The sequence below is a fragment of the Bacillus sp. ISL-47 genome (genome assembly GCF_018613175.1).
In the GTDB taxonomy this organism is placed as follows: Bacteria; Bacillota; Bacilli; order Bacillales; family Cytobacillaceae; genus Cytobacillus.
This window is the reverse complement of sequence record NZ_JAGGQS010000075.1, coordinates 1-41,794: the sequence shown is the minus strand read 5'-3', so window position 1 is coordinate 41,794 and position 41,794 is coordinate 1. Positions and strand designations below refer to the sequence as shown.

Annotated in this window: 41 protein-coding genes; 16 read left to right on the top strand and 25 right to left on the bottom strand. The window is 42.6% G+C overall.

Annotated elements, in window-relative coordinates:
- Nucleotides 1–109 precede the first annotated feature (109 nt).
- Together J7I93_RS22835 and J7I93_RS22830 are read left to right on the top strand one after the other, a co-directional pair.
- On the top strand, nt 110–1,756 hold the full coding sequence (locus J7I93_RS22835; protein WP_214728856.1) for a DUF2075 domain-containing protein: 1,647 nt from the start codon (nt 110–112) through the stop codon (nt 1,754–1,756).
- Nucleotides 1,753–2,061, top strand: a complete 309-nt coding sequence (locus tag J7I93_RS22830) for a nucleotide pyrophosphohydrolase (RefSeq protein ID WP_214728854.1) — start codon at nt 1,753–1,755, stop codon at nt 2,059–2,061. The genes J7I93_RS22835 and J7I93_RS22830 overlap by 4 nt, the downstream gene beginning before the upstream one ends.
- Before the next feature lie 264 nt (nt 2,062–2,325).
- Here the strand turns inward: J7I93_RS22830 and aspA are convergent, their stop codons facing one another.
- The 10 genes from aspA to J7I93_RS22780 all read right to left on the bottom strand — a co-directional run bounded on the left by aspA (nt 2,326) and on the right by J7I93_RS22780 (nt 12,000).
- Nucleotides 2,326–3,756 (bottom strand): aspartate ammonia-lyase, encoded by a 1,431-nt coding sequence (aspA, locus tag J7I93_RS22825; protein ID WP_214728860.1) that lies wholly within the window; start codon nt 3,754–3,756, stop codon nt 2,326–2,328.
- A 344-nt stretch (nt 3,757–4,100) separates the two neighbouring features.
- Complete coding sequence (locus tag J7I93_RS22820) at nt 4,101–4,892, bottom strand: Cof-type HAD-IIB family hydrolase (protein ID WP_214728852.1); 792 nt, start codon at nt 4,890–4,892, stop codon at nt 4,101–4,103.
- Between the two features lie 19 nt (nt 4,893–4,911).
- Nucleotides 4,912–5,583, bottom strand: a complete 672-nt coding sequence (locus tag J7I93_RS22815; RefSeq protein ID WP_214728850.1) for a transaldolase family protein — start codon at nt 5,581–5,583, stop codon at nt 4,912–4,914.
- A gap of 89 nt (nt 5,584–5,672) precedes the next feature.
- Entirely contained in the window at nt 5,673–6,038 is a 366-nt protein-coding gene (locus J7I93_RS22810) for a PTS glucitol/sorbitol transporter subunit IIA (RefSeq protein WP_214728848.1), read from the bottom strand.
- A gap of 85 nt (nt 6,039–6,123) precedes the next feature.
- The gene (gene srlE, locus J7I93_RS22805; protein ID WP_214728846.1) at nt 6,124–7,137 is read right to left on the bottom strand and encodes a PTS glucitol/sorbitol transporter subunit IIB; all 1,014 of its coding nucleotides are present in this window, start codon (nt 7,135–7,137) and stop codon (nt 6,124–6,126) included.
- 21 nt (nt 7,138–7,158) lie between these two features.
- A complete protein-coding gene (gene srlA, locus J7I93_RS22800; RefSeq protein ID WP_035331648.1) occupies nt 7,159–7,710 on the bottom strand; it encodes a PTS glucitol/sorbitol transporter subunit IIC in 552 nt (183 codons plus the stop codon).
- Nucleotides 7,711–7,726: 16 nt separating this feature from the next.
- On the bottom strand, nt 7,727–8,176 hold the full coding sequence (locus J7I93_RS22795; protein ID WP_214728844.1) for a transcriptional regulator GutM: 450 nt from the start codon (nt 8,174–8,176) through the stop codon (nt 7,727–7,729).
- A 29-nt stretch (nt 8,177–8,205) separates the two neighbouring features.
- Complete coding sequence (locus J7I93_RS22790; protein WP_214728842.1) at nt 8,206–10,128, bottom strand: BglG family transcription antiterminator; 1,923 nt, start codon at nt 10,126–10,128, stop codon at nt 8,206–8,208.
- A gap of 130 nt (nt 10,129–10,258) precedes the next feature.
- On the bottom strand, nt 10,259–11,059 hold the full coding sequence (locus tag J7I93_RS22785; RefSeq protein ID WP_214728840.1) for an SDR family oxidoreductase: 801 nt from the start codon (nt 11,057–11,059) through the stop codon (nt 10,259–10,261).
- A 323-nt stretch (nt 11,060–11,382) separates the two neighbouring features.
- Entirely contained in the window at nt 11,383–12,000 is a 618-nt protein-coding gene (locus J7I93_RS22780) for a DUF3298 and DUF4163 domain-containing protein (RefSeq protein WP_214728838.1), read from the bottom strand.
- A gap of 127 nt (nt 12,001–12,127) precedes the next feature.
- On the opposite strand from J7I93_RS22780, the gene J7I93_RS22775 reads away from it, so the two are divergent.
- On the top strand, nt 12,128–13,861 hold the full coding sequence (locus J7I93_RS22775) for an ABC transporter ATP-binding protein (protein ID WP_214728836.1): 1,734 nt from the start codon (nt 12,128–12,130) through the stop codon (nt 13,859–13,861).
- A gap of 140 nt (nt 13,862–14,001) precedes the next feature.
- On the opposite strand, the gene J7I93_RS22770 is transcribed toward J7I93_RS22775, so the two are convergent.
- Together J7I93_RS22770 and J7I93_RS22765 are read right to left on the bottom strand one after the other, a co-directional pair.
- Nucleotides 14,002–14,307, bottom strand: coding sequence for an ArsR/SmtB family transcription factor (locus tag J7I93_RS22770; protein ID WP_214728834.1), 306 nt, complete (start codon nt 14,305–14,307; stop codon nt 14,002–14,004).
- 32 nt (nt 14,308–14,339) lie between these two features.
- Complete coding sequence (locus tag J7I93_RS22765) at nt 14,340–15,104, bottom strand: SDR family NAD(P)-dependent oxidoreductase (RefSeq protein WP_214728832.1); 765 nt, start codon at nt 15,102–15,104, stop codon at nt 14,340–14,342.
- Between the two features lie 206 nt (nt 15,105–15,310).
- Between J7I93_RS22765 and J7I93_RS22760 the strand changes: the two genes are divergently transcribed.
- Nucleotides 15,311–15,535 carry a hypothetical protein gene (locus J7I93_RS22760; RefSeq protein ID WP_214728830.1) on the top strand — a complete coding sequence of 75 codons (225 nt, stop codon included), beginning with the start codon at nt 15,311–15,313 and terminating at the stop codon, nt 15,533–15,535.
- A gap of 129 nt (nt 15,536–15,664) precedes the next feature.
- Here the strand turns inward: J7I93_RS22760 and J7I93_RS22755 are convergent, their stop codons facing one another.
- The 8 genes from J7I93_RS22755 to J7I93_RS22720 all read right to left on the bottom strand — a co-directional run bounded on the left by J7I93_RS22755 (nt 15,665) and on the right by J7I93_RS22720 (nt 25,188).
- Nucleotides 15,665–16,492 carry a sugar phosphate isomerase/epimerase family protein gene (locus J7I93_RS22755; RefSeq protein WP_214728828.1) on the bottom strand — a complete coding sequence of 276 codons (828 nt, stop codon included), beginning with the start codon at nt 16,490–16,492 and terminating at the stop codon, nt 15,665–15,667.
- Entirely contained in the window at nt 16,489–17,472 is a 984-nt protein-coding gene (locus J7I93_RS22750; protein WP_214728826.1) for a DUF6005 family protein, read from the bottom strand. The genes J7I93_RS22755 and J7I93_RS22750 overlap by 4 nt, the downstream gene beginning before the upstream one ends.
- Nucleotides 17,465–17,743, bottom strand: coding sequence for a petrobactin biosynthesis protein AsbD (gene asbD, locus J7I93_RS22745; protein ID WP_214728824.1), 279 nt, complete (start codon nt 17,741–17,743; stop codon nt 17,465–17,467). Before asbD ends, J7I93_RS22750 begins: the two co-directional genes overlap by 8 nt.
- Nucleotides 17,740–18,975, bottom strand: coding sequence for an AMP-binding protein (locus tag J7I93_RS22740; RefSeq protein ID WP_214728822.1), 1,236 nt, complete (start codon nt 18,973–18,975; stop codon nt 17,740–17,742). Before J7I93_RS22740 ends, asbD begins: the two co-directional genes overlap by 4 nt.
- Before the next feature lies 1 nt (nt 18,976).
- Complete coding sequence (locus J7I93_RS22735) at nt 18,977–20,710, bottom strand: IucA/IucC family protein (protein ID WP_214728820.1); 1,734 nt, start codon at nt 20,708–20,710, stop codon at nt 18,977–18,979.
- Nucleotides 20,682–22,508, bottom strand: coding sequence for an IucA/IucC family protein (locus J7I93_RS22730; RefSeq protein WP_214728818.1), 1,827 nt, complete (start codon nt 22,506–22,508; stop codon nt 20,682–20,684). Before J7I93_RS22730 ends, J7I93_RS22735 begins: the two co-directional genes overlap by 29 nt.
- 137 nt (nt 22,509–22,645) lie before the next feature.
- Nucleotides 22,646–23,602: an ABC transporter substrate-binding protein gene (locus tag J7I93_RS22725; RefSeq protein ID WP_214728816.1), complete on the bottom strand. Its 957-nt coding sequence runs from the start codon at nt 23,600–23,602 to the stop codon at nt 22,646–22,648.
- A gap of 167 nt (nt 23,603–23,769) precedes the next feature.
- A complete protein-coding gene (locus tag J7I93_RS22720) occupies nt 23,770–25,188 on the bottom strand; it encodes a helix-turn-helix domain-containing protein (protein ID WP_251025964.1) in 1,419 nt (472 codons plus the stop codon).
- A 260-nt stretch (nt 25,189–25,448) separates the two neighbouring features.
- Between J7I93_RS22720 and J7I93_RS22715 the strand changes: the two genes are divergently transcribed.
- Nucleotides 25,449–26,483 carry a FecCD family ABC transporter permease gene (locus tag J7I93_RS22715; protein ID WP_214728814.1) on the top strand — a complete coding sequence of 345 codons (1,035 nt, stop codon included), beginning with the start codon at nt 25,449–25,451 and terminating at the stop codon, nt 26,481–26,483.
- Entirely contained in the window at nt 26,483–27,514 is a 1,032-nt protein-coding gene (locus J7I93_RS22710) for a FecCD family ABC transporter permease (protein ID WP_214728796.1), read from the top strand. The genes J7I93_RS22715 and J7I93_RS22710 overlap by 1 nt, the downstream gene beginning before the upstream one ends.
- Before the next feature lie 61 nt (nt 27,515–27,575).
- Here J7I93_RS22710 and J7I93_RS22705 read toward each other — a convergent pair whose 3' ends face one another.
- Nucleotides 27,576–27,911 (bottom strand): antibiotic biosynthesis monooxygenase family protein, encoded by a 336-nt coding sequence (locus tag J7I93_RS22705; protein ID WP_214728794.1) that lies wholly within the window; start codon nt 27,909–27,911, stop codon nt 27,576–27,578.
- A 147-nt stretch (nt 27,912–28,058) separates the two neighbouring features.
- Between J7I93_RS22705 and J7I93_RS22700 the strand changes: the two genes are divergently transcribed.
- On the top strand, nt 28,059–29,273 hold the full coding sequence (locus J7I93_RS22700; protein ID WP_214728792.1) for an MFS transporter: 1,215 nt from the start codon (nt 28,059–28,061) through the stop codon (nt 29,271–29,273).
- Between the two features lie 308 nt (nt 29,274–29,581).
- Here the strand turns inward: J7I93_RS22700 and J7I93_RS22695 are convergent, their stop codons facing one another.
- The gene (locus tag J7I93_RS22695) at nt 29,582–30,631 is read right to left on the bottom strand and encodes an NAD(P)/FAD-dependent oxidoreductase (RefSeq protein ID WP_214728790.1); all 1,050 of its coding nucleotides are present in this window, start codon (nt 30,629–30,631) and stop codon (nt 29,582–29,584) included.
- Nucleotides 30,632–30,840: 209 nt separating this feature from the next.
- On the opposite strand from J7I93_RS22695, the gene J7I93_RS22690 reads away from it, so the two are divergent.
- The 8 genes from J7I93_RS22690 (at nt 30,841) to J7I93_RS22655 (ending at nt 38,231) form a co-directional block, all read left to right on the top strand.
- Nucleotides 30,841–31,686 (top strand): ABC transporter ATP-binding protein, encoded by an 846-nt coding sequence (locus J7I93_RS22690; RefSeq protein WP_214728788.1) that lies wholly within the window; start codon nt 30,841–30,843, stop codon nt 31,684–31,686.
- Nucleotides 31,637–32,563 carry an iron-hydroxamate ABC transporter substrate-binding protein gene (locus tag J7I93_RS22685; RefSeq protein WP_214728786.1) on the top strand — a complete coding sequence of 309 codons (927 nt, stop codon included), beginning with the start codon at nt 31,637–31,639 and terminating at the stop codon, nt 32,561–32,563. Before J7I93_RS22690 ends, J7I93_RS22685 begins: the two co-directional genes overlap by 50 nt.
- A gap of 171 nt (nt 32,564–32,734) precedes the next feature.
- Entirely contained in the window at nt 32,735–33,745 is a 1,011-nt protein-coding gene (locus J7I93_RS22680; protein ID WP_214728784.1) for a FecCD family ABC transporter permease, read from the top strand.
- Nucleotides 33,742–34,749 carry a FecCD family ABC transporter permease gene (locus tag J7I93_RS22675; RefSeq protein WP_214728782.1) on the top strand — a complete coding sequence of 336 codons (1,008 nt, stop codon included), beginning with the start codon at nt 33,742–33,744 and terminating at the stop codon, nt 34,747–34,749. Before J7I93_RS22680 ends, J7I93_RS22675 begins: the two co-directional genes overlap by 4 nt.
- Nucleotides 34,750–34,932: 183 nt before the next feature.
- The gene (locus J7I93_RS22670; RefSeq protein WP_214728780.1) at nt 34,933–35,631 is read left to right on the top strand and encodes a polysaccharide deacetylase family protein; all 699 of its coding nucleotides are present in this window, start codon (nt 34,933–34,935) and stop codon (nt 35,629–35,631) included.
- Between the two features lie 7 nt (nt 35,632–35,638).
- On the top strand, nt 35,639–36,136 hold the full coding sequence (locus J7I93_RS22665) for a DedA family protein (RefSeq protein ID WP_214987701.1): 498 nt from the start codon (nt 35,639–35,641) through the stop codon (nt 36,134–36,136).
- Nucleotides 36,137–36,243: 107 nt separating this feature from the next.
- Entirely contained in the window at nt 36,244–37,392 is a 1,149-nt protein-coding gene (locus J7I93_RS22660; RefSeq protein ID WP_214728779.1) for an MGDG synthase family glycosyltransferase, read from the top strand.
- Between the two features lie 131 nt (nt 37,393–37,523).
- On the top strand, nt 37,524–38,231 hold the full coding sequence (locus tag J7I93_RS22655; protein WP_214728777.1) for a FixH family protein: 708 nt from the start codon (nt 37,524–37,526) through the stop codon (nt 38,229–38,231).
- Nucleotides 38,232–38,263: 32 nt separating this feature from the next.
- Here J7I93_RS22655 and J7I93_RS22650 read toward each other — a convergent pair whose 3' ends face one another.
- From J7I93_RS22650 to J7I93_RS22640, 3 genes are all read right to left on the bottom strand, one after another.
- Nucleotides 38,264–39,109 (bottom strand): DUF6843 domain-containing protein, encoded by an 846-nt coding sequence (locus tag J7I93_RS22650; protein WP_214728775.1) that lies wholly within the window; start codon nt 39,107–39,109, stop codon nt 38,264–38,266.
- A 297-nt stretch (nt 39,110–39,406) separates the two neighbouring features.
- The gene (locus J7I93_RS22645; RefSeq protein WP_214728773.1) at nt 39,407–40,186 is read right to left on the bottom strand and encodes a hypothetical protein; all 780 of its coding nucleotides are present in this window, start codon (nt 40,184–40,186) and stop codon (nt 39,407–39,409) included.
- Nucleotides 40,186–40,686 carry an RNA polymerase sigma factor gene (locus J7I93_RS22640; protein WP_214728771.1) on the bottom strand — a complete coding sequence of 167 codons (501 nt, stop codon included), beginning with the start codon at nt 40,684–40,686 and terminating at the stop codon, nt 40,186–40,188. Before J7I93_RS22640 ends, J7I93_RS22645 begins: the two co-directional genes overlap by 1 nt.
- Before the next feature lie 409 nt (nt 40,687–41,095).
- Here J7I93_RS22640 and J7I93_RS22635 point away from each other — a divergent pair, with 409 nt between their 5' ends.
- Nucleotides 41,096–41,776: a type 1 glutamine amidotransferase domain-containing protein gene (locus J7I93_RS22635; RefSeq protein ID WP_214728769.1), complete on the top strand. Its 681-nt coding sequence runs from the start codon at nt 41,096–41,098 to the stop codon at nt 41,774–41,776.
- The last annotated feature ends 18 nt before the right edge of the window (nt 41,777–41,794 follow it).

The following is a 41,794-nucleotide window of genomic DNA, read 5'->3' as shown; positions in this document are numbered from 1 at the left end:
TACATTAATGCAAGGCCAGTGGGTCAGGCAACGGTATCCTTGCCCAATATTTGTTAATAACCTTCTAAAATATGATACTATTATTTAAAAATGATACAGAGGCGAACCAATGAATGAGCTTGTGTTTGAAAAAAGAGATTTTACTCCCGACCAGGTGCATACTGTAAAGACGCTGCATTTAAACAACTATCCGATTGTTTATATACTTTATAACGAAAACAAACGGCCGTCTGCATACATCGGACAAACTGTCCAAGCTGCACGGAGGCTGAAGAATCATATAGAGGATAAAAGGAGGAAGAGTTTAAACCGCACTATCTTAATTGGACATGAGAAATTTAATCAATCGGCGACTTACAATATTGAGTCGAATCTGATTAACTATATTATTGCCGACAACCACTACCAGCTGCAAAATGTCTCCCAGACCAGATCCCGAGTGATGCATAATTACTATGAAAAGGCCTTTTATAATGAAGAACTTTTTCAAGTGATTTGGGAAAAGCTTAGAGAAGAGAGGATTGTGAGCGATACCCTTGAGAACCTAAGGAACAAAGACATTTATAAGTTGTCTCCCTATAAGGAGCTCTCACCACAACAGCTCGATATAAAATATGAAATCCTGGATTTCTGTTTTGAACATATCCAGAAGGAAGGAAATCATGTTATTGCGATCGAAGGAGATGCCGGCACAGGCAAAAGTGTTTTGTTAAGTTCCCTGTTTAATACGATTCAGGATTTGGCTAAGGATGATAGTTCTCCTCTACACTGTACCGACAATTACTTGCTGGTGAATCACGGTGAGATGCTGAAAACCTATAAGAGCATTGCTAACAGCTTGCCTAATTTAAAGAAAAAGAGCCTCATGAAACCAACACCGTTTATTAATGAAAAAAGTAAGACTGGAGCAACTGCAGATATTGTTTTAATAGACGAAGCTCATCTGCTTCTGACAAAAGAAGATTCCTACAACAATTTCCGCTATCAAAACCAGCTGGATGAGATCATTAAACGCAGTAAAATCACCATTGTCATCTTTGATCCAAAACAAGTGCTTAAGATTAAGAGCTATTGGAACGATAGGCTGCTCGAGGAAATCATAAACCAGTATAATGCGAAAACTGTCAAGCTTACTGACCAAATGAGAATGAATGCGAATCCCGAAACAATTCAGTGGATCGACCGCTTTGTGGCAAAGGAAATATTACCTTTTCCATCCAAAGAAGACTCCTCTTTTGAGCTTAAAATCTTTGAAGAGGCTGGGACATTTAAGGCCGCAATTGAAAACAAAAATGATGAAGTCGGCCTTTCTCGAATTGTCTCGACCTTTGATTATTTACATAAAAAAGATAAGAAGACGTACATTGTCGATGAAGAAGGAATCAACATGCCTTGGAATAGCACACAGGATAATGTGACATGGGCGGAAAATCCGGATTCCATTAAAGAGGTTGGCTCAATTTATACCGTTCAGGGATTTGACCTGAATTACGTTGGCGTTATCCTTGGCCCATCTGTAAGCTATGATGAACAAAAAGATAAACTGTTTATAGATCCATCCAAATACAAAGATACAGGTGCATTCATATCTCGTACAGATCTGTCAACTGAAAAGAACCAGGCAATCAAAGAGGAAATTATATTAAATTCTATTAACGTCCTAATGAAACGAGGCATCCACGGCCTCTATATTTATGCAACAGACCCAAAATTAAGACAGAAACTACTCGAGTTACAAAGGAGAAAAAAATCATGAGCGATATCCAAAGCCTAATTCAATCCATCAATGAATTTAGAGATGAACGAAACTGGAGAAAATACCACAATCCTAAGGATCTCGCCATCTCCATCTCAATCGAAGCAGCAGAACTACTGGAAGACTTTCAATGGATCAGCAGCGAAGAAGCACTTATAGAAAATAAAGAAAACATCCGTGAAGAAATCGCTGATGTTTTGATCTACTCACTCATGCTATGTTCCGACCTCGGGTTGGATGTCAAAAAGATTGTGGAAGAGAAGATTTTGAAGAATGGGATGAAGTATCCGGTTGGGGATAGATAGGGAGAGGCTTCTTAATACCCTTTGGGAGAGTGACAGTAGTATACTGTTTGAAGTTTGATATTTGATATATGTTGTGGTGCCATGTATGTGTGGTCAGGCACTAATTTTAAGGGTTCATGAAGACCATATCAAATGAAATCCCGGGAAGATGGTCGCCGAAAAGGATTAATGAAACACCAAGCCGCTCAAATAATAAAAACTTCGTTCAATAACGCACACAAAAATGCCTGTCCCCACAAAGCATGTGGAGACAGGCACTTCCATTTAGTCTCTTTCCAGCAGCGCAGCACCTGCGATGCCAGGATCCGTCATTTCATATGGATCTAATATTAAATCAAGCTCTTCTTCTGTTAAAACATCATATTTTAAGCATAGTTCCCTGATTGGAGATCCAGTTAAAATAGCTTCCCTCGCAATTCTGGATACTACTTCATATCCGAGGTGAGGGTTAACCGCGGTAATGATGCCAACACTCTTCTCTACATATTCCTTCAGCCTGTCTTCATTGGCTTCGATTCCTTTTACACAATGCTCAGTAAAAGTATTAAAAGCATTATTCATAATGCTGATCGATTGAAGAAGGTTAAAAATCAAGACTGGCTCCATGACATTCAATTCAAGCTGTCCGGCTTCAGATGCAAGAGAGATGGTGTGATCATTGCCGATCACTTGGAAAGCAACCTGGTTGATAAGCTCAGGCAGCACAGGGTTTACTTTTCCCGGCATAATGGAAGAACCCGGCTGTCTGGCAGGAAGTGAAATTTCTCCAAGCCCAGCCCGTGGACCAGAAGCCATTAACCGTAAGTCATTCGCGATTTTTGACATGTTGATCATGCAGATTTTCAATGCTCCGGAGACTTCTGTATAAGAATCCGTATTCTGCGTTGCATCTACAAGATGTTCTGCTCCTGTAAATGGCAATCCGCTGATGTCGGCAATGTGCTTCACGACTAAGTCAATATATTTAGGGCTGGCATTTAGTCCGGTTCCAACTGCCGTTGCCCCCATGTTTAATTCATATAAGTGCTGTTTGGATTGTTTAATTCGCTTAATGTCCCGTGCAATGACACGGCTGTATGCTTCAAACTCCTGGCCAAGCCGGATCGGAACCGCATCCTGAAGATGAGTCCGCCCCATTTTAATCACATGATTGAATTCCTTTGACTTTTCAAGGAAAACCGAATGCATATATTCCATTGTCGGGATTAATTGATCCAACAGATTTAAAACAGAGATATGCATCGCTGTCGGAAAGGCATCATTCGTTGATTGTGACATATTGACATGTGTATTCGGGCTGCAATGCGTATAATCGCCTTTTTCATGGCCCATTAGTTCAATCGCACGGTTAGCAAGAATTTCATTCATATTCATATTAATAGACGTTCCGGCACCGCCCTGAATCGGGTCAACAATGACCTGATCATGCCACTTTCCTTCAATCATTTCATCCGCTGCCTGGACGATCGCGTCTCCGATGCCTGAGTAAAGCCGCTTAACTTCCATATTCGCCATGGCCGCCGCCTTTTTCACCATCGCCATTGCCTTGATTAACTCCGGATGAATTCTGTAGCCGGTAATCGGAAAGTTTTCAACTGCACGAAGAGTCTGAACGCCATAATAGGCATCGGCAGGAACTTCCTTAGAGCCAAGAAAATCTTTTTCAATTCTGTAGCTGTTCTTTGCTGCTAGCATTTCATTCATTCTCCTTTATATAAACCTTTCAGATATATATAGGTTTTTAATGACTAATCCTTCGTATTCACTATAATGCGGTTTGGGGGAATAAGCAATGATTATTGGATAAGTAAAAAAGTGCCTGTTCCCATATACAATTTGAGGACAGGCACTTCAATTTTTAAAAATTTTCTCTTTTGTCTATTAGGATGGCACTCTTTCAAATTTAGGGACTGCGGCTTATGTTAAATCTTCCAGGACTGAAGAATTTGCCCATACAAATCCATTAATCTTGATGTACAAATTTGAGAAACACAAAAGGAGGCCGTTTAGCTCTGGCCTCCATGATTACCCTTTACTATCTAAACCGCTTTACGACTTAGTAAACCACACAGCTCCAAACCTTTCAAAATACCATTTTCATCATGTGAATGTGTTACATATTTAGCAGACTGTTTTACAATATCTAAAGCATTCCCCATTGCAATGGGGTGTTGAACTAGCTGGAACATTTCCAAGTCATTTAATCCATCCCCAAAAGCATAGGTTGACTCTCTAGATATGTTTTTTAATGAGAGCAGCCTCTCAATTCCGGTTGCTTTAGAAGTACCCGCAGGATAAATATCGCAGCCAAACGGAGAGTTCCTTACAAATTGGAAGTAAGGAAAACGCTCCTGATAAAAGGCTTCTTCCCCTTCTTCACAGAATATCAGCATTTGATGAATAGTCTCATTTAAGTATAGACGATCATCTATTGGCGGATACACCCCGCCTACCCGCTCATAGTTCTTCGTAATTAAATCTGAATCGCCGGCAGTAACCGTAATGTTTTCTGCGTTGTAAAAAGCCAGTTCATGTCCTTTCAGGAAAGATCCTTCATGCAATGCTTTCACTTCATTTACATCTAGTGGGTTCTCATATATTATTTCACCCTCATAAAGAACATATTGGCCATTCATAGCTACACAGGAACGTATTCCTGTTTCTTCCATAACATATCCTATTTCCATTATCGTTCTTCCCGTAGCAATAACAGGCTCTACCCCTTGCTCTCGTATCCTATGAATCGCCTCAATTGAACTGCTTGCTACTTTTAAGTCACTTGTTAAAAGTGTGCCGTCTAAATCAAAAAATACCACCTGTTTCTCAATCATTTTTCTCCCTGCTTTCTTTTTAAGAATAGATTAAATCTGTTCCATAGGCTTTCTGCCATTCCGTTTTAAATACTGTCACGTCAGAAGCTGTAGCAGGAAAAGCAATGAATTTTTCGATGAGGTCAGGGCTGACAGTTACCGTTTCCGCGCCTGCCAGACAAACATCATGAATTTGCTGGACATTTTTAAAGCTCGCTGCAAGAATTTCTGTAGATAACTTGTAGCTTTCAAAGAATTGAGCAATCTCTGATACTACTTTTACACCGTTACCGGTTAAATTATCAATCCTGTTCACATAAGGTGCCACATATTTAGCACCTGCCAAGGCTGCCATAAGTGCCTGAAAAGAAGTATAGATTGTAGTCGCCAGTACGGGGATATTTGCTGCAGACAAAATTTTAATCGCCTTAAGCCCTTCCTCTGTTACAGGAATTTTTACTGCTACTTTGCCAGTTAACTCCCTCATTAAAAAATTCGCTTCTTCTATCATTTCTTCAGCGGTTTCTCCAATTAACTGCACAAATAACTCTTTCTCCTCGCCAATAACTTCTCTAATTTCTTTCAGAACTTCCAAGAAAGGGCGATTCTCTTTGACAAGAATAGATGGATTTGTTGTAACCCCGGCAATCGGATAATACTCATTTAGATGACATATTTGCTCAACATTTGCAGAGTCTATGTAAAGTCTCATTTTTATCCTCCTCATAAAATAGAGACTTAACCATTAATAGATTAAGCCTCTTTGTTTGTTAAATCAGCAGAGGTTAATCATCTGCCTAATTATTCACTAACAATCTTTAATTCAGTATTTAAATCAATAGGAGGGATTTCTTTATTTTCTAAGTATAAGGTTCCTGGAAGCTCAGCATCTGTCATCCCATCAAACCTTAATGTAATATGGCCAAGAGTAGTAAGGTTACGCTGCACAAGATTGCCAACAGCCGTAATTTCAAAAGCATCATCATTAATAAGCAGCTTTTGGCCTTCTTTAATTTCTCCATCAGCATTTACAACATCTATGTTGTAGCAGAAATCTTTTAGATCTTGGGGAGCCTCATTACCGAATAAAATAAACATTTTCTCTTCAAGGAATGTATTAGCAAATGGACCCACATTTTTTATTTTGTTTTCATAAATTTTTTTCATAAGCATTAGCATCAACAAGAAGTTGTGCTTTAACGCCTCCTTCTACTTCTAATTTAGTATAGTTATAGAACTGCTTACTAATTTCTTATTCGTATAATCCGAAGCTGGCCAGCCAGGCTACGAACACCCGAGGGACCCCTATTAAGAAACGAGAATAAAGAACAGATGGCACACCGACTTCTACTGTTTCGGGTTCAGCATCTGCCAGCCCTAAACCTACTGGAATAAAGTCACAGGCATTTTGAGTGTTAATAGCAAACAAAGCAGGAAGAGCAAGGTTTGGCGGAATATTACCTTTGCCAATTTCCACTCCGATTAACGTACCAATAACCTGTGCGATAACCGCACCTGGTCCGAGCAATGGAGATAAGAATGGCAACGAACAAATGAAGCCAATCAATATCAGTCCCCAAATGTTTCCTGCCAAAGGAGCCATGACATCAGCAAATACATTTCCAATTCCTGATCCCTGGATAATCCCAATTAATAAGGATACAAAGGCCATGAATGGTATAATGGTGTTGATCATTGTTTGAACAGCATCACGTGCAGCCTGATAGAAAGTATTTATAACTTTTCCGGCACCTAAGCCAAACTTAGTTATGATGCTTTTATTTTTATTGGCAGCCAGCGTTTGGGAAATCTTTTTATCTGTGCTGTACTTATATTCTTTTTCCGGCTCAGGAAGCTTTTCTGCCGCTGCAGCTACATGCACTTCTGCATCATCCGCAGGTTCAATTTGATCTTTCCCAACAGAAGATACATAAATATCTTCAGTGATAAATTTAGCCAAAGGGCCTGTTTTGCCTGTCGGCATAATATTAATCGTTGGAATGCGTTTTTGCGGATAAATTCCGCAGCGCAGTGTACCGCCACAGTCAATAATGGCAACCATGATTTCCTCATCTGGTACAGAGGTTTGGAACCCATTCACAGGCTCAGCACCTGTTAACTCTGCAATTTTCTCAACAATATCAGGCTCTGAACCGCCGCCTGTAATATAGACAATTTTATTTCTTTTATCTGTAGGAGTAATCGTCAGCGGACCTCCGAACCCTCCACTGCCTTTTACAACTTTAATAGAACGATATTCAGCCATTTCCTTAACCCCCTCTAAATCCTAGTGATTTAATTTAACTTCTGTTTTTAATTTAATTCCCTGTTGTTTTTCAACCATTTTTGTTGTGAAGTCCGTAATCCATCCAGCAAAGAAGTTCATAACAAGACCAACCAGGAGGTAGCGGACAGCCAATTCTGCTGTACTGAAACCTAGTGTTTCAATTCCTGCTGCAATACCAAGGAAGATAAATAGTTCACCAGGGTTAATATGCGGGAATAAACCATTGCTTGTATGGCAGAAATAAGCTCCAGATGCATAGTAGCTTGGCTTATATTTTTCAGGTAAAAAACGTCCCAAAGACAATGCCATCGGATTACCAAGCATGAAGGAACCAACAAACGGAAGAACCATATATCTTAATAGAGGGTTTTTCGATGATGCCTTTGCCAGCCTGTTAATACGTTTTTCTCCAATAATTTGTATCAGGGTATTCATTGCAACAATTAAAAGTAATACAACTGGGACAATGCCGGTCATCCATGAAATGAAAACATCAGCGCCAGTTTGAAATAATTTCATAAAGCCTTCAGCAAATTTGATGATAAAATCCATTATCTTTCACCTCTTATTATTTTTTTACAGTAACAGCACGTTCAGCCTTCAGCATCATGTTCTTAAAAAGACTACTCTTTTCAGGAATAACTCCTCCGCTCATGATCGTCTTATAATTGGATGCCGCATCGAGGATGGCTTGCTTCAAGAGCTTATTGCAATGGGCCAAATCCTCCTCTTTTAACGTTCTGATGTTTTTATCTTCAAAACCTGGCAAATCCTTAACCTTTGCCATGATGGTAACCCCTTGCATTTTTTGAGCTTTTAAGATTCTTCCGCTATTTGAAACGGCAAAAAGGACAATGGTTCCAGCTCGAAACTTCCCAGGTTTCTTGCCAATGGCAACTTTGCCTATTCTTCTCAACTCCGCATAGGAATTTGAAAAATGCTTTATTTGCAGAAACCCAAGTCCCATTTGAATCAGAAATGCTCCTGCGATAAAAATCATGATCACTAAAATATTCATTGCTGTTCACTTCCTACCATTTGATTGAATTACGACCTGCTTGCATACACCAGGCATTTGCCTAACTCCTCATAGCTGGATGAGTGTGCCATCTGATCGATTAGCTGATCGTCAGCTGCAATCCTGATGATTTCGTCATAAATTTTAACTAAGAGGCTTGCATCATAATCTATTTGCTTTGGAATCCCTAATAAAAAGACCAGTTTAATTTCTTTTCCGTCAGCCAGGACGTTTTGCGGAAAGACCCCCAGCGCCAATTCAATTTTGTCTGTTGCGGTATTACTGGTATGCGGCAAAGCTATGTACCGATCAAATACCATCGATCCTTTGGCTTCTCTATCTTTTAATCTTTCTTTAAATCCCGCATCCAAGTATTCTTTATCCACTAAATGATCAACCATGTCCATCACATTTTCTTGATAGCTTTTGCTGCTGTCCAAGAGAAAAAACTTATCTTTATTAATTAACAGCTTCATTAGTGAATTATGCTGGCCCTCATCTTTAAGCTTAAATTTTTGCAGATAGGTCACTTTTTCAATTTGTTTGGAAACACTATTTTCATTGAATATCTCGTCAATCATAATGATTGGAGCATCAGTTTCAAATTCAAGCTTCACCGTTGTAAATACAATATTGTAATGATCCAATAACTCTTTTGAAGCTTCTGACTCAGAAAAAAGGTCGATTTGAGTATTAGGATTCAGGACACGCTGGAGCTGTATCGCCACCAGCTTGGCTGTTCCCCTGCCTGTGCCGCAGATGACAGCAACCTGCTTCAATCGTTTGGTTTTTACATCATTTTGAGTAATAAACACTCCAAAATAAAAGGCTATATATCCAAGTTCATCATCTGAGACCTTTACCTCATATTCACTTTCAATTACCTGACCAGCTATTTCTGCCATTTTATATGCAACAGGATACTTCTCCTTCACATCTGCAAGCAGCGGATTATCTATACGGATGTTAAACATGAGACGGTTTAACATAAAAGTTAAGTGGTATTGCAGATCCTTAAAAAACTCTTCATTTTCCAGGACTATTTCCTTTTCAAATCCCAGCTGTTCCATAATTAAGTTTAGAAGGGTTTTTATATCCTCAGTAATGGTGATATCGGCCATGCTTCGAGTATTCGTTGGAGTTCTTCTGCCTGCAATGGGAATCGTGATAAATAATATTTCCTGCTTAGGAATCCTGATTGGAAGCTGTTTCTCTATTGTTTCCGCTATCTCTAGAGCAATCTGATAATCCTTTGTCTTCAATAGCCTATTATGCTTATCACTTATTTTTTCAATGGAATGACCTTTTAAAAATCGATCCAGCATTACAATGATTGACTTCATTAATCGATCTTGCGTAGACGATTCCAAATCATGCTGCTGAGTGATTCTAATTACTTCTTCCTTAATATCCTCGTCTAGAGGATATTCGCTATATAGGTAGTCATACACGTTATCAAGAATAAAAAAGCGCATATCCAGCTCACTGCCGGTTAAATACATTCCGCTGTTTTGTTTCCCGCGTATGGATAGATTATATGTTTCTAAGGAAACTGCCGCTTTTTTTAATTCATTTACAAGCGTAGTCTTTCCAATATTCATAGCAAAAGCTAATTCATCCAGGGTATTCGTTTCATCGCTGTTTATTAAATGGTCAATGATAAAAGCAATCCGGCGCTGTGGTGAATCCAGCATAGCTTTTTCTGATTTAAATGTTTCAATGAACTCTTCAAACATCTGTTCATCCTTAATGTCCAGCCAGTACCCCTTACCTCTCTCATTCTCCAGCACCGCTATACCATATAAGTCACTATTAAGCTGTTTAATATAATTTCGAATCGTTCGAGTGCTTACACCAATTGCTTCTGCCAGATAGTCTAATGGACAGAAAGTTTTTTTCCTGACCAGCTCAATGATTTGAAAGACTCGTTCATCTATACTTACATCAGACATGTCATCACCACCTCCTCCGTTAAAATGAATGGTATAAATTATATCGGAATAATGAAAATAATGTTATCTTTTTTGGATTTTTTCCGATATTCTCCATCAATCATCTATCTAATATGCTTTTTCCATTGAATCAGCCCCTGGATTTTCCGCCGGAAATATTAACAGTTGTGCCTGTAACATAACTTGAACGGTCTGAAGCCAGATAAGAGACTAAATCACCAACTTCTTTAAGCTGACCCTCACGCCCCAATGGAATAGACTTGCTATAATCAGTATTCAATCCATCGACTGTAACACCCCTTGTGTAGGCTAAAGCCTCTTCATAAGCTGGCGTTCTTAAACCTGTTGTTTCCAAAATTCCAGGAGCAACAGCTACAACACGGATGTTAAACTTACCCAGTTCCTTTGCCCATGCACGTGTAAATGAAATGATGGCCCCTTTTGTCGCAGAGTAGCAGCTTTGCCCGGCAGAACCTTCCTGGCCAGCTTCTGAAGCAATATTTATAATAACTCCCTTATTTTGTTTAACCATTTCTTTAGCAGTTGCTTGTGAACACAGGTATGGGCCTTTTTGATTAACAGCTACCATAAGATCAAAATCTTTCTCACTTAGTTCATACTCTGGTCTTTCTCCAACTGCATCCACTAACAAGCGAGGCAAGTTTATACCGGCATTATTTACAAGGATGTCCACTGAACCAAATAAATCAACAGTTTGGGCTACCATTTGGTCAACACTTTCTTTTTTAGTTACATCACATTTAATAAAATATGAACCATTTGCCTGCTGTCCATTTTCGCCATTTATATCAGACACGACAACTTTAGCTCCGTTCTTAATCAATTCTTCTGTAATTTGCAGGCCGATACCAGAGGCACCACCCGTTACTATTGCTACTTTTCCTTCTAGTTTAAGCCAAGAACCACTCATATTTTTCTCCTCCTACTACCCATTATGTAAAGCGGTTTCATTTATGATTTAAGTATAGGTACATGGAAGGATAAGATTAATACACTCTTTTTCACAGAAAAGTGAAAACGGTTGCTATAATAAAAAACGCTGCTTTTTAATGTGTGGAACACTTGGCAAGCAGACGTTTTTTTTATATTTTATTAATAATTTTTTAATAAACAAGTCTATGTTCAAATAATGCAATCCTAACGAATGAGGATAGGTTGCTCACATATTCAAGACATGTATTTTCCTAAAACACAAAAAAGGACGCCACCTCAGCAGCATCCTTCCTCCAACCATCAATTCACCGCCATCCTCCCCAGCGATCCATTCTCATCAATAATATCCTGCAAGTCATAACCCGATATTGGGAACATCGGGAATCCATAAGCATATGGCGTGATTTCATAGAGCTGGAAATAGACGACCAGCGCTTTGTCTGCAATATAAAAATCCTGCTCCGGCTTAATAGCAGTAAAATCCACCAGGAGCGGGATGTCACGCTCCTTGATCTGTACAGCAATCAAGTCTGAAATCCGTTTTACATAGTCGCTTCCCGGTTTAAATAAATCCTTCAGTGCCACCTGCGTCCCCTTCTGCAGATCAAACGTCAAAGATTTTATAACCGTCATCCCATGAGCAGCATGAAAATGATATACATAGTTGTTCAAAGACAAGCTCAGTACATCACGCTGATTATTTTTCACCTCATAATATCCATACAAATCCACTACCGTTGTATCCATATTTCCTGTTTGTTCGTTAATGAGCTGCCGGTTTTCTCTAACAATCGTGCTGTTGATAAAATGCTGCAGCTGCTTGTTTTGCATCCCGGTCACACGTGGATAATAAACCACTTTAGTCGGCCCGCTGCTGATTGTCATCGTTCTAATGCCTACTGGAAAATTAACCGCCACGGCAATCCATCCTTTTTGGGTTTTAACACATCCTATTCAGCGGATGGGCTAAAGGGTGCATAGCAGGAAATGGAAGTTTTAATGGTATATAATGAAAGCTTAATAATCACAAGACAGGAGCACCCAAATGAAAAAGCACCAAACCAGCTTAAAACCATTCATTTCACTCATCTTATCAACAAAAATACCAAAGACCGCGCTCATCATCGGGTTAGCAGCCAGTATCTTAACAACACTAACCGGACTTGTTGTCCCGCTGCTGACAAAAAATCTCGTGGACGGTTTTTCTGTGGAATCCTTAAGCGTTCCGCTCATCATCGGAATCGGCGCCGCTTTTATTATTCAAGCCATCATCAGCGGAATTTCTATTTACCTGCTCAGCTATGTCGGCCAGAAAGTAGTGGCACGGCTGCGCGACCGGATGTGGGTCAAGCTGATCCGTATGCCGGTTCGTTATTTTGATAAACATTCGAGCTGGCAAACCGTTAGCCGGGTCATAAATGATACAAGCATTGTTCGGGACCTAATTTCCAATCATTTTCCGCAATTTATCACTGGCATCATTAGCATCATTGGTGCGATCGCGATTTTACTCGTGATGGACTGGAAAATGACTTTGCTTATGCTCATTTCTGTTCCAATCACATTGGCAATTATGATTCCTCTTGGCCGAAAAATGGCAAAGATATCGCGCGGGCTTCAGGATGAGACGGCCACTTTTACCGGCCATATCACGCAAACGCTCAGTGAAATTCGCTTAATGAAGTCTTCGACTGCAGAACAAATTGAAGAAGAAAAAGGCATGGGCGGCATTGATAAACTACTTGGTTTCGGATTAAGGGAAGCGCGCATTTTTGCGATGATCGGACCGGCAATGTACCTGATCATGATGGTTGTCATTGTCATGATTATTGCTTATGGAGGCATGCGTGTCGCGGGCGGAACAATGTCCACCGGCTCTCTTGTTGCCTTTTTGCTCTATTTGTTCCAGATCATTATGCCAATCACTTCGTTCGCGATGTTCTTTACCCAGCTGCAAAAAGCCAAGGGAGCAACCGAGCGGATTATCGAGATTCTCGAGCAGCCGCTGGAGGAAGGACAGGATGGCATTGTAATGGATATTAGCAGCCTGCCTATAACCATTGAAAATGTATCTTTTTCCTACAGTGAAGAGGAGCCCGTCCTCGAAAACGTCTCACTGGAAGCTCAGCCTGGCCAAATGATTGCTTTTGCAGGACCAAGCGGCGGCGGAAAAACGACGATGTTTGGATTGCTGGAACGATTTTACGAACCAACTGCCGGAGAAATTAAAATTGGCGACACTCCGATCCGGCAGATTTCTCTTAATTCCTTGCGCAGCCAAATCGGCTATGTGTCACAGGAAAGCGCCATGATGGCAGGAACCCTCCGTGAGAATTTATGCTATGGGCTGGAAAATAAAGAAAGCATCCCGGATGATCGTTTATGGAAAGTCGCAAAAATGGCTTACGCGGATCAATTTATCGAAGCCTTTCCGAAAGGGCTTGATACAGAAGTTGGCGAACGGGGTGTGAAGCTTTCAGGAGGACAGCGTCAGCGAATCGCGATTGCCCGCGCATTCTTGCGTGACCCTAAAATTTTAATGATGGACGAAGCAACCGCAAGCCTCGACAGCCAGTCAGAAAGCATCGTCCAGCAGGCACTGACCCGCTTAATGGAAGGCCGGACAACCTTTGTCATCGCCCACCGCCTTTCCACCATCGTTAATGCTGATAAAATTGTCTTTATCGAAAACGGCCGGATCACAGGCATCGGTACTCATTATGAATTGGCGCAATCACATTCACTATACCGCGAGTTTGCGGAGCAGCAGCTTGCATAATAAGGAGCCAGTCTATCAGAGACTGGCCTTTTCCGTTTAAAAAGCTAGTCTGAACTGAGTAAACCACTTTTCCTTATTCCCGTGTTTATGGGCAGCTCCCTTTTCTGCCAGCAAATAGTATGCGAACAAAAAAGAGCAAGCTATAAAATACACTCGCTCTCAACAATCTGGATCAGCTGCTTTAATTGGTTTACACTCTGGTCTAATGATAAAGTGTAATACCGCTGAGTCCCTTTCTGTTCAATTTTTACAAGGTTATTGTCACGCATGATTTTTAAATGATGAGAGATGGCCGGACGGGACAAATTGGATTGCTCAGCAATTTCATTTACACTAAGCGGTTCCTTCTCTGCCAGCAATAAAATGATATCCTGCCTAGCCGGATCACTTAAGGCATGAAACAATGGGATACATGCCCTGAATACATCGATGGCTTTTTGTGACATGTTATTCTCCCCCTCTATCCCACAGCAAGAAATCATTTTTCTCCTGCTACATACTTGGCAACTTTAGCTGCCACACTTCTTGGTAAAAACTTTGCACTTAGTGCCCCAATTTTATTAATGCCTCCTGTAATCAGGACCCGCTTTCCGCTCATTAACCCCTCATATCCCAATTTAGCTACAACATCAGCTGGCATGGAACGACTGAACATTTTCGTTCCTTCCACACTAGCCACTGAACCAAAGTTTGTTTTCGTTGCACCCGGGCAAAGCGTCGTAACCGTTATAGCATAATCGGATAGCTCTTCCACCAGCGCTTCTGAGAAAGATAGAACGTAAGCTTTTGTCGCATAATAGACAGCCATGAGCGGACCAGGCTGAAAAGCGGCGGTACTTGCTACATTTAGTATTCTTCCGCTGTTCCTCTCCTTCATTGCCGGAAGAAAGTAACAGGTTAACTCTGTCAATGCAGTTATATTTAATTGAATCATATTTATCTGTTTTTGCAAGTCCAATTCATCAAAATTCCCCATCAGGCCAAATCCAGCATTATTCACCAGTACATCAATGCTTATATTCCTTTTTCCAATTTCGTCATAGACTTCTCTAGCAGCCCCCGGAACACTTAAATCTTTTGAAATAATTGTTACTTCTATATGATTAAACGCCTCTTTTACTTCCATAAGCTTTTGTTCATTTCTTGCAACCAAAACCAAATTGAAGCCATCTTTCGCGAATAGCTTAACAAATTCAAGCCCCAATCCGCTTGTTGCTCCTGTTATCAATGCTGTTTTTGCCATTTATAATAGCCTCCAGTTCATTACGTTTAAATGTTTAAGCGTTTAAACATATAATAATCGGGGAGTAGCCTGCAGTCAATCACTACTCTACGATTCTTTCTTGGTTTTTGTGATAAAATATGACAAATTATCCATTTTAAACAACAAGTAGATTCCTTATAATGGAATTAAGATCTTCCTGGTTACAAAAAAGGAGGCTGGGAACTATGCCATTTGATCAAACGAAAAACATGCTTGAAACGTTAAAATATTTTTGTGATAGCCAAATAACCCAAAGCTTTTCTAAAAACCATTCTCAGGTTTTGACTGTCTGTTATTTGAAAGAGTCTCATTCATTTGAGATTACCTATACAGAAACCTTAAAGTCAGAATCCTATCCTACCATTGATTCTGCCGCCGCTGCGATAGAAAAAGCAATCAGCAGCCATTAACCCTCCATAATCATCCATCAATTAATTTTCATCAAAAAGACGCAGCTACATGCGTCCATCCGCATCAGCACTGCGTCTATCCCCTTTCAATCAAACGTTTGATTGAATTTTTTCTTTCTAAACAGTTATCTACTTCGCTTCTTCAAGCTGAAGAACTTTCTTAATCTCCCTGCTGTCTTTTGCCAATATGTCTTTCACATTCGGCCCAAACCACTCCAGTGAAGCTTCCATCTCAATCATTTCGGCTGCTTCTCTTAAAAGCATCCGGTAGTCTACGGCACCTTCAAATAATGAAACCATTCCTTCCCTGCTTCCGGCTGCTGCATACACATTATTAGGAGCAAACACGTCAAGCTGGGAACGTGATTCAATATTTTTAAAATGGAAATGTGAGACATATGGCCTCAGTTGTTTTAGTGCATAGATTGGATCCACACCTGATTCCCATATATGAAGGACATCAAAATTGACCCGAAGTGCAGGATGGTCTGTTTCTTCAAGCAGCTGAAGAGTGGAAGACGGGTTGTCTGTTAGGGTATTCGGATGCGTCTCCACAAGAATTTGCTGTCCTTCAGCTTCAGCCATTTTGCAGAGCATCTTCATGCGGGAAACAAGTTCGATTCGCTCCAATCTGCTGATATCCGCACTGCCTTTGCTTCCCGCAAACGTCCGTATTTTATTCGTTCCCCATCGATGAGCCAGCGAGCAAAGCTCATTCATTTCCGCTATTAATACAGGAATAGGCGCATCCAGCGGCAAATAATCACTCAGCATGCTCGTTTCCAGATCGTAGGAGCTCAGCCACTCACTTCCATAATGGATATCTTCCGCCAGATTTTTAGCATGAACACCCCATAGTTCAATCCCTTGGAACCCATGATTTTGGGCCCAGTGGGCAATTTGGTCAATGGACTGAAGATGGTGGCGAAATGAGATGGTGCAAAGAGAGAGTTTCATAGAATTGCCTCCTTCATTTTATGCTTTTGCTGTTGTTCGGACCAGGCTTCAAAGCATTCCTGCAGCCCTCTTTTTATTTTAAATTCCAAGATATTCTGTTCCTCAAGTTTGGCTGTGATTTCGTCCTTTATCTCTATGTTTCCGGTCATAGCGAGCTTCATGACCCGGTATTGGATCGTCGTATAGCCATTCACAAGCCTTTCGATGTCATTACACCAGTCTTCAAAGCCTTCATCATCATAGCCAAGCGATTCCCAGAAAAACGCAAAAGCATGTTCATATGCGTACTTTCGGATAGCGAGAACAGGCAATTCCCTTAAAGCCTGTCTCAATCCTGACAGCGGATACTTTTCTTCTCCTGCAGCATAAAGCTCGATGATCTTTGCGACAGCATCTGTCATCGGGTTGCAGTCATGCTTGATGCATGTGTTAAAATACGCTTCAACCGTTTCTGCAGATGGCGGAATAATAGCCGATGCATCAAAGAAATAGCCGCCTTCAGCAGAAGGATCCTCAATGGCAGCCAGTATCCGGTCTTTTGGAATAACTCCTTCCCAGCGAAAGTCCGGATCATACATAAACCATTCTTCTTCGTTTTCCGTCATTTCCAGCATTACATAATGGGGAAATGGGCTTTGATGAAATTTATTTTCCCTTTCAGGAAGCTTTGACAGATCCAGCATCACCATTAAATATTGATGGGGCTTCTTGCTTTCCAGCAATCTCAGCATTTCCTCCATATTTTCCTGCTTGCTTTGCTTTTCGTCGTACCATTTATGAAGCTTGATGCCATAGAGCATTTCATACCACTGGTGAAAAAAATCATGGTCGATTCGCTTGGAATGATACGTTAACACTCCATTTTCAAGCACATCGAAATCGGCATCCCATACTCCGAAGTAATACGGTCGGTGATCGGTACCTTCTGTCTTTTTGACTGCTTCACACACACAGCTTACAAAGCAATGAACTTTAATCATAAGATCCCTCCGCTGCAGCTGGCTCCTGCTGGCGCTCCAAAAAATCAGCCAAGCTTCCTACCGTCCTGAAATCTTTTGGTACAAGCATTTCATCCGGAATATCGAAGCCCAAATCTACTTCCAGGTGAAGGATCAGCTGCAGAATCATAATAGAGTCCATATACAAGTCCTCATTTAAACGCGCATCTTCATGGAAAGACTCCATGGAAGGAAGCTCTAATTGATGCTGTAAAATGTCATAGATTACCTGTAAGATCTCTTGTCTTATCATGCCAGCACTCCTTCCCCCAGCCTTTTCCGGCTGATCTTTCCGTTCGGCAGCTTTTCGATCTCTTCCACCTGCTTAAATTCTATTGGAACTTGGTATGGGGCGAGATATTCTCTGCACCATTCCCTCAGTTCCTGTTCATCAATGGATTCGGAGCGGACATACTGTGCACAAACTCTTTCCCCTGAAAGCGGATGGACCTTTTTATAAACAACTGCCTCTATAATTCTTGGTTCTTCCATCAGGACGTCTTCTACTTCCTGCGGATAAACGTTCAAACCTGCTACATTAATGGTGTCATCCATTCTTGCCAGAAATGTCAGAACACCATTTTCTATATAGCCAAGATCTTTTGTATAAATTGTTTTTTCCGAATCATGAATGATAATTTCACCAGGATTTTGGATGCTCCCGGCCTCCACTTTAACGTGCGGAAGCGGATAGCCCATTTCACGTGTGTCACTCACATCCGGATGAATGGCCACACATCCCGCTTCAGAACAGCCATATTGCTGAAGCACTCGATTTGAAACCTTCTTTAATGATTCCATCCAGCCTGCAGGCATGAGCGTACCTGATGTCATCACGGCCTCAAACCGCTGCCCATTACGCATTAGGCGCGTTAAAGTATGCAGCAGTGCAGGAGCTCCGTAAAGAATATGCTTGGGATGTTCCTTCAGCTTTTTCAGCACATACTTAGGATTCATGTTCGTCAGAATGACCGGTTCTGATCCACGCCTTAAGCATGCAAACACCCCGCAGATCAAGCCATAGGAGTGGGTAATCGGACAGGCAACGACCGAAGTTGTCTGATAATCAGCCGGCAAGACCGAAACATAGCTTTCAAGCTCGTTCTCAATCGAGTCCCACGTGCGTTCAATGCACTTAGGATCCCCGGTCGTACCTGAACTCATTTGCACCAGCACACCCTCCTTGTCATTTATTTGCTGTGACAAGTGGATTGGTAAGTGGATATTCTCATAAAGGAGAAAATGGCTTCCTGCCTTGCTCGCCATCCGGATGGCACCTTCTTTCGGTACAGAAGGATGAATAGGTACAATGGATCCACCTTTTTTTCGTACAAATAAACAGAGTGCAAGCCATTGAAAAGCATCCGGCAAACAAACAGCCAATCTCCTATTCCGGCAATCTTTCAAATGCGGAAAACTTTCAAATACCGTATATTGTCTCTCAAGATCATCCAGCGTATAGTACTGATCATTTACAAAAAACATCTCAATTCTCCTTTTGATCGTGTGCTAAAGAGTTTGTAACAAGATGGCGAAACCCGCCAGCCTCTTCTTTTCGGACCTTCCTTTTCAGCAGCGACTCAGCATAAATCATTGGTGCTGTATGCTGCAGAAGGTAATTTCGGAAAATCAGTTCCGGATAGCAGCTCAAGTGCCCGGCCAGCGCCTCGCCAGCCAGCCTCCAAAACTTGCTCTCGCTGTAGCCGTAATGCTCTTCAAGTGCAAAAGACAGTTCTGTTAAATGAAAAACAAACAATGTATCCATTACTAGCTCTCTTAGTGCTTCAATGGAAGACATCCAATAAAACTCATCTTCCCCGCCATTTTTAAACTGTTCATGAATCTCTGTAAAGTCAGGAACCTGACTGGGCTTTTCCAAAAAGTCGTGATGATACTCCGTACTGTCATGAAAGTCTCTTAAAGCAACACGTGTTGGCCAGCCATTTTTATGAAGGAGGATCATATTCTGGGCGTGCGCCTCCACAGCAAGGCCATGGGCTGCGAGCAGATGCCAGACCGGAACCACACTTACTTCCAATAGCCTTTTTAACCAGTTTTCAATTCCATAGTGTTTTAGCCATTTATCGATAAATAAGGAACCGTCCCTCTCCATTAACGGCAGTGCCGTAAATGGCACAGCCTCCTCATCCTCTTCTAGATAGAGGCGAACACTTTCGCGCCAAATAGCTCCCAGTTTGCTCTGTGTTTCTCCCCCTTTTGGCTGATAGGCAGCCCCTGCATATTCCTTCAAAACGATCAGGGAAGCCTCTTCCTTTAAAAATGGATCTCCTTCCACCGTATCTGCTATCCAGTTGGAAATATGGGGAGCAGCACAGATGGCGTGTGTGTCCAATGTTCTTAGCGAAGAGGTATTCACCATATTCATGGATAGTTTTAAATGAGCCTTCTCCGGATTTGTCACGTTCCATAGCGTTCGGACTGACTGGGTTGCCCGATAAGAATCCCCGCTGCTTTTAAACAGAACGACATCTCCTTGATCCAGTTCATCTTTTATCTGCCTTACCTGCCAGGGATGAATTGGCAGAAAGGTGTATTCTTCAAAGGTTTTTCCCATCTCATGCAGCTCCATCAGCAGCTGGCCGAGCATGAAAGGACCCAGCTCCCTCTCCCAGAATTCCTTTTCATCCTCAAGGAGAGCAATTTGGCAATGCTCCCGTCTTACCGCTGTCCATTGCAGTGCAAAAGACTGACCTGCTTCCGGCCCAAATGCAGCATGGTCTTCAAGTGAAAATCCGGTCCTTGCCTTAAAACAAGGATGATAGGGATGTCCTTCCCATATTTCAGATTCCAGCTCTTCATAGCTGAATGTTCTCCTTGAAGGAGATGGCATTAGATGGGTTTCATTCCATTCGCATAGCTGAACGGTTTGCTGCAGCTCGTGAATAAGCATGCTTCTTTTATCAGGATCAGGCACGAGGTCCTCCGCCAGCTCCTCAATACTCGTTTCAGTGCGGGAACTATCGCTTTGCACGGAGCGGATGCTGCCTTCCTTTAGCCGCACACGGTCAAACGCAGCAATGCTTCCCTCACAGCAGTAAGTACGCTGATTTCCGTAAATGGTGAAGCTTACTAAAGGATCTTCCGGCCGGATAGCTGTTTTTTCATAGTCCATCAACCCCTCAAAAAGAACAGCTTCCAATAACTGTCTGATGACTCTTCTTTCTGCCTTTTTAGACGGCAGCGGATGCAGCTTCTGCATAGTTCTCCTCCTTCTTACTAATGGCAAAAGGATTTGGGATATAGGTGTACACTGCTTGTTCATTCTTTGCCAGCAGTTCATCCACGTCATGGAAACGGGTTAACAGGTTAGCTTTATAGGCCAGCTTTTCTGAGTGCAGGATATGGGCGATGAATGCTTTCCCCTGTCTAGACAGCTCCTTTTCAAGATGGCCAAGCTGTTCACGGCACCATTCAATCAAAAGATCTTCACTAAAGAGACTGTCCTGCCCGAATCGGCAAATCACAGAAAAGAGCTGATTCATAAATAGGTAATACGTGAATCTTTCCTGAATGAGATCATCCTCATAAAATAGTTCCGGGCATTTTGCCAATGACGGCAGCAGTTCGCATAAATTTCCCCTATAAGAGTTTGATAGATAATAACCTTGATTATCACGGTAATAGTAAGCTTCCGGATAGCCCGATGATAGATCCAGGACACTATTTTGCTGATGGGCCTCAAGCGCAAGCCCATGTTCATCATATAATCGGAGAAGAGGTTCAATGGAGCATCTCCAATATTTTTCGAACCAATCCATGCTAATTTCCTGCGGATCTCTCATTTCCGCTTGTGCCAGCCTTTCAATCGTCCGCTGCAGCCTTGAGCGTTCTCCTGGCAGCGGATCCTGAACCAATGCCGCGATGGAGCTAATCCCCTTATCCTCTCTCTCTGGAAATGGGTTGGATCGAATAATGACCTCGAATCCTGACTCTTTTTGCCCCGGTAATTCAGCTGTTATATAGGCCGGATCATCAATTATCCGAAATGATGGATATTTTTCCGTAAAACGAAGCTTATCCTTTAACTTCGTCATTTCGGTACCTGCCCTTAGTTCATGAAGCCGGTTCGTCCTTAATGAATTCGTAATTTTTACCGGAACGGAAAATTTGAACATCCATTCTTTTTCCGGGCTGTAAACCGTTCTAATGGAAGAGGTAGCTGAATAATAGGCTCCCATTGGACCAAGATCTTTTATAAGATTTTTTTCAACCGCCTCTCTGACATGATTTTGCTGAAGCAGCCATTGAGCCTGAAGAGGGTGCATCGGAATGAGGCAGTTGTTATGCGGGACAGTAAGATGCGGAATCGATTTCTTTAATGAATGGAGTATGATCTCGCTTGCACGATTCTGGCTGGCTGAAGCTTCCCTGACTAACTCCCGGTCTATTTGAAAATAGTGAAGCTGAAAACGGCCTTTTAACTCCGGTGCATAGTGCGGATGCTGCCAGCCAGCCATTCCCTGCCTGCTCTTCGGTGTAGGGTGAAGCCAGTGTCCAAACAAAAGTGATTGCTCGGCTTCAATGAAGGTGCTTTCTTCGGAATATAGGCTAATCTTGTCATTCATTCTTTCTTCAACATAGGAAGCCATTATCTGATAGCTCTCAATCAGCCTGAGCACCAGCTCATCAAAATGAGATGCAAGTTCATGGCAGCCATTTGATTTGGCCATTAAGTGCAGTTCGTGGATAAGAGCAATCATCATCGGAAGCCGATCGTGCTGAATCCATTCCCGCCTTTGGCTGCAATATTTAACGGCACTGCCGATCAAATGCCTTCCAGTTCGTGATCGGTAAATGACTTCAACTGCAAACACAGTGGTCTGACCTGGAAGTTCTATCTCCACAACAGAGTCACCTGATAGCGGAATTGACGGCTGCTGCTCCTGGATCCACTCCTCCCTTTCCATCCAATATCCGCAATTTGCTTCTCTTAAGTAACTATTTATAAAAGCTTGAAACGTGGCATGTTCTGCAATTTGTTTGGCTGAATGAAGCATAATTCCATCCTTTCACCGAGTCTTTAGACCTAGTAATTGATAACCATTCTCAATAATAGTTAAAAAATTTGATTCCTTTCCATGAAAGAAATCAACCAATGGAAGAGACAGGGACACATTTAGGTCCCAGCCTCTCATTAAGATTTTTTTTCGCTTAAAAGCAAGGATTCAATCTCTTTCAATCCTTTATGGCGCTCAATCGGATCCCAATATCCCCAAGTGGTAGTAAGAGTATGTACATTGTCATTCTGAACAGCCTTTAGGCTTTTCCAAACCTCGCCCTGTGTGACAGAATCATAGAACTCTCCACTATTGAAATAAGAAACATCCAGGATATGATCAGGATTATACTTTGCTAATCCCTCAATCGAAATGTTCTCACCGAAATCCTCAGGTAGATTTTCTGCCGGTGTTAATTTCAAATCATCAAATAATAATGAATTTGTTGCATGGTTTGTACGTCCATATACACGAATATCTTTTTTGTTAATCGCTACTGCCATAAATGTTTCATCGCCCATTTTTTCACGAACACGGCTTCCAATCTCTTCTGCTTCCTTCTCAAGATCTTCAATCACTTTCTTTCCTTCTTCAAGCTTGCCGACCGCTTCGGCTACTTTCAGATGGTCTTCCTTCCAATCGCCGCCCACTTCTACCACAACGGTTGGAATGGTTTCAGACAGCTGATCATACAGAGGCTTATAGCGATCACTGATAATAAGAAGATCTGGATCCATCTTTACTATTTCTTCCGAGTTGATTTCATCGGCATAAGGCAGTGCCTTTACACCTTCAAGCTCTTCTGTTAAATGCGGCGGAAACTCATTATCATACGCCATCACTGCATAAGGCTTTACACCAACAGATACAAGCGAACCTTCACATGAAACGTGGGACAGCAGAATCACTTTCTTCGGTTCAGCAGGGACTTCTGCTTTACCGTACAAATGCTCAACGGTTCTTGTTTCCTCTGTCTTCTCCTTTTCCTTCTTTTCAGCTGCTTCTGTAGACACTTCCTCTTCTTTCCCACAGCCTGTTAAAACAAGTAAAAATAACATGAAAACAATGCTCAAAGGAGCAAAAAACTTCTTCATGGATGATTCCTCCTAAGCAATAATGAAATTCATTCTCAATGATAATCATTATCACCATAACTGAACATGGACTTTTTTAACTTCCTGCATGAACAAAATGAATTTCCCCAGAAAAAAAACAGCCGCAATTCTGCAGCTGCACAAGTTAACTTTTTTCTTCTAAACTCTTAAGCTTTGAGTTTGGCTTTAAGAATGCTGGACGGAAAAGCCTCCAGAATCCTCTTCCTCCCAATCGGCCCCCACGGATCCCACTCATGACTTTCAGGGTAATAGACATCTCCTGTCTGGACAGCCCGAATTTTATTCCAATCTGGAGTATGGGCAGTTCTCCACACATCCCTTTCATGACTCCATAAAATGAGAAGCTTGTCGGGGTTTAATTCCGCAATTTCCTTCAGGCTGACATTTCGGTAACCCTCAGCATGCAAATCGGGATGCGGCTGGAACCCCAGACCTTGAAAAAGAAGATCAAGTAAGGCATGGTTTCCCTTCCCGTAAAGGCGTATTCCTTCCGGACGAATCCAAATGACAGCCCATTTACCTTTTTTCGTTAATGGGCACAGCTCATCCCGCACCTTGCATTCCAAACAGTAAATATCTTTGTCTATGCATTCAGCACGGCTTTCACAGCCTACCATCGTTGCAATTTCATAAAGATACTGCCGCCAGTCTTGCTTCAAAGGCATATGATGAACTTGTTCCTGCTTTGAAAGCAGCACACTTTGAAGCTGGAACTGATGTAAAGGTGTTTTAATAATGCGGTCCGGATGGGTCAACAGAATATCATCCGGCTGAAATGGCTTTTCTGCGTTTAGCAATTTAGTTCCTTCCAGCTCTTTTTGAAGATAGCTCGGCACCCCGCTGCTCGCAGGATAGACGGTTGGATAGGACGGAGCTGCCACTGGCTGGATTCCGAGTGAGATGAGGTGATCCTGTAGAAACAACTGGCTGACAACAGCGATTCGCTCATTGACCCTTTTCATGAAAACAGAGGGGGGTATCTCTTCTTTGCTTTTAAAAAGGCGGCTGAAATAAAATTCATCCTGTAGCCCTATTTGCATGGCGACTTCCTTACCCGTAATTCCTCTCTTTTGGAGGAGCAATTTTTTGGCGGCTTTCATACGCTCTGCATTCAAAAATTCTTTCGGGGTCATTCCGGTCCTTTTGCGGAAAGCTCTTGAGAATGTTACCGTACTCATATTCGCTTTAGAAGCTAATTCCGCAACCGTTAATGGCCGGGACAGGCTGTTCCGGATCAGTTCCTCTGCCTCTTCCATTCGGTCTATTTCGGCCGCGTCTGTCAGGATGGACAACATCTCCCAGAGCAAGGACTGAAATCGGCATTTTGCCGATATCGAATTTTCTTTATCGCTTTTCTTCAGCCCTTCCCAAAGGGGCACCATTTTTGCCGGCGCCTGGTCTGCTAAGGGACCGGATAGCAAGTCCGACAGCATGTCCCCTTCTTTTGGCCATGAAAGCAAATAGACGGAAAGAAGAACAGAAGAAGACGATGTGAGGATGCCGGCATCGGAGAGGAAATAGCTTTTGTCCTCTTCTGCCCTCAATCTCTGGTTCCCGCTTACCAAGTTGCCTCTTCCCGATGATATATAAAGTAAACAAAAATGATTGCGATATTCATTTATTGCTTGGGATAAGCCCTCACGCAGGTTGAATGCAGCAATTTCAAACATATGGTTGCTCAGCAAGATAAATAGACACTCCCTTCTTTTTCCTGAAATATGAATTGACAAATGCTGTGAAAGGATAGTAGATTAATAACGATCTTCTACGTCGATAACGATTATCATTTTCATTTAAAAAAATACATAAAAAAGGACTGATCATCATGGCCAGAACTGCTGCTGACATAACCGAATCCTTGCAGCCCGTTCACCAAAAATCTATTACATGGGGCCTTATCGGCTTAGTACTTGTTTTTTTCGGCTTGCTCGCATCAATTGGACTTGGGGCCATCTGGATCCCTCCTTCTGTTGTTTGGGATTCTTTTATCTCTTTTCAAGATGGCCAAATTGAACACCAGCTGATCAGGGAAGTCCGTCTCCCGCGTGCCTTAACTGGGGCTCTTATTGGGGCAGCACTTGCAGTTGCAGGTACTATCATGCAGGGCATCACACGCAATCCGCTTGCTGATCCTTCTATCATTGGCATTACCCATGGAGCTGGACTTGCCATCGCCATTGCGCTTGCATTCATTTCGAGCGGGTCCTATTGGATTCTTCTAGTCTGGTCATTTGCAGGCTCTGCGGCTGGTGCCATGCTTATCCTCTCTTTTTCAATGGTTTCAAAAGAGCGGATATCTCCTGTGACTTTGACGCTTGCTGGAGCCGCTTTAAGTACTTTATTCAGTGCCCTTTCTACTGGCATTGCCCTTTATTTCCAGGTGGCTCAGGACTTGAGCTTCTGGTTTGCCGGAGGACTATCAGGAACCAAATGGCAGCACGTCTTTATACTGCTTCCCGCTGTTATCATCGGCTTGCTGCTGTCCCTGTGGATCAGCCGCTCTCTGACCATATTGGCATTAGGGGAAGAAGTGGCTGCAGGCCTGGGACAATCTCAGCAGAAAGTCCGGTGGATCGGGCTCATTGCCGTTATTCTATTATCTGGCGCAGCCGTTTCCATTGCCGGGGCGATCGGCTTTATTGGTCTTGTCGTTCCCCATATGGTGCGGATGTTAATCGGATCTGATTACAGATGGCTCATACCTTTAAGCGCCATTGCCGGTGCCCTTCTCCTGGTGATCGCAGATATCGGGGCACGGATGATCAATCCTCCATTCGAAACACCTGTAAGTGCAGTGACTGCCTTGATTGGGGTTCCATTTTTCTTATATTTATCCCGAAGAAAAAGGGGGTATATGTAATGGATTGGAAGCTTGCATTAAGCCGTTCCAAAACCTGGCTGGCAGCCTTTGTCTTTTTAATCATGGCCACCTTTGTACTGAGTCTGTCCACGGGTGTGATGCCTATCAGTTTTTCTGAAATATTGAACACTCTGACTGGCAGCGGCACCCCAAGGCAAGAGCTTGTTTTATTTCAGCTGAGATTGCCGAGAATGGTCATTGCCATGCTGATTGGTGCTGGGCTTGCTCTCTCAGGCAGCATTCTTCAGGGACTTTCTAGAAACTCCCTGGCCGACCCTGGCATTCTTGGTATAAATGCCGGCGCTGGATTGGCTGTCGTTTTTTCGATCTATCTTTTTGGACAAGAGAAAGGAAGTCTGCTTTCTGAACCTTTTTTCCTGCCTGTATTCTCCTTCATTGGGGCTCTTACCATTGCATCACTGATTTACCGGTTCTCATGGAAAGGCGGAATAGACCCGGAACGGCTTCTCCTTGTTGGTCTCGGATTTAATGCTCTTTGCGGTGCTCTTCTAATGATTCTGCAGCTGAAAATGGATCCAAAGGACTTCCAGCAGGCGGCCATTTGGCTGACAGGAAGCATCTGGGGAACTCGGTGGCCTTATGTATGGGCATTGCTTCCATGGATTTTGAGTCTTATACCGGCTGCGTTTTTTAAAGCAAGGACCATGAACCTTCTTCACTTTAAGCAGGAAGTTCCCGTTGCACTTGGCTTAAAAGTGGAGTCGGAACGCCGCTTGCTCCTTTGTCTTTCTGCAGCACTCGCAGGAGCATGTGTAGCCGTCGGAGGCGGAATCGCTTTTATTGGCCTGCTCGCCCCCCATCTGGCACGGCGGCTATGCGGACCCAATTACTTCAGCAGCCTGCCATTATCTGCGCTGATCGGTGCAGCCCTCGTGCTCATTGCAGACATGATTGGCAAAAACCTTCTGGCGCCAGCAGATATTCCGGTCGGAATTGTCATCTCGGTTATCGGTGCACCCTACCTGATCTTCATGCTGCTCACACGGAAAGGTTCGGGGATGAAGGTCTAACACTTGTAAGTGCAATAAAAAGGCCCATTCAAAAGTCCCTTTATGAATGGGCCTTACAGCTTTATTTTACTTCTTCAGGCTCTCTGTACTGCTTTTGGCCTAAAACATGATATACATCCTGACTGCTTTCAATAATAAACTCAGGCTTTGGCTTCCCTCGGTTCGCACGATGGCCTGCGATATGTACTTCGCTTGTTTCCCATGCCTTCCATGCCTCTTCAGATTCCCAGCGGATCATAACCATTATTTCTTCATCCCCGCTGCGCTGCTTTTTCTTCAATACATTTAAATCAAGAAACCCGGGCTGTTCCTCAATGATTCCTTCTCCGGCAAAGCGCTCCACCATTTTTTCCGCATGGCCCTCTTTAACCTTAATGGTCTTTAATTGAATAAACATACCTATTTCCTCCTCTGTCCCTTTTCTGTTATTATAATTGATAACGATTTTCATTTTCAACTATTATAAAAAAACAGATTCATTATTTTGTAAGTTTATAGTATCTTTAGATTATCGAAATTTTACTAAAATTAGTGAGGCAGCGACATGTGGAAAAATAAAAATGTTTGGATTCTATTATCTGGTGAATTTATTGCCGGGCTTGGCTTGTGGCTTGGCATTATTGGAAACCTTGAATTTATGCAGGAAAAAGTCCCTTCTGATTTCTTAAAATCACTTATTCTTGCATCCGGTTTGCTGGCAGGCATTGCGGTTGGCCCCCTTGCCGGCAGGATCACAGATCAGCTGAATAAAAAGACGGTAATGCTCGGAGCAGGTTTTGTCAGAGCCATTAGTGTCATTTTCATGCTAGTTGCCATTCAAACCGGTTCTGTCTGGTGGATGGTTCTGTTCCTGGTTGTTATACAATTGTCAGCAGCCTTTTACTTTCCTGCACTGCAGGCAGCCATCCCTCTTGTGGTTGCAGAAAAAGATTTACTGCAGCTGAATGGTGTACACATGAATGTTTCCACCCTTTCCAGGATATTAGGTACAGCCCTGGCTGGTGTTCTATTAGTCATTCTGCCATTATCCATGCTTTATATCGGATCTCTGGTAGCATACCTGATTCTATTCGGACTCACCTGGTTAATGGACTTCGAGGAAAAAAGGGACCAACGAAGTACAGGAAAAGAGTCTGCCAAAAGCAGCGGAGGGTTCAAGGAAGTTTTCCCGATTATTAAAGGCCTTCCCATTGTATTCATGACATTGATTTTAACCCTGGTCCCATTGCTGTTTCTTGGCGGCTTCAACCTGATGGTCATCAACATCAGCGAACTCCAGGACAGTTCATCCATTAAAGGATTAATCTACACCGCAGAAGGAATCGGCTTCATGCTTGGCGCATTTATCGTCAAACAAATCAGCCAAAAGCGTTCGCCATATGCTATTTTATTTTTCTTCTCATTTGTCATTGGCGTCTCACAGCTTCTTCTGTACTTTGCAGATGTGCCTGTGCTATCCATTGTGGCCTTCTTTGTATTCGGGTTCGCGGTTGGCTGTTTCTTCCCAACTGCAGCTACCATTTTTCAAACGAGGGTGCCAAAAGAATTCCACGGAAGATTTTTCTCCTTCCGAAACATGCTCGATCGTGTTATTTTCCAAATCGTGCTCCTGCTGACAGGATTCCTGCTTGACGCAGTTGGCCTGCAAATAATGGTCGTAATCTTTGGCATTCTATCCCTGGTGATGACAGCATCTTTCTTCGCTAAATCCCGCAAGCTTCGGACAGAAGTGCACATAAATGAAAAAGTAAGCACGTAAAAAAACCGGCTCACATACGAAGTGAGCCGGTTTTTGCATGAACTTTTGCTTCTGATGGCCATTTGGGCATTCGGATCTCTATTTGTGCTAATTTCACTATTCAAACCCATTGCGCAAATAGCATGGAGCTATGTACGGATATAATCTTTCATGTGCAGATAGTTAATTTATGTACCATAATATTTTTTCAGTGTTATAACTCTACTAGATCTGCCAATGCGTGTACTCTCAACTTTATCACCGAAGAAAATATTAATCTGGGTTTATCATAACTTCTTCGCCTAGTTATGCACACAATCAATTCTGCCCTACTTCACCAGCTGCTTTACCAATTCCCGATTCCGCTTTTTAAAAACATCATTATGAGACGAAACCATCGCTGCCCCGGCAGCATCCGGCTCAATATACTGCTTGGCTTTATTGACTGCATTAGCGGCGTCCTGGAATGCCCCGGCTATCAAATGCAGTTTGCCATCATGTTTAAGGATATCCCCGGCCGCATAAAGACCCCCTACAGACGTTTCGCTGTTCGCGTTTCCGGCAATATAGAAATCCTCCAGCATTTCAATGTTCAAATTGCTATTTTTCAAAAGTGCAGTATCCTGTTCATATCCATGGTTAATCACCACTTCATCGATCGCCAAATAAGAAACCTCACCCGTTTGATGATTCGTCAGTTCGACCTGTTTAATTTCTTCATGATTTCCGCCTGCGATCAATTTGGTTATCGATGTATTGCTGATGCAGATAACCGAGCTATTCATAAGCTGGGAAACTTGAGCTTCATGGCCGGTTAACGCCTCTCTCCTGCAAGTGATATACACCTGCTTCGCAACCGGCTCCAATTCATTCGCCCAGTCTACTGCCGAATTGCCCCCTCCTGAAACAATCACCGTTTTATCCTTAAAGTGTGCAAGAGACTTAACTGTATAGTTCAGATTGGAGATCTCAAAGCGTTCAGCACCTTCCATTTGCAGCTTCTGCGGCTTTAAAATCCCGCTGCCAACCGCGACAATGACCGTCTTTGAAAAATGCGCTTCGCCTGAAGATCCCTTCAACACAAATAAACCCTCTTCATTCTTGCTGATGGATTCCACTTTTTCATTAAGGACAACCGTTGGGTTAAACGTTAGTCCCTGCTCTACCAGCTGTTCGATCAGCTTTGCTCCTGGAGTTGGCATCAGCCCGCCAACATCCCAAATTATTTTTTCCGGATACACATGGATCTTTCCGCCCAGCTGAGGCTGGAATTCAATCAGCTTCGTTTTCATTTCTCTTAAACCACTGTAAAAAGTGCTATAAAGTCCCGCAGGACCTCCTCCAATTACTGTTACATCATATATATCCGCCTGCTTCATTTCCGTTCACTCCTATAACCAATTATTATTGATTATCATTCTCACTTAAACTATACGACCTTTCCTCTTCTTTTACAATGAATTTTTTTCTGAGTACTTTTCTCGGAAATTCTGTTGACAGAAAAAACAGATAGACTTATAGTAAAAAGGAACCGACATTGATAATCATTATCATTAGAATACACTCTCAAACAAACGGAGGTTACATCATGGTCCGCCTATATACAGATGGCTTGAACATTGGGTATAGTGAACGCTTGATTGTGAAAGATCTCAGTGTCCAGATTCCTGATAAAAAAATCACAACGATTATTGGCCCGAATGGCTGCGGGAAATCCACCCTTTTAAAAGCAATCACCCGGATCATCTCCCACCAATCGGGAAATGTCATTCTCGATGGGGAGAACATCTCAAAAGAAAATACGAAAATCCTTGCCAAGAAAATGGCAATCCTGCCGCAAACGCCCGAAAGTGCAAGCGGTTTAACGGTTGGCGAGCTCGTCTCATACGGACGCTTTCCTTACCAGAAAGGCTTCGGAAGATTAACGAAAAAGGATTATGAAGTCATCGACTGGGCACTCGAAGTGACAGGCACAAAAGAGTTTAAATTCCGGCCTGTTGATGCTCTGTCAGGCGGCCAGCGCCAGAGAGTGTGGATCGCCATGGCTCTTGCACAGGAAACAGATATCATTTTCCTTGATGAGCCGACTACTTATCTAGATATGGCACACCAGCTTGAAGTTCTGGAGCTGCTTCAAAAGCTCAATGAGGAGCAAGAGCGGACGATCGTAATGGTTCTGCATGATTTAAACCAGGCAGCCCGTTTCGCAGATCATATCGTTGCATTAAAAGATGGTGAAATTGTTAAATCAGGAAGCTATGAAGAAGTCATTACACAGGGTGTCTTAAGGAAAGTATTCAATATTGATGCAGTCATCGGGCGGGACCCCCGTACAAACAAGCCAATGTGTATTACTTATAATTTACTAAAAGGAGAAAACCAACATGAAGAAACTATTGATCCCGTTTACCATCTTGCTGCTTCTGCTACTTAGCGCCTGCGGCAATACCGAAGAAAAAGATACAAGCTCATCAGAACCAAAAGAAGACAAGAAATCAGGCACAGTAACTTATGAGTCTGAGACTGGACCTGTTGAAGTCCCTGCTGACCCTAAGCGTGTTGTCCTCCTCTCTGGATTTACTGGAAATGTCATGCAGTTAGGTGTTAATATCGTAGGAGTTGATACATGGTCTAAAAATAACCCTCGTTTTGAAGAAGAATTGAAAGATGCTGAAGAAGTATCAGAGGATAACCTAGAAAAGATTATTGAACTAGAGCCAGACTTGATCATTGCATTATCCACTGTTAAAAATTACGATAAACTAAAAGAAATTGCACCAACCGTCACTTATACATGGGGAAAATTAGATTATCTTTCTCAGCATGTTGAAATCGGCAAGCTCCTGAATAAAGAAGAGGAAGCAAAAAAATGGGTCGAAGACTTTGAACAGCGTGCAGAAGAAGCTGGTGAAGAAATCCGTGCCAAGATTGGCGATGATGCAACCGTTTCTGTATTCGAAATCTTTGATAAGCAGCTTTATGTATTTGGTGATAACTGGGCACGCGGAACTGAAATCCTGTATCAGGCAATGGACTTAAAAATGCCGGAGAAAGTAAAGGAGATGGCATTAAAAGATGGCTATTATGCCATTTCGACTGAAGTGCTTCCGGAATATGCAGGAGATTATATCGTCCTTAGCAAATACTCCGATGCAGATCATTCGTTCCAGGAAACGGAAACGTACAAAAATATCCCTGCTGTAAAAAATAATCGTGTCTTCGAAATGGAAGGCAATGGCGCATCCTTCAGTGACCCAATCACACTTGATGCACAGCTGGAATTCTTTAAAGAATCATTTTTAGGAAACTAATACTGTAAGAGGGATTCTTATTTTTGGGAATTCCTCTTTCCTATTTAGAAAAGCGCAAGGCGCCTCCTCCTAAAAGCGAGCGCTTCTAGTCGGGCGATGATTTGTGAAGCGAGACAGTTATCCAATTTCAAAGATATAGGTTCTGATTCTATAAAGAAAGATGAGAATACAATGACTAAAGATGCTCAACCCTTCATTCCATTTATATATAAACTGGCAGCAGGCTTCGCTATTTTTGCCGGCATGTTTGTGATTGCCTGTGTGTTTGGGGCAGCCGATGTAACGGTCAAGGACGTTTGGCTGGCGCTTACTTCTAATGCTTCTGGAGAAAAAATTTCGATTATTCGTGAAATCCGCCTGCCCCGTGAAATGGCTGCTATTTTCGTCGGCGCTGCTCTTAGCATTTCCGGGGCCATTATGCAGGGAATGACAAGAAACCCTCTTGCTGATCCGGGACTGCTCGGATTAACAGCTGGTGCAAATGCCGCTCTTGCCATAACGCTGGTTCTTATTCCCTCAGCAAACTACATCGGGATCTTGTTCGCCTGCTTTATCGGTGCAGCTGTCGGAGCCCTGTTGGTTTTCGGCATGGGCGCCATGAAAAAAGGAGGCTTTTCTCCTATTCGGATCGTTTTGGCCGGAGCTGCGGTTTCTGCCTTCCTTTTTGCAATAGCAGAAGGAGTCGGCATCTATTTTAAGATTTCAAAAGATGTCAGCATGTGGACTGCAGGCGGACTCGTCGGCACATCCTGGACCCAGCTGCACGTGATTATACCGGTTATCTCAATTGGAATTCTTATTGCCCTTTTCATGTCCAAGCAGCTCACTATTTTAAGCTTGAATGAGGAAGTTGCTGTAGGTTTGGGCCAAAACACAACTCAGATTAAAGTCATTCTGTTCATTTTAGTTACCCTGCTTGCAGGCGCATCAGTGGCGCTTGTGGGGAATATGGCGTTTATCGGGTTAATGGTGCCTCATATCGTTCGTGCTATTGTCGGTACGGATTATCGTTTTATTCTGCCCATGTCCGCCCTCACAGGAGCTACCTTTATGCTTCTGGCCGATACACTGGGCAGAACCATCAATGCTCCTTATGAAACACCAGTTGCAGCGATCATTGCGGTAATGGGGCTTCCTTTCTTCCTGTTCATTGTCCATAAAGGAGGTAAGACGTTCTCATGATCCAGCCAGAATTAGTAAAAAAACAGCTGATTTTAATTGGAATTTTATCAGCGCTCATTATGATAACCATTGTTATTGGTATGGGATTAGGCTATGCCTCCCTTTCATATGACCGCTTGATCCCGACGATCCTGGGACAGGGCACTTTTAAAGAAGAATTCGTGTTATTTTCGATTCGACTGCCGCGGGTATTTATCACTGTACTGGCCGGCATGGCACTTGCATTGTCCGGTGCCATTTTACAAGGAATAACTCGTAATGATCTGGCGGACCCGGGCATCATTGGCATCAACTCCGGTGCCGGTGTAGCGATCGCCGTTTTCTTTCTGTTCTTCCCGATTGAAGCTGGCTCTTTCATCTACATGCTGCCGCTATGCGCATTTTTCGGTGCTTTACTAACAGCCATTCTTATCTATGCTTTTTCCTATAAAAAAAGTGAAGGGCTTCAGCCTGTAAAAATGGTGCTGGTCGGGGTCGGGTTTTCCATGGCGCTTTCAGGTGTCATGATAGTCCTGATCTCATCTGCTGAAAGAGAGAAAGTCGATTTTATTGCTAAATGGCTATCAGGGAATATATGGGGGACGGATTGGCCATTCATCTGGGCACTCCTTCCATGGCTTCTTCTGCTTATTCCATTTACTTTATATAAAGCAAATCGTTTGAATCTCTTAAGCCTAAATGAGCCAGTCGCCATTGGAATAGGGGTATCGATTGAAAAAGAACGGATCATCCTTCTGCTTACGGCTGTTGCATTGGCAGCCTCAGCTGTGTCTGTAACTGGCGGAATTGCCTTTATAGGCTTAATTGCGCCGCACATGGCTAAAGCACTTGTCGGACCGCGTAACCAGCTGTTTATTCCGATTGCTATTCTTTTGGGAGGATGGCTTCTATTATTCGCTGACACGATTGGCCGGAATCTCGTTGATCCGGACGGACTTCCGGCTGGCATCATGGTCGCACTCATAGGGGCTCCTTATTTTATGTATTTATTATTAAAAAAATAATTTTCCCTTTATCAGTAAGGCTGCATTCCTGGATGCGGCCTTTTAACCTTGATTTCCTATTTAGCACTCCTTACCATAAAAGAGGACATTTACATGACATTCTATCGGGACATTAAGGTTATCCTCACTATAAACAGGGAATGGAAGTAAGTGAATCATCCATAGGAAAGGACTTAATTTTCCATGGTTTATTTTTTAACAGCCATCTTCATTATCTTTATCCTTTACGGTATACTCCCCACTGTGATTATACGAAAGCTAAATTGGGGGATTGTAAAAGAAATAGCAGAGCCAAACGCTATTGCGTTAACCTTTGATGATGGCCCTGATCCCAGCTATACTGCCCGCCTTCTCGATGTCTTAAAGAAGCATCATGTTAAGGCAACCTTTTTTGTCGTCGGGGAAAAGGCAGCACAAAGGCCAGAGCTGCTAAAAAGAATGCATGCTGAAGGCCACGCAATCGGCATCCATCACTACCGGCACATTTCAAGCTGGATCTTGGGACCTGTCTCGTTAAAAAAACAGCTGATCCGAACAAAGCAAATAATTGAACAAACAGTAAATGCAGAGGTCATTCTTTACCGGCCTCCATGGGGGCATTTCAATTTATTTTCCCTTTGGATCGCCAGGAACTATGAAATCATTATGTGGACAGGCATATTTAAAGATTGGAAGGTCAAGCATATCCAGGAGAATTTTTCGGAGATTTTAACGGAGGCATCCAAACCAGGGAGGATTTTTCTGCTTCATGACAGTGGCAAAACCCTTGGCGCTGACGCTGGTGCTCCAGAGTATATGATCCGCCATTTGGACGATTATCTTCAGCAGGCAGCAGAAAAAGGGATACGCTTTGTTTCTTTAAAAACAGGAAATCGGGAGTAGTATTGCGATGGGTACGGAAACACTTATTGATTTTATTTCATCATACGGGTATTGGATCATTTTTTTATTTCTATTTTTCGGGATTGTCGGCATACCGGCTCCCGAGGAATCGCTGTTATTCCTGATTGGTGTATTAATCGGAAATCACAAGCTTGCCTTTGGGCTGTCTGCTTTCAGCGCTGAGATGGGTGCGTTGCTTGGCATGCTTGCAGCCTATTGGATCGGCAAAAATGCCGGAAAGCCTTTCCTAAAAAAATATGGTAAGTTTATTGGCATAACGGAAGAACGATGGAAAAAGGCCGAGAAAAGCTACCTAAATGATCATCGGCTAATGAATTTTTCCCGGTTTCTATATGCCTGGCATACGCCAAATAAGCCCGTATTTTGCAGGGATTTCAAAAGTTCCATTTCTTCGGTACTTCCTTTATTCCCTGGCGGGCTCTCTTTGCTGGGTGGTCCCCATAATCGGAGCCGGATATTTTGCAGGAGACCTCTTTCACATTAATCCTAAACATGCCCCCTTTCTTGGGGTCCTGTTATTAGCGATTTTCTTAATATACATGCTTTTTAAATATGTGAAAAATAAAATAAAGTAAGGAAAGGAGGGCCAATATGAAAGTTCTGGTGCTTCCATTATTCCAATTTCCCACCGGGCATTTAAAAGTTGCCGAAACGATCGAGGAACATGTCCTGGAACAATACCCTGATGCGGATATTAAAATAGTCGATTTTTTAAGCTATTGCAGTGTAAAACTGGAGAAACTTGTGTCGGGAATTTATCTAAAAGGATTTCTCGGAGCCCCTTTTCTTTACAGGGCTTTATACTACACCATCATGTACAAGCAGCATCCATTTAAAATGCAGCCTGATTTGCAGGTGTTATCATATTACTTTGAAAGAAAAATGCAGAAATTCCTTGAAACGGAAAAGCCAGATCTGGTATTTTGCACCCATTCCTTTCCATCCGGAATCATTAGCTCATTAAAACAAAAAGGGCGTTACCAGCGCTTTATAGCGGTGAATGTATATACAGACTTTTTTATTAATGATATATGGGGCAAGCATGGGATTGACTATCATTTCGTTCCCCATCACGAAGCAAAGCAAAAATTAATAACCAAACATCAACTAGCTGGTGAAAGTATTTTTGTCACAGGTATTCCTGTAAGCACAACGTATCAGTTTCCCTCACCTCATAAAGCAGAACGGATTCGCCAGGTTCTGGTTGCCGGGGGAAACAGCGGCTTAGTGGACTCATTCGATCTAATTAGTGCAATGCAAAAACTTCCTCATATTCAATTCAGGATCCTTTGCGGAAATAATGAAGAACTTTTTGCGGAACTTCAAAAGCTGCATTCCGAGCAAATAGTACCGATTGGTTACATCCATGATCCTGATGAATTGAACAAGCTATATGAAGAAGCAGATGCCATCATGACTAAACCGGGCGGCGTTACCATAAGTGAAGCCCTTCAAAAAAGGCTGCCCATTCTGATTCACACTTCCCTTCCAGGGCAAGAGGAAATCAACATGGATTTTCTGCTGGAAAAGGGGCTTGCGATCGTCATCAATAATGACCAAATGATTAAACAGCTTAAGGATGAGGCAACCATTCTGGCTTTAAGGAAAAACATCGATGCCTATCTGCAAGAAATCACTTGTCCGCTGGAGGCTGCCATACACAACGCAATTAAAGATACAGGCAGAAAAAATGCAGAGCCAGTTCATTCATTAAAAGCCATTCCTACCGTATATCATTAACAGCCTGGAGATTCCAGGCTGTTTTTTTGCATACTTTTTCTCAGTGCCGGGCAACATAATAAATTTAGGTTATAGAAACTGCCTCCATTGTCCATACTTAATATGGAAAATGCATAGAAAGAGGAGTAAATATGAAAAAGTATACGGTTATTTTATTAAGTTTTATCCTTCTCGCTGGCTGCTCCATGGAAAAAGACAGCGGGAAAAGCGAAAACAAATTAGAGGTTTCAATTCAGACGCCCGAATCAATCACCCCCCATGAGGATGTAATTTTAAAAGCAATCGTTACACATGGAGACGAAAAAGTAATGGATGCTAATGATGTTGTTTTTGAAGTATGGCAATCTGGGCGGAATGACCGGGAAATGCTCAAAGCTGAACACCAGGGCGATGGCATTTATTCAGTTAAAAAGAAATTTCCTGAAAATGGACAATACTTTGTTGTAGCCCACGTCACAGCAAGAAATATGCACCGGATGCCGACAAAGCAAGTCATTGCCGGTACACCTGAAAATACGGTTGTCTTTCAGGAGGAAGAACATCCACATAGCCATGTTTCGATTAACCTGAAAACAGATGGGACCCTCAAACAAGATGGGAAAGCTAGATTAACGGCTGAAATACTGAAGGAAGGCGAGCCTTTAACCAATGCAAATGTTAGCTTTGAAGTCTGGCAGGATGAACAGCAGCAATCTGAATATATAGAAGCCTCAGAAAGCATCCCGGGTGAATATCTTGCAAGTAAGTCCTTTTCAGAATCAGGTTCTTACCAAATTAAAGTTCATGTAACTAAAGAAGAAATTCATGAACACCAACTCAGCCAATTAACAGTGAAATAACAAAAAAAGCTGGAATCTCCAGCTTTTTTTGTTCAATCAAACGTTTGATTGATTTTATCAAGCACGCCTTCGTCATAAAGGATCTCCTCAACAGATGGCCTATCTTGCAGATCATCAATATCCTCCTGGCACCCTACAGTAAAACGGGTATAGGAATACTCGTATCCATCTCCCATCGTTGAACCTGCTCCCCTTAATTTGATGCAGTGCTCCGGGATTTCTTCACGATTTCCCTTTTCATCAACATAATAATATAAGTCTTCAATCAAGCCTTCACTTTGCGGCAAAGCGGTAACAGCGTACCCTTTCTCATTTATCCTAAACACATCATACTCCCCTTCTGTTTCCGGTTCTTGCGCTTGCCCGAATTCATGGAGAATCATAACTTGTCCAGCATATCCTTGAGGAATCAGGTACAGATCATTTGTCTTTGCCTCCACTTCGGCTTTTTGAAGAATCCAAAGCAGGCCCATCGGCAGCAAACCAGCCAATAGAATTGCCGCTGCATTTAAAGCAGCAATTTTCCCGGCAGGCATTACCCGGTCCCATTTTCGCAGCTCGTCCACCAGGAAGAAAAGCACCGCAGAAAGAAGAGCAAAGAAGGCGAACCCTTTAATAAAAAAATAAGTGACTGCACCCAGCATCGTATGTATAAAAGCAGCTGCTGGAAGCCGCCAGCGGATGAACCTGTTTGTAATAAATTCCGACAGCAATGAAACCGGAACACCGTAAATGACATTTCCAAATAGACAATAGAGGAATATCATGATCAAGACAAAAGAAAACATTTCACCTTCTGTAAAGAGTAAAAGCAGCCAAAAGCCAAAAGTGAAGACGATGGATGAATAAAGTGCTGTTTTTAATTTGGATAATAGCATCAGCATCACCCCTTATAATTGTGAATAGATTCACATATATTGTAACATGAAAAGGATTTATCCTATAAATGTTATGGAAAAAACAGTCTAAATCATCCATTAAAGTTAGGAGAGGCTGCTCTTCAAAGTTTATGCACCACTTTCACCGATATACGCACCACTTTTTCCATTTATGTCTCAATCTCGTTCACTTATGCGTAACTTTCCGTTTTTATGCACCACTTCCCATTCCACCGTCTGTTATATGTACGAAGATTAATCTTAATAAAGAAAAAACCTGCTCCAGCAGGAAACAGGTCATTCACTTTTTCTCACTCCGATTAGAAACCCTTCATAGATTTGTTCCATTCTGTTCTCTCTTTCGGTTCCCCAATCGACATTCAAATGGGCCACCACTCCAAGATTTTCAGCAGGAAATGTTCCGTTTCTTGGGGTGGAATAGATAATATTATCCTTATCCATTTGGAATGGCTGCGGCTCCACACTGACATGTTTGTCCATGACCTTCGTAATCATGCCGCTCTCTTTATCAATCTCCACCGTCACCTGAAGCCTCACGTCTGCAGTTTCCGTTTTAAGATCCCGATACACCGTCTTAATCGGTCCATCCCCTTCCGATTCTCCATAAGTGAACATGACCTCACCCGTATCTTTATCCAGGATATCAACCACCGTAAATCCATCCTTCGTATTCCGGTCAACCACCACATCCGTTTTCTGATTTGGTATTTCAAAATACAGATCTTCCAATGCCACCTGGTGTAATCCCAATGAAGGGTCATCTAATTGATCTGTTTCCGGTATATCAACACCCGGCTGCTCGGAAGCATTTGGCGGAATCCCTTTCTCTCCTCCAAACATCTCCAGACCGACAATACTCAAGATTAATATAGCTGCAGCCGTTAAAACACTGGACCACGATCTTTTCATTATCCTCCCCCACCTTTTTCGCCGGCTGTAGTGAGCGGAAAACTGCCGGATCTCCTGATGCATTTCATCCTGAAGCTTGCGTGGCAAAAGCGGCTTTGGCATCGACTTTAATTCATCCAGAATTTTTTCATGGTCCCTGTTTGCCATTACATAAATCTCTCCTTCTCTTTTTGCAAAGCTTTGATTGCCCGGTGAAATGTCAGCCGAACTTTCCCTTCGCTCCAGCCCAGAATTTCAGCAGTCTCCCCTATCGTCATTTCTTTTATCCCGCGTAAAATGACCACATCCCGGTAGCTTTGCTTGAGTCCTCTAACCGCTTTATAAAGAACCTGATGAGTTTCGCTCATCTCCAGAAATTCCTCAGGATTATCCTTGCTGCTAGCTTCCTCGCTTTTCATAAACAAATAGTTCTTCAGCCGCTCCCTCTGCCGCTTCCTGATTTCATCTATTCCTACATGCCTCGCAATGCCAAAAAGCCATGTCTTCGGACTGGACCTCTCCTGAAAAGAATCTATATTCCGGATAGCCCGAATAAAAACCTCCTGGACGAGATCTTCCACATCACCCGTACCAAGGGTATAAATTAAAAAATGATAGATATCATGGCTGTATTCATAAAACCACTCACTGATCCTGCTGTCAGACATCGATAATCCCCCGATTGTTTAAACTGCTAATTAGTCGGCCAGCGGCCTCGTTTGTTTCACTTTTTTAAGACTTTTTTCTAAAGATTGTGTTTTTAAATAGATAAACACTGATAAATAAGGTTGGTTGATAGGAGCGTAAGGTGCGAGACTCCTCGAAAATGCATTCGCATGTCCTTCAACCACTTCTCATAAAAATTCCGATCGACCAAGAACGCATCATAAAACGCCATTAAAAGTTAAGACTACTACAGAATGGAAGTTTTCAGAAGAACTGATACGAAGCGACCAAAACGCGGCAAACAGTTAGATGGAATCTCGATTAGAAACGCGACTTTTATAAAACAGCAGCTCCTTTAATGTTTTAAACAAAGCCAGTACGGGAAAGAATCCGTACATAGGAGGGTATAATATGTCAAAAATACTAGCGGTTTTATCAAGCGGTTATAAAGATGAAGAAAACAATTACCATACAGGCTGGTGGGGAGAGGAATTATTCGCTCCGCTGAATGCCCTGGAAGAGGCTGGCCATCAGGTAAACCTTGCTTCTCCATTAGGGGGAAAGCCTGAAATTGATAAAATGAGTATTGGGGAAGAATATGATCCTCAAGGCACTTATAAGGCGCTTTATGAATCAGGGCGTGCCGATGATACACAAAAGCTATCCGATATTAACCATGATGACTATGATGCTGTCCTTGTTGTCGGCGGCCATGGAGCTATGTATGACCTGGCTAAAAATGCGGACCTTCATAACATCATCAATAAGATCTATGATAACGGCGGGATCGTTGCTGCTGAATGCCACGGTCCAGCACCGCTGATTTGGACAACCCGCCCGGACGGCAAAAGCATTATCTCCGGCAAAAAGGTAACAGGCTATCCGGACGAAATTGAACCGGAAGTCTTGCTTGACATTCTTCCGTTCAGCCTTGAACAGGAAATGCGCAATATTGCCGAGTACGACCAGGACGACTTAAACAAACCCGCACACGCCGTGTGGGCAGACGATCAAATCGTCACAAGCCGCGACCCATTTTCTTCTGAATTAATGGGCGAAGAGCTGGTAAAAGCACTTCAAAACAACAAGTAAATCGAGTAGGAGGGGGTG

Excerpts from the sequence above, each read along its gene's own strand:
- J7I93_RS22835 (WP_214728856.1), top strand. The coding sequence starts at position 110 with ATGAATGAGCTTGTGTTTGAAAAAAGAGATTTTACTCCCGACCAGGTG.
- J7I93_RS22830 (WP_214728854.1), top strand. The coding sequence starts at position 1,753 with ATGAGCGATATCCAAAGCCTAATTCAATCCATCAATGAATTTAGAGAT.
- aspA (WP_214728860.1), bottom strand. The coding sequence starts at position 3,756 with ATGCTAGCAGCAAAGAACAGCTACAGAATTGAAAAAGATTTTCTTGGC.
- J7I93_RS22820 (WP_214728852.1), bottom strand. The coding sequence starts at position 4,892 with ATGATTGAGAAACAGGTGGTATTTTTTGATTTAGACGGCACACTTTTA.
- J7I93_RS22815 (WP_214728850.1), bottom strand. The coding sequence starts at position 5,583 with ATGAGACTTTACATAGACTCTGCAAATGTTGAGCAAATATGTCATCTA.
- J7I93_RS22810 (WP_214728848.1), bottom strand. The coding sequence starts at position 6,038 with ATGAAAAAAATTTATGAAAACAAAATAAAAAATGTGGGTCCATTTGCT.
- srlE (WP_214728846.1), bottom strand. The coding sequence starts at position 7,137 with ATGGCTGAATATCGTTCTATTAAAGTTGTAAAAGGCAGTGGAGGGTTC.
- srlA (WP_035331648.1), bottom strand. The coding sequence starts at position 7,710 with ATGGATTTTATCATCAAATTTGCTGAAGGCTTTATGAAATTATTTCAA.
- J7I93_RS22795 (WP_214728844.1), bottom strand. The coding sequence starts at position 8,176 with ATGAATATTTTAGTGATCATGATTTTTATCGCAGGAGCATTTCTGATT.
- J7I93_RS22790 (WP_214728842.1), bottom strand. The coding sequence starts at position 10,128 with ATGTCTGATGTAAGTATAGATGAACGAGTCTTTCAAATCATTGAGCTG.
- J7I93_RS22785 (WP_214728840.1), bottom strand. The coding sequence starts at position 11,059 with ATGAGTGGTTCTTGGCTTAAACTAGAAGGAAAAGTAGCAATAGTAACG.
- J7I93_RS22775 (WP_214728836.1), top strand. The coding sequence starts at position 12,128 with ATGAAAAAGCACCAAACCAGCTTAAAACCATTCATTTCACTCATCTTA.
- J7I93_RS22770 (WP_214728834.1), bottom strand. The coding sequence starts at position 14,307 with ATGTCACAAAAAGCCATCGATGTATTCAGGGCATGTATCCCATTGTTT.
- J7I93_RS22765 (WP_214728832.1), bottom strand. The coding sequence starts at position 15,104 with ATGGCAAAAACAGCATTGATAACAGGAGCAACAAGCGGATTGGGGCTT.
- J7I93_RS22760 (WP_214728830.1), top strand. The coding sequence starts at position 15,311 with ATGCCATTTGATCAAACGAAAAACATGCTTGAAACGTTAAAATATTTT.
- J7I93_RS22755 (WP_214728828.1), bottom strand. The coding sequence starts at position 16,492 with ATGAAACTCTCTCTTTGCACCATCTCATTTCGCCACCATCTTCAGTCC.
- J7I93_RS22750 (WP_214728826.1), bottom strand. The coding sequence starts at position 17,472 with ATGATTAAAGTTCATTGCTTTGTAAGCTGTGTGTGTGAAGCAGTCAAA.
- asbD (WP_214728824.1), bottom strand. The coding sequence starts at position 17,743 with ATGATAAGACAAGAGATCTTACAGGTAATCTATGACATTTTACAGCAT.
- J7I93_RS22740 (WP_214728822.1), bottom strand. The coding sequence starts at position 18,975 with ATGTTTTTTGTAAATGATCAGTACTATACGCTGGATGATCTTGAGAGA.
- J7I93_RS22735 (WP_214728820.1), bottom strand. The coding sequence starts at position 20,710 with ATGCAGAAGCTGCATCCGCTGCCGTCTAAAAAGGCAGAAAGAAGAGTC.
- J7I93_RS22730 (WP_214728818.1), bottom strand. The coding sequence starts at position 22,508 with ATGCTTCATTCAGCCAAACAAATTGCAGAACATGCCACGTTTCAAGCT.
- J7I93_RS22725 (WP_214728816.1), bottom strand. The coding sequence starts at position 23,602 with ATGAAGAAGTTTTTTGCTCCTTTGAGCATTGTTTTCATGTTATTTTTA.
- J7I93_RS22715 (WP_214728814.1), top strand. The coding sequence starts at position 25,449 with ATGGCCAGAACTGCTGCTGACATAACCGAATCCTTGCAGCCCGTTCAC.
- J7I93_RS22710 (WP_214728796.1), top strand. The coding sequence starts at position 26,483 with ATGGATTGGAAGCTTGCATTAAGCCGTTCCAAAACCTGGCTGGCAGCC.
- J7I93_RS22705 (WP_214728794.1), bottom strand. The coding sequence starts at position 27,911 with ATGTTTATTCAATTAAAGACCATTAAGGTTAAAGAGGGCCATGCGGAA.
- J7I93_RS22700 (WP_214728792.1), top strand. The coding sequence starts at position 28,059 with ATGTGGAAAAATAAAAATGTTTGGATTCTATTATCTGGTGAATTTATT.
- J7I93_RS22695 (WP_214728790.1), bottom strand. The coding sequence starts at position 30,631 with ATGAAGCAGGCGGATATATATGATGTAACAGTAATTGGAGGAGGTCCT.
- J7I93_RS22690 (WP_214728788.1), top strand. The coding sequence starts at position 30,841 with ATGGTCCGCCTATATACAGATGGCTTGAACATTGGGTATAGTGAACGC.
- J7I93_RS22685 (WP_214728786.1), top strand. The coding sequence starts at position 31,637 with ATGAAGAAACTATTGATCCCGTTTACCATCTTGCTGCTTCTGCTACTT.
- J7I93_RS22680 (WP_214728784.1), top strand. The coding sequence starts at position 32,735 with ATGACTAAAGATGCTCAACCCTTCATTCCATTTATATATAAACTGGCA.
- J7I93_RS22675 (WP_214728782.1), top strand. The coding sequence starts at position 33,742 with ATGATCCAGCCAGAATTAGTAAAAAAACAGCTGATTTTAATTGGAATT.
- J7I93_RS22670 (WP_214728780.1), top strand. The coding sequence starts at position 34,933 with ATGGTTTATTTTTTAACAGCCATCTTCATTATCTTTATCCTTTACGGT.
- J7I93_RS22665 (WP_214987701.1), top strand. The coding sequence starts at position 35,639 with ATGGGTACGGAAACACTTATTGATTTTATTTCATCATACGGGTATTGG.
- J7I93_RS22660 (WP_214728779.1), top strand. The coding sequence starts at position 36,244 with ATGAAAGTTCTGGTGCTTCCATTATTCCAATTTCCCACCGGGCATTTA.
- J7I93_RS22655 (WP_214728777.1), top strand. The coding sequence starts at position 37,524 with ATGAAAAAGTATACGGTTATTTTATTAAGTTTTATCCTTCTCGCTGGC.
- J7I93_RS22650 (WP_214728775.1), bottom strand. The coding sequence starts at position 39,109 with ATGCTATTATCCAAATTAAAAACAGCACTTTATTCATCCATCGTCTTC.
- J7I93_RS22645 (WP_214728773.1), bottom strand. The coding sequence starts at position 40,186 with ATGGCAAACAGGGACCATGAAAAAATTCTGGATGAATTAAAGTCGATG.
- J7I93_RS22640 (WP_214728771.1), bottom strand. The coding sequence starts at position 40,686 with ATGTCTGACAGCAGGATCAGTGAGTGGTTTTATGAATACAGCCATGAT.
- J7I93_RS22635 (WP_214728769.1), top strand. The coding sequence starts at position 41,096 with ATGTCAAAAATACTAGCGGTTTTATCAAGCGGTTATAAAGATGAAGAA.